44 protein-coding genes (1 of these 44 running past the window's edge) are annotated in these 57,671 nt (G+C 71.0%); 18 read left to right on the top strand and 26 right to left on the bottom strand.

Going from position 1 to position 57,671, the window contains the following annotated elements; all coding sequences use genetic code 11:
• From ABD481_RS33625 to ABD481_RS33615, 3 genes are all read left to right on the top strand, one after another.
• Positions 1-777: the 3' end of a galactose-binding domain-containing protein gene (locus ABD481_RS33625; protein ID WP_344669863.1), read on the top strand. 2,211 nt of this gene lie to the left of the window's left edge; the window shows 777 of its 2,988 coding nt (coding positions 2,212-2,988); its start codon lies off the left edge, out of view; the stop codon is at positions 775-777.
• A 96-nt stretch (positions 778-873) separates the two neighbouring features.
• A complete protein-coding gene (locus tag ABD481_RS33620; RefSeq protein ID WP_344669862.1) occupies positions 874-3,978 on the top strand; it encodes a discoidin domain-containing protein in 3,105 nt (1,034 codons plus the stop codon).
• Between the two features lie 22 nt (positions 3,979-4,000).
• A complete protein-coding gene (locus tag ABD481_RS33615) occupies positions 4,001-5,752 on the top strand; it encodes a galactose-binding domain-containing protein (RefSeq protein WP_344669861.1) in 1,752 nt (583 codons plus the stop codon).
• A 386-nt stretch (positions 5,753-6,138) separates the two neighbouring features.
• Here ABD481_RS33615 and ABD481_RS33610 read toward each other — a convergent pair whose 3' ends face one another.
• The 7 genes from ABD481_RS33610 to ABD481_RS33580 all read right to left on the bottom strand — a co-directional run bounded on the left by ABD481_RS33610 (position 6,139) and on the right by ABD481_RS33580 (position 18,081).
• Entirely contained in the window at positions 6,139-7,050 is a 912-nt protein-coding gene (locus tag ABD481_RS33610) for a methylenetetrahydrofolate reductase (protein WP_344669888.1), read from the bottom strand.
• A gap of 532 nt (positions 7,051-7,582) precedes the next feature.
• Positions 7,583-10,723 carry an AfsR/SARP family transcriptional regulator gene (locus ABD481_RS33605; RefSeq protein ID WP_344669860.1) on the bottom strand — a complete coding sequence of 1,047 codons (3,141 nt, stop codon included), beginning with the start codon at positions 10,721-10,723 and terminating at the stop codon, positions 7,583-7,585.
• 169 nt (positions 10,724-10,892) lie between these two features.
• Positions 10,893-13,550: a M4 family metallopeptidase gene (locus ABD481_RS33600; protein WP_425559352.1), complete on the bottom strand. Its 2,658-nt coding sequence runs from the start codon at positions 13,548-13,550 to the stop codon at positions 10,893-10,895.
• Between the two features lie 522 nt (positions 13,551-14,072).
• Entirely contained in the window at positions 14,073-14,447 is a 375-nt protein-coding gene (locus ABD481_RS33595; RefSeq protein ID WP_344669886.1) for an ASCH domain-containing protein, read from the bottom strand.
• A gap of 1,094 nt (positions 14,448-15,541) precedes the next feature.
• Positions 15,542-16,111, bottom strand: a complete 570-nt coding sequence (locus tag ABD481_RS33590) for an AAA family ATPase (RefSeq protein WP_344669859.1) — start codon at positions 16,109-16,111, stop codon at positions 15,542-15,544.
• Positions 16,108-17,043: a hypothetical protein gene (locus ABD481_RS33585; RefSeq protein WP_344669858.1), complete on the bottom strand. Its 936-nt coding sequence runs from the start codon at positions 17,041-17,043 to the stop codon at positions 16,108-16,110. The genes ABD481_RS33590 and ABD481_RS33585 overlap by 4 nt, the downstream gene beginning before the upstream one ends.
• Before the next feature lie 144 nt (positions 17,044-17,187).
• The gene (locus ABD481_RS33580) at positions 17,188-18,081 is read right to left on the bottom strand and encodes an MBL fold metallo-hydrolase (protein ID WP_344669857.1); all 894 of its coding nucleotides are present in this window, start codon (positions 18,079-18,081) and stop codon (positions 17,188-17,190) included.
• A gap of 117 nt (positions 18,082-18,198) precedes the next feature.
• On the opposite strand from ABD481_RS33580, the gene ABD481_RS33575 reads away from it, so the two are divergent.
• Positions 18,199-18,573, top strand: coding sequence for a winged helix-turn-helix transcriptional regulator (locus tag ABD481_RS33575; RefSeq protein ID WP_344669856.1), 375 nt, complete (start codon positions 18,199-18,201; stop codon positions 18,571-18,573).
• A 31-nt stretch (positions 18,574-18,604) separates the two neighbouring features.
• Here ABD481_RS33575 and ABD481_RS33570 read toward each other — a convergent pair whose 3' ends face one another.
• Together ABD481_RS33570 and ABD481_RS33565 are read right to left on the bottom strand one after the other, a co-directional pair.
• The gene (locus ABD481_RS33570) at positions 18,605-20,866 is read right to left on the bottom strand and encodes a putative bifunctional diguanylate cyclase/phosphodiesterase (RefSeq protein ID WP_344669855.1); all 2,262 of its coding nucleotides are present in this window, start codon (positions 20,864-20,866) and stop codon (positions 18,605-18,607) included.
• 99 nt (positions 20,867-20,965) lie between these two features.
• Positions 20,966-22,372: an FAD-dependent monooxygenase gene (locus ABD481_RS33565; RefSeq protein WP_344669854.1), complete on the bottom strand. Its 1,407-nt coding sequence runs from the start codon at positions 22,370-22,372 to the stop codon at positions 20,966-20,968.
• 142 nt (positions 22,373-22,514) lie between these two features.
• On the opposite strand from ABD481_RS33565, the gene ABD481_RS33560 reads away from it, so the two are divergent.
• From ABD481_RS33560 to ABD481_RS33550, 3 genes are all read left to right on the top strand, one after another.
• Entirely contained in the window at positions 22,515-22,844 is a 330-nt protein-coding gene (locus tag ABD481_RS33560) for a cupin domain-containing protein (protein WP_344669853.1), read from the top strand.
• An 843-nt stretch (positions 22,845-23,687) separates the two neighbouring features.
• Positions 23,688-24,146: a T3SS (YopN, CesT) and YbjN peptide-binding chaperone 1 gene (locus ABD481_RS33555; RefSeq protein WP_344669852.1), complete on the top strand. Its 459-nt coding sequence runs from the start codon at positions 23,688-23,690 to the stop codon at positions 24,144-24,146.
• A gap of 4 nt (positions 24,147-24,150) precedes the next feature.
• Positions 24,151-25,068 (top strand): S1C family serine protease, encoded by a 918-nt coding sequence (locus tag ABD481_RS33550; RefSeq protein WP_344669851.1) that lies wholly within the window; start codon positions 24,151-24,153, stop codon positions 25,066-25,068.
• 28 nt (positions 25,069-25,096) lie between these two features.
• Here the strand turns inward: ABD481_RS33550 and ABD481_RS33545 are convergent, their stop codons facing one another.
• On the bottom strand, positions 25,097-25,738 hold the full coding sequence (locus ABD481_RS33545) for an MBL fold metallo-hydrolase (protein WP_344669850.1): 642 nt from the start codon (positions 25,736-25,738) through the stop codon (positions 25,097-25,099).
• Between the two features lie 38 nt (positions 25,739-25,776).
• Between ABD481_RS33545 and ABD481_RS33540 the strand changes: the two genes are divergently transcribed.
• Positions 25,777-26,397, top strand: coding sequence for a MarR family winged helix-turn-helix transcriptional regulator (locus tag ABD481_RS33540; protein ID WP_344669849.1), 621 nt, complete (start codon positions 25,777-25,779; stop codon positions 26,395-26,397).
• A gap of 6 nt (positions 26,398-26,403) precedes the next feature.
• The gene (locus ABD481_RS33535; protein WP_344669848.1) at positions 26,404-27,957 is read left to right on the top strand and encodes an alpha/beta fold hydrolase; all 1,554 of its coding nucleotides are present in this window, start codon (positions 26,404-26,406) and stop codon (positions 27,955-27,957) included.
• Positions 27,958-28,000: 43 nt separating this feature from the next.
• On the opposite strand, the gene ABD481_RS33530 is transcribed toward ABD481_RS33535, so the two are convergent.
• Together ABD481_RS33530 and ABD481_RS33525 are read right to left on the bottom strand one after the other, a co-directional pair.
• The gene (locus ABD481_RS33530; RefSeq protein WP_344669847.1) at positions 28,001-28,741 is read right to left on the bottom strand and encodes a Rieske (2Fe-2S) protein; all 741 of its coding nucleotides are present in this window, start codon (positions 28,739-28,741) and stop codon (positions 28,001-28,003) included.
• Positions 28,738-29,358 carry a sigma-70 family RNA polymerase sigma factor gene (locus ABD481_RS33525; protein WP_344669846.1) on the bottom strand — a complete coding sequence of 207 codons (621 nt, stop codon included), beginning with the start codon at positions 29,356-29,358 and terminating at the stop codon, positions 28,738-28,740. Before ABD481_RS33525 ends, ABD481_RS33530 begins: the two co-directional genes overlap by 4 nt.
• Positions 29,359-29,728: 370 nt before the next feature.
• Here ABD481_RS33525 and ABD481_RS33520 point away from each other — a divergent pair, with 370 nt between their 5' ends.
• From ABD481_RS33520 to ABD481_RS33500, 5 genes are all read left to right on the top strand, one after another.
• Positions 29,729-30,277, top strand: coding sequence for a cupredoxin domain-containing protein (locus ABD481_RS33520; protein ID WP_344669845.1), 549 nt, complete (start codon positions 29,729-29,731; stop codon positions 30,275-30,277).
• A 110-nt stretch (positions 30,278-30,387) separates the two neighbouring features.
• Positions 30,388-31,308: a metallophosphoesterase family protein gene (locus ABD481_RS33515; RefSeq protein WP_344669885.1), complete on the top strand. Its 921-nt coding sequence runs from the start codon at positions 30,388-30,390 to the stop codon at positions 31,306-31,308.
• Positions 31,305-31,730: a hypothetical protein gene (locus ABD481_RS33510; RefSeq protein ID WP_344669844.1), complete on the top strand. Its 426-nt coding sequence runs from the start codon at positions 31,305-31,307 to the stop codon at positions 31,728-31,730. Before ABD481_RS33515 ends, ABD481_RS33510 begins: the two co-directional genes overlap by 4 nt.
• An 18-nt stretch (positions 31,731-31,748) precedes the next feature.
• Positions 31,749-33,815 carry a S9 family peptidase gene (locus ABD481_RS33505; RefSeq protein WP_344669843.1) on the top strand — a complete coding sequence of 689 codons (2,067 nt, stop codon included), beginning with the start codon at positions 31,749-31,751 and terminating at the stop codon, positions 33,813-33,815.
• Between the two features lie 33 nt (positions 33,816-33,848).
• A complete protein-coding gene (locus ABD481_RS33500; RefSeq protein WP_344669842.1) occupies positions 33,849-34,097 on the top strand; it encodes an SCO4226 family nickel-binding protein in 249 nt (82 codons plus the stop codon).
• A gap of 135 nt (positions 34,098-34,232) precedes the next feature.
• Here the strand turns inward: ABD481_RS33500 and ABD481_RS33495 are convergent, their stop codons facing one another.
• A complete protein-coding gene (locus tag ABD481_RS33495) occupies positions 34,233-34,874 on the bottom strand; it encodes an SRPBCC family protein (RefSeq protein ID WP_344669841.1) in 642 nt (213 codons plus the stop codon).
• Between the two features lie 137 nt (positions 34,875-35,011).
• On the opposite strand from ABD481_RS33495, the gene ABD481_RS33490 reads away from it, so the two are divergent.
• On the top strand, positions 35,012-35,650 hold the full coding sequence (locus tag ABD481_RS33490; protein WP_344669840.1) for a TetR/AcrR family transcriptional regulator: 639 nt from the start codon (positions 35,012-35,014) through the stop codon (positions 35,648-35,650).
• A gap of 542 nt (positions 35,651-36,192) precedes the next feature.
• Here the strand turns inward: ABD481_RS33490 and ABD481_RS33485 are convergent.
• The 11 genes from ABD481_RS33485 to ABD481_RS33435 form a co-directional block, all read right to left on the bottom strand.
• Positions 36,193-39,588, bottom strand: a complete 3,396-nt coding sequence (locus ABD481_RS33485) for a molecular chaperone Hsp90 (protein ID WP_344669839.1) — start codon at positions 39,586-39,588, stop codon at positions 36,193-36,195.
• Positions 39,589-39,630: 42 nt separating this feature from the next.
• Complete coding sequence (locus ABD481_RS33480) at positions 39,631-40,443, bottom strand: ABC transporter ATP-binding protein (protein ID WP_344669838.1); 813 nt, start codon at positions 40,441-40,443, stop codon at positions 39,631-39,633.
• On the bottom strand, positions 40,443-41,204 hold the full coding sequence (locus ABD481_RS33475) for an ABC transporter ATP-binding protein (protein ID WP_344669837.1): 762 nt from the start codon (positions 41,202-41,204) through the stop codon (positions 40,443-40,445). The genes ABD481_RS33480 and ABD481_RS33475 overlap by 1 nt, the downstream gene beginning before the upstream one ends.
• Positions 41,201-42,196, bottom strand: a complete 996-nt coding sequence (locus ABD481_RS33470) for a branched-chain amino acid ABC transporter permease (protein ID WP_344669836.1) — start codon at positions 42,194-42,196, stop codon at positions 41,201-41,203. Before ABD481_RS33470 ends, ABD481_RS33475 begins: the two co-directional genes overlap by 4 nt.
• Positions 42,193-43,086: a branched-chain amino acid ABC transporter permease gene (locus ABD481_RS33465; RefSeq protein ID WP_344669835.1), complete on the bottom strand. Its 894-nt coding sequence runs from the start codon at positions 43,084-43,086 to the stop codon at positions 42,193-42,195. The genes ABD481_RS33470 and ABD481_RS33465 overlap by 4 nt, the downstream gene beginning before the upstream one ends.
• A 142-nt stretch (positions 43,087-43,228) precedes the next feature.
• On the bottom strand, positions 43,229-44,440 hold the full coding sequence (locus tag ABD481_RS33460) for an ABC transporter substrate-binding protein (protein WP_425559351.1): 1,212 nt from the start codon (positions 44,438-44,440) through the stop codon (positions 43,229-43,231).
• A gap of 105 nt (positions 44,441-44,545) precedes the next feature.
• Positions 44,546-45,133, bottom strand: a complete 588-nt coding sequence (locus ABD481_RS33455; RefSeq protein ID WP_344669833.1) for a GTP-binding protein — start codon at positions 45,131-45,133, stop codon at positions 44,546-44,548.
• Complete coding sequence (locus ABD481_RS33450; protein WP_344669832.1) at positions 45,130-45,567, bottom strand: roadblock/LC7 domain-containing protein; 438 nt, start codon at positions 45,565-45,567, stop codon at positions 45,130-45,132. Before ABD481_RS33450 ends, ABD481_RS33455 begins: the two co-directional genes overlap by 4 nt.
• Positions 45,568-48,639, bottom strand: a complete 3,072-nt coding sequence (locus ABD481_RS33445) for a sensor histidine kinase (RefSeq protein WP_344669831.1) — start codon at positions 48,637-48,639, stop codon at positions 45,568-45,570.
• A 318-nt stretch (positions 48,640-48,957) separates the two neighbouring features.
• Positions 48,958-50,874: a caspase family protein gene (locus ABD481_RS33440; RefSeq protein ID WP_344669830.1), complete on the bottom strand. Its 1,917-nt coding sequence runs from the start codon at positions 50,872-50,874 to the stop codon at positions 48,958-48,960.
• Positions 50,871-51,371: an effector-associated constant component EACC1 gene (locus ABD481_RS33435; RefSeq protein WP_344669829.1), complete on the bottom strand. Its 501-nt coding sequence runs from the start codon at positions 51,369-51,371 to the stop codon at positions 50,871-50,873. The genes ABD481_RS33440 and ABD481_RS33435 overlap by 4 nt, the downstream gene beginning before the upstream one ends.
• A gap of 41 nt (positions 51,372-51,412) precedes the next feature.
• Here ABD481_RS33435 and ABD481_RS33430 point away from each other — a divergent pair, with 41 nt between their 5' ends.
• The 3 genes from ABD481_RS33430 (at position 51,413) to ABD481_RS33420 (ending at position 56,053) form a co-directional block, all read left to right on the top strand.
• Positions 51,413-52,105: a tetratricopeptide repeat protein gene (locus tag ABD481_RS33430; protein ID WP_344669828.1), complete on the top strand. Its 693-nt coding sequence runs from the start codon at positions 51,413-51,415 to the stop codon at positions 52,103-52,105.
• Between the two features lie 208 nt (positions 52,106-52,313).
• Positions 52,314-53,441, top strand: a complete 1,128-nt coding sequence (locus tag ABD481_RS33425) for a hypothetical protein (RefSeq protein ID WP_344669827.1) — start codon at positions 52,314-52,316, stop codon at positions 53,439-53,441.
• Positions 53,438-56,053 (top strand): hypothetical protein, encoded by a 2,616-nt coding sequence (locus ABD481_RS33420; RefSeq protein ID WP_344669826.1) that lies wholly within the window; start codon positions 53,438-53,440, stop codon positions 56,051-56,053. The genes ABD481_RS33425 and ABD481_RS33420 overlap by 4 nt, the downstream gene beginning before the upstream one ends.
• Positions 56,054-56,095: 42 nt before the next feature.
• Here ABD481_RS33420 and ABD481_RS33415 read toward each other — a convergent pair whose 3' ends face one another.
• On the bottom strand, positions 56,096-56,533 hold the full coding sequence (locus tag ABD481_RS33415) for an RbsD/FucU family protein (protein ID WP_344669825.1): 438 nt from the start codon (positions 56,531-56,533) through the stop codon (positions 56,096-56,098).
• A gap of 105 nt (positions 56,534-56,638) precedes the next feature.
• A complete protein-coding gene (locus ABD481_RS33410) occupies positions 56,639-57,586 on the bottom strand; it encodes an ABC transporter permease (protein WP_344669884.1) in 948 nt (315 codons plus the stop codon).
• Between the last annotated feature and the right edge of the window lie 85 nt (positions 57,587-57,671).

Here is a 57,671-nt window from a genome sequence, read left to right as displayed (position 1 = left end):
GGCTGGCGGCGGCTGTCGTACTACTCGGTGAAGCAGGCCTTCACCGGGCAGGCGCAGAGCAACACCCCGCCGGCGATCACCTCGATGACGCTGTCGAACACGGCGAGCGTGCCGGCCGGCGGCCAGTTCACGGTGAACGTCGCCTCGACCAACCCGACCGGCGACACCCTGCGCTACAACCTGGCGCTGACCAGCAAGTACGTGAACAGCGCCACGGCTCTGCAATCCCCGTCCAGCTACACGCAGACCGCTCCGGGCGCCTTCACCGTCACCGCGCCCAAGACGCTGGGCGTCTGGAAGATCTACGTGTACGTCTACGACCAGCACGGCGGCGTCGGCATCCAGTCGGTGTCGTTCAAGGTGGTCGCTCCGCCGGTCAACGGCACGAACGTGGCCTTGAACAAGGCGGTCACCGCCTCCTCGTTCCAGCCCGCGGCCAACGGCCAGACCTTCGTGCCGGGCAACGTCACCGACGGGAACTGGAGCACGCGGTGGGCCAGCGACTGGAGCGACCCGCAGTGGATCCAGGTCGACCTCGGCACGCCGACCGCCTTCAAGCACGTGCAGCTGGGCTGGGAGGCGGCCTACGGCCAGGCCTACCAGATCCAGACCTCCAATGACGGCACCAACTGGACCACGGTCTACAGCACCACGACCGGGGCCGGCGGCGTCGACACCATCGACGTCAACGGCACCGGCCGCTACGTCCGGATGTACGGCACCGCACGGGGGACCACGTTCGGCTACTCGCTGTACGAGTTCGGCGTCTACGCCTGACCCACGGCAGGCCTGACCTGCCCGACCACCCGTCCGGGCCTGGTTTGCCGACCAGGCCCGGACGGCCCGGCTCCACTCCTCGCCTAGGAGAGTCCGATGTCCGATACCAGGCTGCCGCTCCGGCGGCGGCCCCATCTCACCCTGCTGATGGTCCTCACACTGGTCGCCGGGGTTCTGAGCCTCAACCTCGGGGCTGGGACCCGGGCCCGCGCGGCGGCGTGCGGGACGACCAACCTCGCGCTGAACAAGACCGCCACCGCCTCGTCGGTGGAGAGCGCGGCCTGGCCGGCGTCGTCCGCCGTGGACGGCAACACCACCACGACCCGCTGGTCCTCGCAGTTCTCCGATCCGCAGTGGATCCAGATCGACCTGGGCAGCACCCAGTCGATCTGCCAGGTCGTGCTGACCTGGGAGACCGCCTCCGCCAAGGCCTACCAGATCCAGACCTCGGCCGACGGCGCCACCTGGACCGGCGTCTACTCCACCACCACCGGTCCCGGCGGAACGGAGACGCTCGCCGTCTCCGGCTCGGGCCGGTACATCCGCATGTACGGCACCGCCCGCAACACCGGATACGGCTACTCGCTGTTCGAGTTCGCCGTCTACGGCACGGGCACCGGCGGCGGAGGCGGCGGAAGCTGCGCCGACCCGAACATCGGCGCCTTCCAGCAAGTGAAAGCCTCTTCGTACAACGGCGCCAACGCTCCGGCCGCCGCGCTGGATCAGCGTTCGACGACGCGGTGGGAGAGCCAGTACAGCGACCCGCAGTGGCTCCAGGTCGACCTCGGCGGGGCTGGCACGATCTCCTGCGTCGTGCTGAACTGGGAGAACGCCTATGCCACCGCCTACCAGATCCAGACCTCCAACGACCAGGCCACCTGGACCACCATCTACAGCACCACCGCCGGCAAGGGCGGCGTCGAGACGCTGAACGTCTCCGGCTCCGGCCGCTACGTCCGCTTCAACGGCACCGCGCGCGCCACCGGGTACGGATACTCGCTGTGGGAGTTCGAGGTCCACGGCTCGGTGAACACCGCCGCGAACAACCCGCCGCTGCTGTCCGGTCCCACCCGGGCACCGGCGACCACGGGCCAGTTCGCGCTGACCGCGCCGGGCAACAACGCCTTCGTGACGTCCACGCGGCGGCCCACGTTCTCGTGGGCGGCGGTCGGCGGGACCAGCCGCTACCAGCTGTGGCTGAACGTCACCCGCAACGACTACGACTACACCCAGTCGGGCAGCATGCTCGACGTCTACACGAAGGTCGCCGAGACGATCGGCACGAGCTACACGCCGACCTGGGACATCGGCGACCGCTGGACCTACAAGTGGTACGTCACGGCGGTGCCCGCGTCCGGAGCCTCCACGACGTCCGCGATCAACACGTTCAGCCTGTACCTGCCGAACGTCCAGGCCGCGGCCGACGGCGTGTCGATCATCAACGGCGCGCGGGACCTGAACAAGGACGGCGCCATCGAGCCGTACGAGGACTGGCACAACACGGTCACCGTCCGGGTCAACGACCTGCTCTCGCGGATGACTTCGCAGGAGAAGGCCTACCAGATGTTCTACAACGCCCAGGTCTACCCGCTGTCCGGGTGGCTGTTCGGGCCGGCCTCGCCGTCGGACCTGAGCACCATGCAGATCGCGGCGTCCAAGACCCGGCTGGGCATCCCGTTCATCGCGGCGGGCGACACGATCACCGGGTATCAGACCACGTACCCGAACCAGAGCGCGCTCGCGGCGGGCCGCGACTACGCCCTGGACAACAAGCTCGGCGACATGCAGCGGCGCGAGGAACTCGGCGTCGGGGCGCGCGGCACGCTCGGCCCGCTGGCCGAGGTCGGGACCAAGGTGATCTACCCCCGGATCCAGGAGGGCAACGGGGAGAACGCCGACGTCGCGGCCGCCCAGGTGCGCGCGCTGGTCACCGGGCTGCAGGGCGGTCCGGAGCTCAACCCGTCCTCGGTGCTGGTCACGGTGAAGCACTGGCCGGGCGAGGGCGCCGGCGGCGAGGCCGGGATCGTGTACGACGGGACGACGATCAAGTACCACATGATCCCGTGGTACGCGGCGCTGGACGCCGGGACCGGGCAGATCATGACCGGCTACGCGGGCGCCACCTTCCTGGACCCGACCGGGACCGGGGCGGGCAACAGCGCGCCGATCATCAACTACCTGCGCCAGAACCTCGGCTACGGGAACGTCGTCACCACCGACTGGCTGCCGTCGGGCGCGTGGGTCAGCGCGGCGAACGCCGGGGCCGACGTGATGGGCGGCGCCGACCCGGGCGCGGCCGGCTTCTCGATGGACAGCTTCATCGCGAGCGTGCCGGCCAGCCGGATCGACGACGCGGTCCGCAAGATCCTGACCGTGAAGTTCAAGATGGGGCTGTTCGACACGCCCTACGGCGACTCGGTCAACGGCCCCTACCGGTTCCATCAGCCCTCGTACACGGCGCTGGCGAACCAGGCGTCGCGGGAGTCGATGACGCTGCTGAAGAACGACGGCGTGCTGCCGGTGAAGCTCAACGCCGGCGACAACATCGTCGTCACCGGTCCGCGGGCCACCGACGGCAACTCCTGCTGCGTCTGGACCAGCTACTTCCATCCCGAGTACGGCTCGCTGGACTTCCTGGACGCCATCAAGGCCAGGGCGGCCAAATCGGGGGTGAACGTGTACCAGGACACCGGGCCCAGTCCCAAGCTGGCGGTGGTCGCCGTGGGCGAACCCTCTTACACGCACGCCACCGCCTGGCCGAACACCCAGCCCTATCTGCCGCCCGACGAGGTCTCGCTGATCCAGAACTTCCACAACCAGGGCATCCCGGTGGTGGTCCTGCTGGTGCTGCCCAGGCCCTACGTGATCAGCGACTGGAGCGGTATCGCCGACGCGATCGTGGTCACCTACCGCGGCGGCGAGGAGATGGGCCCGGCGGCGGCCAGCCTGCTGTTCGGGGACTACACACCGAGCGGGAAGCTGCCCTGGCAGCTGCCGCGCTCCCTGGACCAGGTCCTGACGGCCGGCGGCGGGGACACCCAGGCCGCCGCGGCCGAGCACTGGGACCTGCCGTACGACCTGGGTGCGACGGCCGCCGAGGTCGCCGACATCCGGGCGCACATCGCGGCCGGGCAGACCGTGCCGACGAACTACGGGAATCCGCTCTATCCCTACGGCGCCGGCCTCCAGGGCTGGCAATAGGAAGGGACGGCTTATGACCGTCATGACAAGACGAAGAGTCAGATTCACGCGCGTCCGGGTTGTGGCGATGCTGGTGGCCCTGCTGGCCAGTCTGCTCGCCGCCGGCCCGCTGCGCGCACCGCGGGCCAACGCGGCCACCAGCGTTCTGCTCTCCCAGGGCAAGACCGCCACGGCGTCCTCCGTGGAGAACGCCACCTTCCCGGCGAGCAACGCCGTGGACGGCAACACCGGGACCCGGTGGTCCTCGGCGTTCGCCGACCCGCAGTGGCTCCAGGTCGACCTGGGCGCCTCGGCGACCATCACGCAGGTGGTGCTGAATTGGGAGGCCGCCTCGGCCAAGGCGTTCCAGATCCAGACCTCGGCCGACGGCGCGACCTGGACGTCCGTCTACTCCACGACGACCGGTCCCGGCGGCACGCAGACCCTGAACGTCTCGGGCACGGGCCGCTACGTCCGGATGTACGGGACGGCCAGGAACACCGCCTACGGCTACTCCCTGTTCGAGTTCCAGGTCTACGGCACCTCGGGTGGTAGCACCGGCACCTGCGCCAACAACGCCGCCCTGAACAAGCCCGCCACCGCGTCCTCGGCCGAGAACGCCACGCTCGGCGCCTCCAACGCGGTCGACGGCAACACCGCCACCCGCTGGTCCTCGCTGTTCGCCGACCCGCAGTGGCTCCAGGTCGACCTGGGCACCTCGCAGGCGATCTGCGGCGTCCAGCTGAACTGGGAGGCCGCCTACGCCAAGGCCTACCAGATCCAGACCTCGAACGACGGCACCACCTGGACCACGGTCTACTCCACGACCACCGGCGCCGGGGGAGTCGAGAACCTGACCCTGACCGGCACCGGCCGCTACGTCCGCGTGTACGGCACCCAGCGCGCGACCGCCTACGGCTACTCCCTGTGGGAGTTCGCGGTCCTGACCGCCGGCTCCACGCCCCCGCCGCCGCCGGACGTCTTCTGGGGCGACACCAGCTCGATCCCGGCCGCCCAGAACGTCATGATGCTGAAGATCCTGAACCGCACCAACGGCAAGTACCCGGACAGCCAGGTGTACTGGAGCTTCAACGGCCAGACCCACTCCATCGCCGACCAGCCCTACTTCGACATGCCGGTCAACAGCTCCGGCCGCATGTACTTCTACCTGGGCTCCCCGACCAGCGCCTACTACGACTTCATCGAGTTCACCATCGGCGCCAACCAGTTCAACGGCAACACCACCCGCGTCGACGCCTTCGGCCTGAAGATCGCCATGCGGCTGCACACCCACGACGGCTACGACGTCCAGGTCGGCGAGAACCAGTCGGTCTTCGCCGAGGACCGCGCGACCACCTTCCAGCGCTTCATCAACGCGGTCCCGCAGCAATTCAAGGTCCTGGCCCAGACCCAGGCCCCCTACCGCATCATCGCCCCCGGCAGCGACCCGAGCTTCCAGCCCGGCGGCGTCAACGCCAACTACTTCACCAGCTACGCCAACTCCGTCGGCGTCAACGAGACCACGCAGTACATCTTCGGCTGCGCGGGCTCCATGGGCGGCAACCCCACCATGTGCGCGGCCCTGAACCGCCACGTGGCGGGCCTGACCAGCAGCCAGCAGGCCGACCCCAGCCAGTACTACCTGGCAGCGCCGGCCAACTACTACGCCAAGTTCTGGCACGACAACGCCATCAACGGCCTGGCGTACGGCTTCCCGTACGACGACGTGGACGGTCAGTCCTCGTACATCTCGCACGCGAACCCGCAGTATCTGCTGATCGCGGTGGGGTGGTGAGACTCCGGTCCACGCGTGAAAGCAGGTAGCACCTGAATGCGAAAGGCCCTCGGCGACATCCGCCGGGGGCCTTTCAGCGCCCTCGATCCCAGCCCTCTGACCTGGGCGGATATCCGTTGATGAGCGAGCGATGTTCGCGCGGTTATCGGGGCCTGCCACTCTTCGAGTGAAGGAGCACCACCAAGCTGGTTCGTTCGCGCAGCCCCCCGCGTGAGCGAATCATCCCGCGTGGGCGGGCCACCCGAGCCGCGTCCGCCCACGCGGACCTCCTCCACAGACCTGATCGCGGATCCACCACGCGGCCTCATCACCCGCGTGGGTGCGCTGCGGGGCGGGCCACTGAGCCGGCCCGCCCCGCTCGGGTGTGTGTTCTGGAGCCTCCGGCCCTACGCAGAGGCCCGACCCCGGCCGAGCAGCGCGCTCACCTCGGCGGCCAGAGCGACCGAGGCCTCGATCTCGACCTTGCGGATGGACACGCTCTCCACCAGGAAGCCGAACGGCATACCGAGCTTGCGGCAGAAGGCGATCAAGTCCTGGGCATTCGCCAAGCAGTGCTGATACGACTCGGCCAACGTGTCCTCCGCGTGGCGCAGGGAGTTCTCCAGCCAGCGCGGGACGTGCACTCCGAGCCACTTCAGGAACGCCAGCGTCTTCACCGAGCCGCACACCGAGAGCGTGAAGACGACGGGCTTCGGTTCCAGCTGCCGCTCACGGCACGCGTAGTAGTAGTCCGAGACCATGCTCTTTGCGGCGTCGGCGCTGTAGACGACCTGCGAGATGAAGTACGCGCATCCCGCCTCCTGCTTGGCGAGCAACCGCAGATGCTCCTCGGGGCGCTCGGTGATGGCGACGCCGCCGAGCAGCAGGTCCGGACGAACCTCGCGGCGCAGATCCTGCGCTTCGGACAGGCGCGTCCGCACCGTCTTGTCCTTCGAGGAAGCACCGACGAAGACACTGAGCACCTGGCCGGTGTCAGAGGTCCGCAGCCAGGTCCGCAGCTCCGCCTCGGTGTACTTGCCGACACACCGGTAGATGACGGCGGGACGATCCCACCCACCGAGGTAGTCCGCGTGGTAGGCGGCCGGATCAATGGTCGGCAGGTACGGGAAAGGCCGCTCCTCCGGATTACGATCGCTCTCGTCATCGATGTCGTATAGCGCCAGACCATCCACATCGAGAACATCCAGCCGCGCCAAAGTGGCCGCGGTGATCTCCCGGATCCGCTCCGGCGCAGTGCTCAGCCGCGGCGGCGTGATCCCGAACAGCAGAATGCCGCTCTCGGCGCCGTCCACGAGCATCCGGCTGGCTGCACTGCTGCTGTTGTTGTTGCTGTCCACGCGGTCCACCATGACGCGGAAGTTAGCAGCTTGGCTACCGGGCGGTGGACATGTGCCACTTTGTGAGATGGGGAGCGGCTTGCCTAGTGTTTGAACAGCACTTCACGCATTAATGCCCTAATGCCTGGTGTCGCTACGCCGCTCAAGCCTTCTCCGCACACTCCACGACCCGCGCCGCAACTCGCCGCTCCGCCTTGCCGCCAAGTCGCCGCGCCGCCAACCGCCGCTTCGCCTCCCGCCGCTTCGCCGAGCGGCTCAGCCTTCCCAGTGCACTTCACCACCCGCGCTGCGCCACTCGCCGCGCTGCCAAGCCGCCGCTTCGCCGAGCCGCTCAAGTCTTCTCGGCGCACTTCACCGCCCGCGCCGCTCAAGTTCTTCGGCGCACTTCACCACCCGAGCCGCCAACCGCCGAGTCGCCGTCCCGCTCTTGCCGCTGCGCCGCCACCTGCCGCTCCGCCGAGCCGCCGCTCCGCTCCGCCCCGCCACCCGCCACTCAAGCCCTCTCCACACACTCCACCACCCGAGCCGCCAACCGCCGCTCCGCATCCTCCAGCCGGTCCCGCGCATGGTCAGCCATCGAACTCGGCAGCTGGTGCTCCACCGCCAACCGCAGTGCCTCGCTCAACGCGTCCCGTGCGGCCTCCAACTCCTCGAAGTACGCGTGGATCCTTCCCTTGATCGCCAGGCCGTTCGACAGCCCTCCGATGTCGCCGACCTTCCGCCGCAGCTCCAGCGACTGGTCCAGCAGCTCCAGCGCCTCGTCCCGGCGTCCCAGCCCGCGCAGCGTGTCCCCGAGGTTGGCCAGGTTCGTCGCCACAGCGGTGGCGTTCCCGCGCTCCTCCAACAGCGTCTGCGCCGTGCGGAGGAAGGACTCCGCCTCCGCGTACTCCTCGCCCATGAGCAGCGCCGTGCCGAACGCCGCTATGAGATACGCGTCCTCGATGTCCCCGTGCACCCGCTCGTAGAGCTCCCACGCGTCGCGCGCGTAGCCCAGCGCCACGTCGTACCGACCCGCCTGCTGGTGCGCCAGCGACAGGTTCATCAGCGTCGACGCCTTCCCGGCCCCGTCGTCGAGCTTCTCCATCGCGACGAGCGTCGCCTCGAACATGACGACCGCCTCCTCGCTCCGGAAGGCCATCCCGTAGCGGATTCCCATCCGGGTCAGCGACCAGGCCTGGCCCAGCAGGTCGTCGTGCGCCTGCGCCGCGTTGAATCCGGTCTGGAGGCATTCGTCCCATTCGCCGGTCCACCAATAGCTCGCGCCGTACGCGAACATCCACACCGCGAGTCGCCACGCGAAATCCGGCCGCGCCGAGACCGCCGCCTCGCGCACCGCCTGCTTGATGTTCGGCAGCTCCTCGACGCACCACCGCCGCGCCTCCTCCGCGTCCCCGAACTCCGGCAACGGTGCCGGCGCCGGTTCGCCGAGCCGCGGCGCCCGGTTCCGGCCGACGCCCGTCAGCAGCCCCGCCTCCTCCATCGTCAGCAGGTACCACCGCATCAGCCGCAGATTCGCCGCCTCCCGCTCCGCCGCGTCTTCCTCCTCCGCCGCTCGCTCCGCGGCGTATTCGCCCAGCAAGTCATGAAGCTGATACCGCAGCGGCTGCGGCGACTGGACGAGATGGGCATCGGCGAGGAACTCCAGCAGCTCCATCGCCTCGTCCACCGACCGGGACAGCAGCGCCGCCGCCGCGTTCGGGGTGAATTCGTGCCCGGGCCACAACCCCAGTAGCCGAAAGGCCCGCGCGGCCTCGCGCTCCAGCAGCCGTTCGCTGTCCCGCAGCGCCAGATAGCTGGTACTGAACGTGCTCTGCAACGCCAGATGCCCGGCGACCAGCGCGGGCAGGCGTCCCCGCACGCCGTCCAGCTGCCGGGCCAGCGTCGACAGCGACCACGCCGGACGGCTCGCCAGCCGCGCCGCGCTGATCCGCAGCGCCAGCGGCAGGCCGCCGCACGCCCGCAGAATCGCCTCCGCGCCCAGCGGATCCTCGATCACCCGGTCGTCGCCGACCAGCGTGCGGAGCAGTTCGCGCTGTCCGTCGGCGTCCAGCGGACGCAGTCCGACGTGCACCGCCCCCGGCAGGTCGGTCAGGGTGCTGCGACTGGTGACCACGACCGCGCACCGGCCGTCCCCGGGCAGCAGCGGCAGCACCTGCTCCGCGTCCCGGGCGTTGTCGATCATCAGCAGTACTCGGCGATCCGCCAGCATCGACCGGAGCAGCGCCGCGCGGTCGCCGAGATGCTCGGGAATCGGCCGCGCCGATCCCGGACGGCCGGGACCGCACAGCGAGGCCACCAATCCGGCCAGCACTTCGTGCGGCTCGCGCGCCGGGGTCTTGCCGAAGCCGTGCAGGTCCACGTAGAGCTGGCCGTCGGGGAACAGCGGCTGGGCTCCCCGGGCCGCGCGCACGGCCAGCGCGGTCTTGCCCACGCCGCCCATCCCGGTGACGGCCACGACGTTGCGTCCGCCCACGCTCACCGCGGCCTTCAGCACCGCGGCGACCGCGCTCAGTTCGTCGTCGCGGCCGGTGAAGTCGGGGTCGTCCGCGGGGAGCTGCGCGGGGGCGGGGAAGAGGTCTGCCGCCGGGTTCCTGGCGGTGTCGCCGTCGCCGGTACCGGCAGCGGGATCAGAGCCCGCACGGGCGTCGTTGTCGTTCGCGGCAGCGGAGCCGGCACCGGTCGCGGCGACAGCGACGACGGCCGCGCCGGCCGCGCTGGCCGCACTCGCGGCGCTGTCGGTGCCGCCGGTGCCGTCGGTCCCATCGGCGCCGGATCGGGCCGACGCGGGGGATGGGAGACGGTCGTCACCCGGCCCCCCGGCACCGTCACCGAGGTCGGCGACGCTCCCGCCCCCGAGCTCGTCCTGCTCCGGCAGCTCGGACAGAATCCGGGCCTGCACCGTGCGAGTCGGCTCGCCGGGCTCGATCCCCAACTCGTCGACCAGCGTCCGCCGCAGCCGCTGATAGACCTCCAGCGCGTCCGCACGCCGCCCGGCCATCGCCAGGCAGCGCATCAAATACGCGTGGAACGCCTCGTTCAACGGGAACTCGCCGACCAGGGCGACCAGCCGCGACGTCAGAGCCTGATACCGCCCGAGCCGGAACTCGGCCTCGACGCTGCCTTCCAGGGCCTGCATCCGCAGCCCGTCGCAGCGCGCCAGGAACGGCGCGTACCAATCGCATTCGGCCAGGTTGGGCAGTCCGTCCAGCGGCGTGCCCCGCCACAGCTCCAACGCCGCCGCGGTCTGCTCGGCGACCCGCGCCCAGTCGCCGCGGTCGCGCGCCGCGTGCGCGGCCAGCAGCCGCTGCTCCAGGACCAGGAAGTCGACCTCGGTGTCCGGGGCCTCCAGGAGGTAGCCGCCCGCGACGGTCCGCAGCCGCGCCGAGCCCTGGGCCTGCAACGTCCGTCGCAGGCTGCTGATCTGGTTGTTGAGGGCCGCGCGGGCCGAGGGCGGGGGCGTGGGCCCCCACAGGTCGCCGATCAGCCGCTCGCGGCTGATCTGGCGGTTCACGGCCGCCAGCAGGCAGCCGAGTAGCGCTTGCTGCATCGGTGGTCCCACCGGTATCCGCGTCCCCGCCGGGTCGCGCACCGTCATGGGTCCCAGCAGCCCGAAGCCGGGAGGATGATCGCGCACGCGGCCACACTATCCGGCCGCACCCCGCGGGACCGGGGATCGACCGGGGACCCCTCCCCGGCCGGAGCCGGGCGCTTTGCCCGCAACCCGGGCAAAGCAGCGGCCGCCCGGCGATCCGGGAGGGGATCGCCGGGCGGCCGCCCGATCACAGGTCGGTGCTACCGGTCGGTCAGTTCACATTCAGCCCGGTGTCGTCGATCACGAAGGACGTCTGCAAGGAGGCGTCCTCGGTGCCGGTGAACTTCACGCTGATGGTCTGGCCGATGTAGCTGTTCAGGGAGAACGAGTGCGACACGTAGCCGCTGGCGGCGTTCAGGTTGCTGTACGTCGCCAGGGTCGCGACCACGGTCCCGGCGGAGTTCAGGACCTGGACGCTCAGCTTGTCGTAGGCCACCGTGGTGGTGGTCTCCGAGGTGTCGATGTGGTCGAAGAAGGTGAAGGTCGCCGCCTTGCAGGTCGACGGGATCGTCACCTTCTGGGCCAGGGTGTCGGTGTGGGTGGTGCCGTAGCCGTCCAGCCACGCCTTCCAGGTGCCGCTGTGCGCGGGCTCGGAGGAACTGCTGTCGATGACGCCGGCGGTGGAGGTCCACGGCGCGGCGCTACCGGTCTCGAAGCCCGGGTTGCCCAGCAGGTTGGCGGCCGTGCAGCCGCCGCTGACCGGGTTCACGGTCCAGCTGAAGGTGGTGGAGCCGGTGGCGGTTCCGGAGGAGGCCGTCACCGTGACGCTGAACGTGCCGGCGGTGGTCGGGGTGCCGGTGATGGCGCCGGAGCTGCTGATCGACAGACCGGCGGGCAGGCCGGTCGCCGAGTAGGTCAGCGCCTTGCCGGCCGAGTCGGACCCGGTGATCTGCAGGGTGCTGATCGCCGTGCCGACGGTCGAGGTCTGGTTCCCGGGGCTGTTGACGGTCACCGTCTCGCTCCCGGTCCCGTTGACCGTGAGGGTGAACGTGGCGGTGTGCGTCGCCGAGGAACCAGTGCCGGTGATGGTCACCGTGTAGGTGCCGGCCGGCGTGGTGCTGGCGGTGGCCAGGGTCAGCGTCGAGGTCGAGCCGGAGGTGACCGACGACGGGCTGAACGAGGCGGTGGCGCCGGCGGGCAGGCCGGACGCCGACAGGTTCACCGTCTGGGCCGAGCCGCTGGTCAAGGTGGTGGACACGGTCGCGGTCAGCGAGCTGCCGGGGTTGACCGAGCCGGAGGTCGGGGAGACCGCGATGGAGAAGTTGTTGGTGGTGGCCGAGCAGGTCGGGTCACCGGACTGGGCCGGCACGCTCACCGCGTCCCAGGCGGCCTTGACCGTGTTGAACTCGGCGCAGGTGGCGTCGAGGTTCTTCGCCGCGGTCAGGGTCCACGTCCGGTACTTCAGGTACGACGACGACGAGGTCTTCATCTGCATCGCGTTGTACATGATCTTCTCGGCGTTCTGCACGCCGATGCCGGTGACCGTGGAGCTGTTGCAGGTCGGGCTGGTCGGCTGGCCGTTGGTCGGGCTGGTGCCCTCCGCGACCAGGTAGAACCAGTGGTTGCCGGGTCCGGCCGAGGAGTGCACCTCACCGCCGGGGATGCTGCTGGAGTAGCAGTTCGGGTCGCCCAGGGCCGAGGGGTTGTACATGTTGCGGATGGGGCCCGAGCCGACCAGGTTGATCTGCTCGCCGACGGTGAAGTCCGGGACGTCGTAGGGCGCCGGCTCGTTGGTGAACCACTCAGTCGCCGCGCCGAAGGTGTCGGCGACGAACTCCTGGGTGCCGTTGCCGGAGATCCCGCCCGGGGTGTGGTCGTCCACGCCGTGGCCCATCTCGTGGGCTATGACGTCGATGGCGGCGATCCACTGGCCCTGCGAGTTGTAGCCGATCTGGACCTGGGAGCCGTCGTAGTAGGCGTTCTCCTCCTGGTCGCCGACGCGGATCGGCCAGGCGCCGCCGTTACCGTCCATGCCGTTGCGGCCGTCCCACTGCGCGAGCATCTTGAACTCGCTCTGCGCGCCGAACAGGGCGTCCACGCAGCCGGTCTCCCGGCTGGTCTTGTCGCTGCTGCCCCAGGTGTCGGTGGACTTGGTGAACGTGGTGTTGTTCGCCGCGTCCTGACAGGGCATGTTGGTGATGTTCGGCGTGGTCATCGAGAAGGAGCTGCCCGAACCCGAGGTGTCGATGTGCACCGGGTTGGGGCCGTTCCACGCCGAGGTGCCGCTGCCGTGCATCACGTGTTCCTGCGTGTGCAGCACGGCGCCGCTCTTGGCGTCGACGTCCACGCTCAGCCGGCTGGGGCCGTCACTGCCCGTGCCGTCGACCGTGGTCTCCCAGGCCAGGGCGGCCGGGCCGGAGCCCAGCGCGTACACGACCAGCTGCGTGCCCTCGACCTTGGACACCGACTTCAGCTGCCCCGAGGCCACCGAGACGGCCTTGTCGCTGCTGAGGGTGGGGGTGGTGGAGATGTTCCCGATGGCGTGGTCCTGCGCCACCGAGTTGTACACGACCTGGCCGGCGCTGTTGGTGACGACGACGAAGTCGCCGCCGACCACCGGCAGGCCCGAATACGTGCGCAGGTACGGCACGTACTGGATGCCGTTCGAGGAGCTGACCTGCTGCCGCTGGAACTGGTCGTTCGCAGTGGCGTACAGGAACGCCGGCCGCCCGGCGACCAGCGCGTCCGCGCTCTGGGCGGCGAGCGTCTGGGCGTTCGGGGTCACCGTCAGCTGCGGGGAGGCCGCTGCCGTCGCGGTGGTCGCGGACAGCGCGGTGATGCTGGCGGCGACGGCGGTACCGGCGGCGAGCCCGACGGCGAGCAGCCGCGGCGTCCTCCGGCGCGGGGTGTGGGGATGTTGCGGTCTCACGAGTTTCCTTTCGCGGGAGTGGTGCGGAAGGGTGCGAGAGCGCGTGCGCCGATGCTTGGTGGCATGGCCCAGCGCAGAACGTCGGGGTTCTGCTTAGAACCGGCTGAGAATGGTCTAAGAACCCTGACGTTCGCTTGGGGAAGGTAATAGGGGACATGCCGGACGTCAACGGTGAACAAAGGGCGAAATCTTTTTAGCCCAGTGACCAGCGACGCAGACCAACCGCTACACGCTGTAGCAGGCCGCTGATATCAGCCTTTCGATGAGAAGGCCCCGACTACCCCCTGTCGCGAAACCGCCCGCAGCCCCCCGAACTCCGCACGCAGGGAGTGGCCGAGACGGTTCCGATGGTGCTAGCCCGCGCCACTGGCATGTTCGCGAATGGCGCTGCCGGGCGTCTGATAGGCGTCAGGGGGTGCTTGAAATCGACCTTGGTGGTGGCGGGGGTTCGGGGTCGGTGGCCGGTCCGGCCGGCTCGGCTCCGGTTTGCGGCGCCGTCGCCGGCGCCATCGCCGTCGCCGGTCAGTCGGTGGTCGGGCGCTCGAGTTCGATCTCGATGGCCAGAACACCCAGCGCTTCTTTCTCCGGCCCGTAGATACGTCGGATGTTGGCGAGCTGTTGTTCACGAGGGCTGTCGGGGTTGACGTTCGCTGGCCCCTCGGCGTCAAGCATCTCCTCGAAGCTCGTGTAGCGGGAAACCCGCTTGACGGTGGTGAGCGCTTCGTCGCGACCGCAGACGAACCGGATGCGGTCGCCCGCGGCGAGTTTCCGCAGGTTCGGATACTGAACACGGACTTCGATGGTCTTTCGGCCGGAGGCGACCAGCTCGAAGTAGCGGCGGAACAGGTTCATCTCGCGGGCGCGCGGGGCGGCGTTGGCGGCGGGTCGGGCGGACATGATCCGGTCGATCTCCTGGGTGGTGTAGGAGCGGTAGAAGTGTTTCGGGTCGGCGAGCATTCGTCCGACGAGATCGACCATGGTGTCGACGTAGGAGTCGGTGTCGCCGGACCAGTCGGTGACGTCCAGCATCCAGGCCGCCGAGCCCGGAGGGGCCGGCAGCCGGCCTTCGCGGATGAGCGATTTGGACAGTTTGGCGCCGGTGTCGGTGAGCACCATCGGGGTGAACACCCGCGGCGGCGGGGCCAGCCCGGGGAGTTGGGCGAACGCCTCGTCGACGAGCTGGCAGCCGAACGCCCAGTCGCCGCCCTTGACCATCACCGACAGCGTGACCGGGTCCCGCATCGCCAAGCGCTCCTTGACCAGGTTCCGATACAGCGTCGCGAGGTCCAGATAGCTGGCGTTGTCGGCCGTGACGGCGATCTCGTACTTGCCGTGGTCGGAGCACACGCACGAGAAGTCGGCGCCGCCGGAGCCGGTCCGCAGCAGCCGGGTGCGCTCGGCTCGCTTCTCCGACCAGCCGCATTCCGGGCACGGCAGGCGCAGGTGCACCTGGCCGTGCGAGGGGGCCAGCGGCCAGCGGATCTGCTCCAGCCGCCCGAGGGTGGCCAGAAACTCGTGGCGGAAGGCGGGGTCGGTCTGCTGGGCGCTGTAGGTCTCGATCTCGTAGTCGACGCCGGTGGCATCGGCCAGCGAGTCGAACATCGCGCGGTAGTACTTGCTGATCAGCGCTTCCACGCCGTCCGCGCCGAGGGCGTGGAAGTAGGTCTGCTGGTAGGCGTGGTGGGTCTCGGGGTCCAGCGCGACGTCGTACGGGGCGTTGTCCAGGGCGCCGAAGCGCACTACGGCGTCGACGTTGAAGGTGCGCTTGGTGGCCTTGGCTAGCAGGAACGCCGCAGTCTGCACCAGGGAGGTGCCCAGATGCGGAGCCCCGTTGATCTGCGTGCCGACACAGAACGCCACCCGGTCCGGGCCCATGGCCTGGAGCCGCGGCCGGACCATGTCGACGGCGCGCAGCATCGCGTTGGCCAGGATGTTGTTGGGGCTGATGATCTCCACTCCGGTCGTGCCGTTCATGAGGGCTCTGCCTCTCGTCAGACGGGCACGGGGATCTGGGCCAGGATGTAGTCGACCCGGCGGCCGGGATCGTCGGCGGGGACGAAGACCGGGCGATAGCCGGCGTCGTAGTAGCCCTGGACGATGAGCTCGTGGACGCGGCGGATCTCCCGCTCCTTGGCCCACACCAGGTCGTCGGCGGACTCGAAGTCGTCCAGCGGATCCAGCACGAACACGGCGTCGTAGCGGTAAGTGCGGGCGGCGTGCTCCAGTTCCGGGTAGGGACCCAGGCCGAAGAACGCGTCCCAGCCGTAGCCGTCGGGAATGCCGCGGTTGTAGAACCACAGGCCGGCGGTGTGGTCGCAGAACTCGGCGACGAAGGCCTCCAGCACGTCCCGCGAGTACGCCTGCCGGTCGCCGACCGCCAGGTGGCGACCGAGGCGGTCGCGGTGCCTGCGGTAGATCTCACGGGCCGGCTCCCCGGCCGTCGCCGGGATGCCGCGGGCGTGCAACCGCTCCAGGACGGCCTCCTTGCCGGCCGACGGGCCGCCGGTGATGACATACCGGCGCGGCGGCGTTGCCGGGTTCAGTAGTTGCTCATGGCTCATCGCGGTCGGTCCTCCTCAGGCGTCAGCAGGCCGCGCGCATCGCGGCCGGCCAGGGATGTGTTCCAGTCGCGGATCAGTTCGGTGCCGCCATCGGCTTCGGCCACGGCCGCCAGGAAGCCGTCCAGTCCGGCTGCCGGATCGAAACAGCTGGTCAGTGTTCTGCATTGGGCAGGGCTCAGCGCCGGGGTCCAACCGGCGAAGCCGGCGATCTGCTCAGCGCCCAGCCCGGTGTCGGCATGGAGCAGGACCAGCCCATAGGCACGTCGGTAGTCCTCGGCGGCGGCCAGTACCGCGGCATGCCGCCAGAGCGTGTATCGCAACGCCGCATCCGTCTCTTCGACGCGCGCGCCCATGCTCACCGTTCGGGCGAGAGCGAGCAGTTCGGCGCGTAGCAGGTACACCGTGCCCCACAGCCGGGCCACGGCCTGCTGATGCTCGGCGGCTTCCCAAGCGAACACATCCTCGGGCAGCGCTAGCGGGGCCGCCGATGGCCGCAGCGCGGGGGCCTCGGCATGCCGCGCGGTGAACTCCTCGGCGTCCCGGCCGAGCTGCCAGGACAGTAGATTGATCACCTTCGGCTCGATGCGTTTACGGAAGTGGTGCACTTCGTAGTCGGCCGCCGTCGCGGCGGCAGCTCTCCGCGCGGTCAAGGTCGCCCCCGATGTCGCTGGCGCGGCGCCGAACAGCAGCCGCGCAGCGTCGGCAAGCTCCCGATTCGCCAGCCGGTCCAGTTGCTCGCGAATCAGTGCGTCGAGCGCCCGGACGCGACTGGCCTGATCGGAGGCGTCCAGCGCGCGTGCCCGTACCCCGGCCAGATCCAGCAGGTTCGGCCCGCATGTGTCGTCCCGGACCGGCAGTCCGGCACGCAGCAGTACACGAACCTCCCCAGCAAGTGCCTCGGTGACAGCCGCCGAAGACGGTGCAGTCGTCATGCCGCTCAGTGTGACAGAGGTGCCCACAAAAAGCCCACACTGTTGCCCACAAGATGCCCAGTGCATGACCCAAGCTGTTCCAAGGTGACCGCGCTGCTGGTGACACCGACCGTGTCATGCCTCAGACACAGATCGCTTGGCCCATCACCGACCCCACCCACTCGCCCACGAACGCCGCGCAATCGGCGGAAGAACCCGCCCGAACACCTGTCCCGCGAAGTGGCCGCCGGCCAGGACCGTGTCGCCGGTTTCGAGTTCGGCCAGCAGCTGTTCCCGCGTGCGGACGCCCTGGTCCGGGTCGTCGTCGAACAGGAAGCTCCAGTGGCTCTCGGCGACCTGGACCTGGCAGTGCATGACGTCGCCCAGGATGATCAGCCGTCTGTCATCCGCGCCGGTCGGGTCGGTGACGACCAGGCTGCTGTGCCCGGGCGTGTGGCCCGGTGTGGACAGGACCTTGACTCCGGGGGCGATCTCCTCGGCGTCGGCGACGAACTCGACGCGCTCGGCCAGCGGTGACTGGACGGCGGCCGGATCGGGGCCGATGATCTCCGCGGTCCCCGACCAGTGCCGCCATTCGGCCTCGGCGACCAGGTGGCGCGCGCTCGCGAAGGTCAGTCCGGTCGGGGTCCGGCCCTCGGGGGCGTTGGGGGCCGGGGCGACGTCGCTGGTCCAGCCGACGTGATCGTGGTGCAGGTGCGTGAAGAAGACGGTGTCGACGTCGCCGGGCGTGAGCCCCTCGGCCGCCAGGCTCGTCAGGAGGTTGCCGCCGCGGAACGAGGCCAGGTCGGGCACGGCGAAGTCGACCGCGCCCAGGCCGAGGTCGACCAGGATCACCCGGCCGCCGCCACGGATCAGGAACGACCCGATGCTGACCGGGAAACGCCCGTCGGCGTCCAGGAACTCGGCATGGGTCGCCCAGCCGTCGGGGCTGCTCGCGGGGAACACCGCCGTCGGGTCGAGCAGGCCGTGGCCGTCGGGCAGGTAGGTGACGGTCGTGGCGCCGATGGTGACCTGGGCGCGAGACGCGGGGTTGACCATGGTTCTCTCCAATAGCTGGTGCACGGCGACCGATCCGTCCGGCCGCCCATGCACTAACTATTGGAGAGTCACTCCCCAACAGGAAGAGGGCACTTATTAGTGCGTTACTCTCTCCCCATGGTGACTCTCGTGGAATCCTCCGGGCTCCCCGCCGACGTCTACAGCGCGAAGTGCCCGACCAGGGTGGTCCTGGACCACATCGCCGGAAAATGGACCATCCTGATCGTGGACGCCCTCCAGGCAGGCACCCTGCGCTACACCGAGCTGAGCCGCCGCATCGAGGGCGTGTCCCAGAAGATGCTCACCCAGACCCTGCGCCAGCTCGAAGCCGACGGCTTCCTGACCCGGACTGTGCATCCGACCATCCCGCCCCGCGTCGAATACACCCTCACCGCGCTCGGGCGCAGCCTGGCCGAGCCGATCGCCGCGCTCCGGGAGTGGACGGAGGCCCACATCAACGAGATCGAGCGGGCGCGCGCCACGGTGGCGTGAGACTGGCCAGGAACACCGCTGCCGCCCCGACCTAGGCCCCCACCCCAGCCCCCACCCCAGCACCCAACCCAACCCCAGTCCCCAACTCGCCACTCAACAGCTCCCCGAACTTCTCAGCGCTCAGCGGCTTGGCGAACAAGTGGCCCTGCGCGAAGTCGCAGCCCAGCTCCCGCAGCCGCCCGTGCTGCTCCGATGTGGCCACGCCCTCCGCGATCACGTGCATGCCCAAGGCGTGCGCCAGCGTCGTCACCGCCACCACGATCGCCTCGTCGCCGCGGTCGCGCGTGAGCCCGTCGACGAACGTGCGGTCGATCTTCAGCGCGTCGACCGGAATGTCGCGCAGGTGGCCCAGCGAGGAGTAGCCGGTGCCGTAGTCGTCCAGGGCGATCATGATGCCCGCGGCCGAGAACGCGGCCAGTGCCGACCGGGCCGCCAGCGACGCCTCGTGCACCGCGGTCTCGGTGACCTCCAGGCATATCTGCCCCGGCGGCACCTCGTGCCGGCTCAGTATGTCGGTGAGCGCCGTGACCAGGTCCGGGTCGTGCGAGAGCTGCCGGTTGGACAGGTTGATCGCCAGCGTCAGCATGTCGGCCTCCGGGTCGCACCCCGGGTCCGCGCGGCAGGCCGCGTTCCAGGCGGCCAGCTGCCGGCAGGCCTCCTCCAGGACCCAGCGCCCGATCGGGACGATCAGGTGCGTCTCCTCGGCGACCTCCAGGAACTCCGCCGGGGCCAACAGCCCCCGGTCCGGATGGCGCCAGCGGATCAGCGCCTCGGCGCCGACCACCTGCCCGACCGACAGGTCCACGATCGGCTGGTAGACCAGTACGAACTCGTCCTGCTCCACGGCGCGCCGCAGGTCCTGCTCCAGGTTCATGCGCTGCACGGCGCGCTCGTGGGTGGCCGGCTCGAAGAAGCGGTAGCCGCCGGACACCGCGCCGCCGGCCTTGGCCTGGTACATCGCGGCGTCCGCGTCCCGCAGCAGGGCGTCCACGGTGGTGGCCGGGCCGTCGGCCAGCGCGATGCCGATGCTGGCCCGCACGTGCATCGCCTGCCCCGCGCACGGGAACGGCAGCAGCAGGCAGTCGATGATCCGCTCGGCGATCGCCGCCGCCTCGGCGTAGCCCTGCACGTCCTCGCACAGCACCACGAACTCGTCGCCGCCGAACCGGGCCACCAGGTCCCCGCGCCGCACCGCCAGCCGCAGCCGGTCGGCCACCGCCACCAGCAGCTCGTCCCCGGCGGCGTGGCCCAGGCTGTCGTTGACCAGCTTGAACCGGTCCAGGTCCAGGAACAGCACCGCCAGCCGCCCGTGCTCGGCCGCCCCGAGCTCGATGGCCTGGCCGATCCGGCTCATCAGCAGCGTCCGATTGGCCAGCCCGGTCAGCGGATCGCGGACCGCCTGCTCCTCCAGCGCCTCCTCGATCCGGCGCCGCTCGGTCAGGTCCCGGCTCACCGCCAGGATGCTGAGCACCGCGCCGTCCTCGTCCACCTCCGGCACGAACCGGGTGTGCAGGTACCGCGGCTCGCCCTTGATCGCGACGCTGAACTCCCGCTCCAGGCCCTGGCCGGTGGCCAGCACCTGCCGCAGCGTCTCCTCCCACGAGCGCAGGAACTCCGGGCTGTAGCCGCGCTCCCGGGCGGTGTGCCCGAGCATGTCCTCCAGCCCCACGCCGGTCAGCTCGGTGGCCACCGGGTTGGCGTAGGTGCAGCGCAGGTCCCGGTCGTACCGGGTCATCAGGTCCGGACTGGACTCGATCAGCGTCGTCAGTTCCCGGCTGACCTGGTCCAGCTCCGCGGTCCGCCGCATCAGCTGGCGCTCGGCGATCTTGCGCGCGGTGATGTCCCGGCTGATGCCGAAGGTGCCGATGATCCGCCCGTCGAAGTCCCGCAGCGGCTGCTTGCTGGCGCTGAGCGTCTCGTCCTGGTCGGTGTGCGGCCGCAGATGCGGCTCCTCCACGTCGTTCACCGCGCGCCCGGTCCGCATGATCATGCGCTCGGTCTCGAACGCCGCCGCGGCGTGCTCGGAGGTGAAGTAGTCCCGGACCGTCTTGCCGATCATCTCCGCCGGGTCGACCCCGGTGAAGGCCGCCGCGGAGTCGCTGACCCGCAGGAACCGGCTGTCGCGGTCCTTGAAGTAGATCATGTCGGCGCAGGCCGACAGCAGGTTGTGCAGACAGATCCGGTCGAGCTCGGCCGGATCCAGGGACTGCGGATCACGCTCGGCCACCGGCCCCTGGTCAGGTTCCCGCCCGCGGTCCCCCGCGCCGGTCTGCCGCCCTGCCGCACTCGTCATCGATGCGTCCTGCTCCCTGCGTCCGAGTGGTTCACGATGGCCCCCGGGATGCGATCTTCATCATATCCGAGCGCACCACCGGTGCTCCTGGGAACGGGTTTACTCGTCGCTGACATGCCCGTCCGGCCGCACCACCAGCAGCCCGGGCGCCCCCCAGCCCTCGGCCAGCGCCCACTGCGGGCCCACCACGCGCTCCGCGACGACGTCGCCCGACCCGCCGCCGACCGCCACCCGCACGAACTCCGGACCCACTCTCCGCAGCAGGTCGTAGAGCTGGACGCGCTCGCCGTCGACCTCCAGCTCCAGATCGGGAACCCGGCGCCCGTCCCCGCCCGGATACCGGACGTCGATCCCGGACAGCCGCCGCGCGTACTCCAGGTTGACCTCCGGATGCCCGCCCAGCAGCGCCTCGAACCGCGCCCGCAGCGCCACCCCGTCCGCACCGGTCGCCGCGACCAGGGCCATCTGCGCGCGCACGTCCTCCAGCACCCGCTCCCCGGCCGGCCGCCGCTCCGCCTCGTACCCGTCCAGCAACCCGTCCCAGGAGAGCCCGTCCCGCTCGGCCCGCACCGCCCCGGCCAACCGCCACGCCAGATTGTGCGCGTCCTGGATCCCCAGATTCATCCCCTGGCCGCCCATCGGGAAATGCACATGCGCGGCATCCCCGGCCAGCAGCACCCGGCCGTCCCGATACCGGTCCGCCTGCTTGGCCGAGTTCCCGATACTGGACACCCGCTCGGCCGCCCCCATGCCGTAGTCGGTCCCGGCCACCCGCACCATCGACTCCCGCACCGCCTCGGCCGTCCACACCGCCGACACGTCGTTCATCACCGCATGATCCACCGTCGACACCACGAACCGGCCGTCCGGCAACGGAATGGCGAAGAACACCCCCCGCTCCCCGGTCTGCATGTACCGCTCCGGCGGCGGCGGATCAGCGAGCTCCACCAACGCCGTCGGACACACCATGCTGTCCACGTTCCCGCTGAACCCGATCCCGGCCCCCTCCCGCACCGCACTGTGCGCCCCATCGCACCCCACCACGAACCGCGCCGCGACCACGCCCTCCACCCCGTCCTCGACCACCCGCACCACCACCCGCCCCGCCTCCTGCTCCAACCCCACCACGCTGCGCCCCCGCAGCACCTCACCCCCGCACCGATTCAGATGCTCCTCCAGCAACTGCTCCGTATGCGCCTGCGGCTGCAACAGCACGAACGGGAACGACGTCGGCAACGCGGTGAAGTCCAACCGACTCGCCCCCATGGCGAAATGCCACGTCGGCAACCGCCGCCCGACCGCCAACAACCCCGCCGCGACCCCCCGCGACTGAAAGATCTCCACCGTCCTCGGATGCACCACGAACCCCCGCGACCACCCCACCCGCTCCCGCCGCGCCTCCACCACCACAACCCGCACCCCGGCAGCACACAACTCGGCCGCCACCCAACACCCGACCGGCCCCGCCCCGACAACCAACACCTCGGCGTCCACGGACGGCCCCATCAACTCCTCCTCGAGCGCAAGTACGAACGATGATAGCCGCCCCACCACGCCCGATACCCCCGACCCACCGCCAATACCGTGCACCACCCCCCACTCCATGATTCGATCAGAACACTGTCCGAACCAACCCACGGCGGCCCCCATGCAAAAACTCTCCCTCGAAGCCCTCTCCCGCCACCACCTCACCCAAGCCACCACCGCCCCCACCGGCCGCAGCTCCGAAACCGTCTACGGCGGCCACGAACACACCCTCCGCCAAACCCTGATCGCCCTCCGCGCCACCACCGAACTCGCCGAACACGCCAGCCCCGGCGAAGCCACCCTCCTGATCCTCCACGGCCGCATCAGACTCCACACCGCCACCGAGAGCTGGGACGGCCTGGCAGGCGACCTCCTGATCCTGCCACCGACCCGCCACAGCGTGGAAGCAGTCGAGGACGCGGCCTTCGTACTGACGGTCGCGAAAAACTAGCAGCACCGAGCCAAAACCAGCCCCCGCAACCGACCGCCGCCACAACCGCCAGCGCCCAAACGCGCCCAGCCCCACCCCGCCGACGGCGGCCGCCCAATCCGGCCACCCACCCCACGGCGACCGCCGACGGCCAGCAGACCCGATCGACATCACAACCGGCTGCCCCGCCACCACTACCGGCGGCGGCCAGCAGGACCGGTCAGCATCACGACTGATCGCCTCGCCACCTCCACAACCGGCGGCCAGCAAAACCGGTCAGCATCGCGACCGGGTGTCCCGCCACTACTGCAACCGGCGGCGGCCAGCAAGACCGCTGGTTATCGCAACCGACTGCCTTGCCACCATCACAACCGGCAGCGGCCAGCAGAACTGATCACCATCACAACTGGCTGCCGGGCCGGCATCATAACCGGCGGCGGCCAGCAGAACGGGTGGTCATCGCGACCGGTCGCCTCGCTTTTTGCCAAAGTTAGGTCTTCGGTTCCGGTCTTTCCGTCGCTTCGGCGGGCGTAGCCAATCGCGCCGCCCAGGCGGTGTCAAGGCTCGCATGAGCTGGGGCACGGCACCCAAAGGGTCGCCTTGATACCGCCTGGGCGGTGTGATTCCTTCAGGCGACGATGCGACGGAAAGACCGGAACCGAAACCGGAACCACAGCGCAAAGCCGCGCCAGCCCGCCCGGCCCCACTCTTTCCAGAGCGAGGCCCTCCCCGGAGGGGCCGCCGGAGGCGCAGTTGACTTTGATCTGGCTTGGCTTGGCTTGGCTTGCTCGACTCGACTCCCCCCACCCCACCCTCACTCAACTCACACCTTCCCCCCACCCCCACCCCGTATAAAGTCTGCCCATGGCGAACGTAGAAATGATCCGCGCCTTCGTAGCACGCGTCCTAGAAGACGGCGGCCTGGTAGAGGGCCGCGCCGAGCCCGACTCCGACGGCGACTTCCAGATCCGGCAAGGCAGTTCCCTGTACTGGGTCTCCCCGGGGCAAGCCGGCGACGAGTCGGGCCTGGTCCAAGTCTTCGGCATCGTCCTTGAGGACGTCCCGCTGTCCCGCAAGCTCCTCATCGCGGTCAACGAGATCAACCGCGACTACCTCTGGGTCCGCTGCTTCTGGCACGAGCGTCGCCTCACCCTCGCGCGCGACCTGGCCGCCGACAGCCTCACCGCCGAGGCGTTGATCGGCGCCTGCGCGCAGATCGGGCACATTGCCGACGAGCAGGACGACAAGTTCAAAGCGTTGATCGGAGCCGGTCGCACCGCCTTCGAGGACGAGCCCGACGACGCGGACTCCGTGGAGGTCTGAGCCGATGACCGCCATATCCGCGATGGCCGCGCTCAGTGGCGAGTTGGCGGACCTGATCGAGGCGGTGATGCCCAGCGTCGTGGCCATCCGTGGGGAGCGCGGCGCCGACGGCTGGACCGCCGGCTCCGGGTTCGTGCTGGACGACGCCTGCCACGTCGTCACCAACAACCACGTCGTCGATCAAGCCGAGGACCTGGTCTGGACGGCCGCGATCCACGGCTATCCGACCCAGCCGATCAAGATCCTGGGCCGCGACCCGCTCACCGACCTCGCCGTCGTCGAGCTGACCGAGCCGCACGAGGCGTGCCTGGAGCTGCGCCGGACCCCGGTCCGGCTCGGCGAGTTCGTGCTGGCGATGGGCAATCCCCTCGGCGACTACCCGGAATCGGTCTCCGTCGGCATCGTCAGCGGTCTGTCCCGGCAGCTCCAGTCGCCGCAGCACGAGCGGCCGCTGCAACAGCTGATCCAGACCGACGCGGCGGTGAACCCCGGCAACTCCGGCGGCCCGCTGGTCGACCTGTCCGGCGGTGTCGTCGGTGTCAACACCATGATTCGCGACGACGCCCAGGGCATGGCCTTCGCCGTCCCGGCCGCGACCGTGGCCCGCATAGTCCCGCAGCTGATCGCCGACGGCCGCGTCACCCGCGCCGCGCTCGGCATCGCGGTCCACGCCCGCGATGTGGACGTCGACGGACGCACCGCGAAGCGCGAGATCGTCACCAAGGTGAAGGCCGCCGACAGCCCGTTCCGGCCCGGCGACGTCCTGCTGAGCCTGGCCGGTCAGGACGTCGACGGCCACGCCGCGCTGTTCGACCTCCTGGACGGTGCGCTCATCGGCAAGGCGACGCCGGTGCAGGTGCAGCGGGACGGCAAGCGAGTGACTTTCGACGTCGTCCCCGCCCGCCTCGTGGACCGCACCTAGCTCCAGGCGGCGCTCCAGAAGGCCGACCTCAGACCTCGACCATCTCCCCGACCGGCAGAATCCCCACCGCGACCTCGGTCAGCATCTCCGGACTCAGAAACCGGGCGAACGACTGCTGACCGAGCTCGCTCAGCATCACCTCGTGGATCTGGATCGCCCGCGCCGGCGCGACCTCCCGCACATAGTCCGCCGCCGCGCCGAGCTGCGTCCACGGTCCGCTGATCGGCACCAGCAGCATCTCCACCGGCGCCGGCGGGACGTGGTACGCGTCGCCGGGATGATAGAGCCGCTCATCGACGTAGTAGCCCACGTTCACAGCCCGCGGAATGTCCCGATGGATCTCCGCGTGCAGCTCGCCGAACACGGCGACATCGAACCCTGCGACTCGAAACGTGTCCCCGGCCCGCACCGCGGTGACCTGTCCCCGCCGCGCCGACCAACGCCCCACCACGGCCTCGGGCCCATAGACCCGCAACTCGGGCCGCTCCTCCAAAGCCTGCGCGATCAACGCCTCGTCGAAGTGGTCGACGTGCTCATGCGTGATCAGCACCGCCTCCGCCTCGACGACCGCCGCCGCGGCGTTCGGAGTGAAGGCGCCCGGATCGATGACGATCCGACCGCCGTCGCCGGTCAGCGAGACGCAGGCATGAGCATGTTTGATGAGTTCCACAGTAAGAACTGTACAGTATCCCCTGTAGAATCTACCCTATGACGGTGTCCCACACCGCCGCTCCCGCCGCCGCCTCCGCTCCCGCCGCCGCCTCCACCGCCACTCCCACCGCCGAAGCCCTCGCCTCCCACCTCCGCTCCGCAGTCAGTGTCCTGGTTCGCACCACCCGCACCGTCGACCGCCTCCCCCCGATCCCGGCCGCCACCCTCGACCTCCTCGACGTCCGCGGCCCCATGACCACCGCCGACCTGGCGGCATCCCGGGGCGTACGGCACCAGACGATGGCCGCGACGGTCAAAGACCTCACCGACGCCGGCTACATCACCGCCGTTCCCGACCCCGCCGACGCGCGCAAGAAGAACCTCACGCTGACTCCATCCGGCAAGAACATGATCGAGACCGACCGTGCCCACCGCGTGGCCGTCCTCGCCACCGCCGTGGAACAGAGCCTTGACACCGACGAACGCCAAGTCCTGGCAACAGCCCTGGCCCTCATAGACCGCCTCGCCGCAGCCATCCCCTCAGTCGTCCCCTCAACAGTGCCCTCAGCCATCCCCGCAGCCATCCCTTCAGCCATCCCCTCAGCAGTGCCCGTGTCCCCGCCCACCGGTATCGTCCGAAGAGGTCGTGAAAGCCGTGCCCCCCACCCAAGGACGTGACGTGACATGCCGAGCACCACGAACGAGGAAATGGTCCGGGCAAACGGCGTCGACCTGTGCGTCGAGCAGTTCGGCGACCCGGCGCACCCGACGATCCTGCTGGTGCACGGCGCCTCCGCCTCGATGCTGTGGTGGCCTCGTGAGCTGTGCGAACGCCTGGCCGCCGGACGCCGCCACGTCATCCGCTTCGACAACCGCGACACCGGACGCTCCACGACCTTCCCGGTGGGCCGTCCGGGCTACTCGCTCGCCGACCTGGCCGACGACGCGATCGGGATCCTGGACGCCCTCGGCGTCGAGCGCGCCCACCTGATCGGCCGATCGATGGCCGGCGGCATCGTCACGCTGGCCGCGCTCCTGCACCCCGACCGCGTGGACTCCCTCACACTGGTCAGCACCACCACCGGCGGAGCCGGTCTGCCCGGGATGGCGCGGGAGTTCATCGAGTACACGAGCACCCGGCGCCCGAATCCGTCCGACCCCGCCGACGTCGTCGACTTCATCATTGGCCTGATGCGCGTCTACGCCGGCGAGTCGCCGTACTTCGACGAAGCGGCCGAAGCGGCCGTGCGCGCCATCGCCGAGCAGGACCTGACCCGCACCGCCGACATCGCGGCCTGCCTGACCAACCACTTCGCCATCGACCTCAGCGTGCCCGACCGCGCCGCCGGACGCACGGTGGACGTCCCGGTCCTGATCCTGCACGGCGACCTGGACCCGGTCTTCCCGCCCGCCCACGCGCTCGCCACCCAGCAGCACTATCCCGGCTCGCAGCTGGTGATCCTGCCCCGCACCGGCCACGACCTCCCGCCCCAGACCTGGGATGTGGCCGTCCCGGCGATCCTGAACCACACTTCCGGCGGCTGGGAGGCCGAGGCCGAGCGCATCTTCACAGCCGCCTCCGCCGCCGGTGACTCAGCAGGCTGGTTCGAGACGCTCTATAACGCCGGCGCGGAAGGAAGCGTGGAGCTGCCCTGGAGTCGTCGCGAGGCGCACGCGCTGCTCGTCCAATGGGCTACGCAGAACAACGTCTCCGGCGCCGGCCGCACCGCTCTCGTCGTCGGCTGCGGCCTCGGCGCCGACGCCGAGTTCGTCGCAGAACTCGGATTCGACACGACTGCCTTCGACGCGTCGGCGACGGCCGTACGCATCGCCGAGCAACGCTTTCCGGGCACCAAGGTCCACTACCAGCACGCCGACCTGTTCGAACCGCCCGCCGACTGGTCACAGAGCTTTGATCTGGTGGTCGAGATCTTCACCGTCCAGGCCCTGCCCCGGTCCTTGCGGGACCGGGCCATCAGCGCCATCAGCGACTTCGTCGCCCCGGACGGCACGTTGTTCGTCGTCTACGCCATCGAGGACAACGACGACAGCGACAGCGACACCGACACCCCCACCACCGACACACCGCCCTGGCCCCTCACCCGCGCCGAGGTCGAATCCTTCGCCGACGGCGACCTGACCCTGGTCACCCTCGAAAAGGCCGAGTTCCCGGGCCGCCCCGGCGAACACCGCTGGCGCGGCGAGTTCCGCCGCCTCCCCGCCGATTTGCCGCTCTGAAGCTCTGAAACTCAGAAGTTCCGAAGCACCGAAGGGATCATCATCACGCACTCGGAGCCGGCCCACTCTCCGACGTCGACGGCTCCTGACCCGCCATCGGCGCGTACACCTGGATCTGCTCGCCGTCGATGCGCACCGGCAGCCGAGGCAGCGCCGGTAACGGATGGCTGCCGTGCGGACGCGTCAGCGGCGCCCCGGCCAACGTGAACGTCGCCCCGTGGCAGGGGCACGCGAGCTGCTCGCGCGGCGGATCCAGGCGCAGGCGGCAGCCCTGGTGCGTGCAGATCCCCGAAACCGCCTGCACCCGTCCGGACGTCCGGCGCAGGAACCCCGTGACCGCGCCGAGGTCGAACGGCAGCGTCGCCCCCTCCGGCAGGTCCGCGGCGGCCATGACGCTCTGCCAGCGGCCGCTGTCCACGCTCAGTTCGCCCTCGGCCATCCCCGCCGCCGACGCCGGACCGATGACCGCGCGGTCCACCGCGACCGCCGCGGCGACGCTGGTCGCAGTGAGCGCCGTCGCCGCGAGAAACCGGCGGCGGCCCCGGGGGCGGTAGGCGGCCGGGACGGCGACCTCGGCCGCCGGGCGCGGGTCGTCGTGCTGCTCGGCCAGGCGCCGCCGCAGGTCCTCGACGAACGTCTCGCGCGGGCGCTGTGCGTCCGGCACCGCGGCCGCCAGGTCGATCGCGGCGCGCGCGATGGCCAGGTCGTCCTCGGTCGGTGCGAAGTCCTTGGGGCGGCGCCGGCGCAGCAGGCTGTCCACGTAACGGTCGATCGGGCGCTTCATGACGCTTCCCCTTCCTTGTCGAGTCCCGCGGCACGTCGCAGGGCACGGTGTTGCAGCACCTTGGCGTTGGCCACCGTCACCCCGAGCTCGGCGGCGGCCGCCTTGATCGAATAGCCGCGCAGGAAGCGCAGGGTCAGGATGGCCCGCTGCCGTTCCGGCAGCGCGGACAGGATCGCCCCGAGCCGCGCGGTGTTCCGGCCGCTGCGCTCCTCACCACCGGTCTCGCTGAAGTCTTCCAGGTCGAAGGCGTCGACGTCGATCACCGTGACCTGATGCCCCAGGGTGGCCCGCCAATGCGAGGCCAGCACGGTGCGCGCCGTGGCCAGCAAATAGGAGCGGACCTCGCCGACGCTGGCCGTGGTGCGCATCGGCCCCAGCGCGGTCAGGAACACCTGCGAGGTCAGGTCCTCCGCGTCGGGGCGGTTGCCGACCTTGGAGTACATGAGCCGGTAGATGCGCTCGACGTTGTCGGCGTAGATCGCTTCCCAGCCCGGATAAGCGGCCGTCGGTAAGGACTGCGGCGCTCTGGGCTGTGGTGCTCCGGCCTGGCGGTGCGGCGCGGCCTTGCCCGGCGGCGCCGCGTCTCCCGGATCCGCGGGCACGGCGAAAAGGGCCATCCGTGATCGACCTCGCAGGGACGTCTGAGGGAGCCGGCGGGTCCGGACTCACAGACAGATAGCGATCCGGGTTACGCCGGATCGGGTCATGTCGTCGGACCGAAACGAACGGCGAGGGCGAACGGCTCAATCGCGGCCGCCGCGCCCGGCTTCCGACACCGGTCTCAGGCACCAGTCTCCGCGCCCGGCTTCCGAAACTGGCCTCCGACACCGGCCTCCGACACCGACTTCCGACACCCCGAACCAGCCCCCTGTAACCCCTCCAGCTATTCCTCCACAGGGCGCCGGCCGGTGCGCGCATCCCGCACCGGCCGGCGCTTGCTCCCCGGCCCGGTCGTGGTCGGACAGTGGAAAACAGGAGTCGAATCTTATGAATCCGAGAGTCAGCCGAATCCCCGGCCCGCCCGGGCGGCTGCGAGGGTCGGGCCTCGGCGCGGTGGCGCTCGCCACCTTGCTGCTGACGGCCGCGTGCGGCAGTTCGTCCCACCCGGCCGCGGGCAGTGCGTCCACCGGGATCCAGCCCGGCAGCGGGCAGTCGCTGGCCGGGGCGCCCGGGGCGACCGGTACCGCGCCGGCGGCCGGGACGTCCGACAGTTCGTCGATGGCCGGTATGACGATGTCCGCGACCAGCGGCGGGTCCGCCGCTCCCGCGGCTCCGGCGACCGGGAACACGGTGAACATCGCCGGCTTCGCGTTCGCCCCGGCCGCGTTGACGGTGAAGGTCGGGACCACGGTGACCTGGACGAACAAGGACTCCGACGCCCACACCGTGACCAGCCAGGGTTCCGGTGGCCCGTTGCAGTCCAAGGCGCTGGCCGACGGCGAGAGCTTCTCCTACACGTTCACGACGCCGGGCACCTACGCCTACCTCTGCACGATCCATCCCTTCATGACCGCGACCGTGACGGTGACGCCATGACCGACTTCACCCCCGACACTCCACCCGAGATTCCGTCCGACTCTCCTTCCGGCTCTCCATCCGGCACCCCGTCCGCCAACCCACCCGCCAACCCGTCCGACCCCGACGGCATGAGCCGCCGCCAGCTGCTCCGCCACGCCGGCTGGTTCGGCTCGGCCGTCGTCCTCACCGTCGCCGGCGGCGAGGTGATCAGCCACGTCGCGCACGACAAGGACAGCTCGGCCGCCGCCGCGGCCGCCGCGGACGCCAACGCGCTGCGCTTCGTGCAGATCTCCGACAGCCACATCGGCTTCGCCGGCCCGGCCAACACCGACGTCACCGCCTCCTTCGACGGCGCCATCGACCAAGTCAATGCCCTGGGTTTCCGGCCGGACTTCGTCATGCACACCGGCGACCTGACGCACACCTCCACCCCGGCGCAGTTCGACCAGGTGCGGCAGATGCTCGGCGGCCTGCGCACCGGCCGGGTGTTCACCGTCCCCGGCGAGCACGACTCGGTCGGCGACAGCGGCAAGGGCTACCGCCAGGCCTTCGGCGCCAACACCTCCGGCGACGGCTGGTACTCCTTCGACACCCACGGCGTGCACTTCATCGCGCTGGTCAACACCCTGAGTCTGGAGAAGCTCGGCCACCTGGGCAACGACCAGATCGACTTCGTCCGCAAGGACGTCGCGGGCCTGAGCTCGGACACCCCGATCGTCGTGTTCAGCCACATCCCGCTGTTCGCCATGTATCCGGCGTGGGGCTGGAGCACCGACGACGCGTTGCAGGTGCTGAACCTGCTCAAGCGGTTCGGGTCGGTGACCTGCCTCAACGGCCACGTGCACCAGCTGTTCAGCAAGACCGAGGGCAACGTCACCTTCCACTCGGCGACCACCACCGCCTATCCGCTGCCGGCCCCGGGCAAGGCCCCGGCCCCCACGCCGCAGGTGCTGCCGGCCGGACATCTGAAGGAGGCGCTGGGCATCCGCTCGGTCACCTACAAGACCGGTACTTCGGCCTTGGCCATCACGGACCAGAGGCTGGCATGAGAACCAGTACCCTGACCGACCTGATCCTGCGGATCCTGGCTGCCGCCGCGCTGGCCGTCAGCGGCTATATCCACGCCCAGCTCTATGTGGCCGACTACCGCTACATCCACGTCGTCGGCGTCCTGTTCCTCGTGCAGGCCAGCGCCTCGTTCGCGCTCGCGGTCCTGCTGCTGGCCGGGCCGCCGCCGCTGATCCGGCTGGCGGCGGCCGGGGCCGCCGCCGGCGCGCTGGGCGGCTTCCTGGCCTCGCGGACCGTCGGCGTGTTCGGCTTCACCGAGCACGGCTGGGATCCGTCGCCGCAGTCGCTGCTGAGCGTCCTGGTCGAAGTCGCCGTGCTGCTGTTCCTGGCCCCGGCGCTGGCCGCCATGGGCGGCTGGGCCTGGTCGGCGTCTCGCACGCGAGTGCGGGCGGTCCGGGCCTGAGGTGTGGTCCAATCAGTCATGCGCGAATCAGAGCCCGAACTCGCGGCGGAGCTGCTGGTCGACCGGGCGATCCCCGGGATGGCGGCGCTCTCGCCGGATGGTGCGCGGATCGCGTACCTGGTGAGCGAGGCGGCGGCGGATGGCGAACGGCACACCGGCCTGTGGACGGTGCGGACCGACGGCGCGACGCCGCCGACACTGCTGACGCTGCTGGCTGGAAGACTGGTCAGGACCGGAGGTCTGCGCTGGTCCGCCGATGGCCGGTCAGTGTTCTGTCTTTCGGACGGCCGGCTTCTGCGTATCCGGCTTGAACAGCCCGGCTCGGGCGCCGCGGTCGCCGCACCCGAGCCGATCGCGACGCACGAGGGCGGCATCGTCGCCCTCGTGCCGTTCGCGGACGGCCGTCGCCTCGCGCTGATCACCGGCGGCGAACCGGACGCCGGCCGGCTGCGGCGCGCGGGGGAGGGCGACGACGCCTACGTCTGGGGCACTCAGGTGCCTGGCAATCGCCTGTGGATCTTCGATCTCGCCGACGCGTCGTGGACGCCGGTCGCGGCGTTCGACCGCCGACATGTGACCGCCGTAGCGGTGCGTCCTGATGACGCCGCTATTGCGGTAGTCAGTCGGGAGTGCGCGCTGGAGGATCCGGGCGTCTTCACCGGTCGGCTGAACGTGGTGAGTCTTGCTGACACGGCACCCTTCGCCACGGCCGTCGCCCCGGCCCTCGCTCCCGCTCCCGCTCCCGTCCCCGCCCTCGACCTCGGGCCAGTCGGCGTCGACGCGATGGCGCCGGCCTGGTGGCGTGTCGCAGGACGCTGGCACGTCGCCTACATCGCGGCGCCCTTGGGGCGGCCTGTGGGCTACGGCATCTTCGACGTCGACGTCCCCACCGGCCTCTACGCCGACGAACGCAGCAGCTTTCCGCGCCGTCACCACGATCTGACCCCGGGAACCGCGGCCTGCCCGCTGGAACTTGTCCAGACGGACGGCTCCCACCTGCTGGCGCTGTTCGCCGAAGGGCTGGACAGCCTGGTCTACCGGCTCGACGGGAACCTGTCGCTGCGGTGTCTGATCGCCCGCACCGGGCACCTCGAATCGCTGACGGTGAACGCACGCGGCGACACCATCGCCGCGCTGGCGAGCAGCGGAACCCAGCCGGTCGAGGTCCACGCCGGACCGGCTAACGGGCCCTTGCGGCCGCTCACTCGCATGCAGCATGCCTTCGACAGGATCGTGTGGGGCACTCAGCAACGCGTCGTCCACCGCGCGGCGGACGGACTCGAAATCGAAGGCGTCCTGGTGCTGCCTCCGCACACCACCAGCGCCGCCGGCCCTTTTCCCCTGATCACTCTGATCCATGGCGGCCCCTACGCCCGCCACGTCGACGCCGCCGCGTTCCAGGAACAGCCTTGTCCCCAGTGGCTCGCAGCCGCCGGCTACGCCGTCTTCCTCCCCAACCCGCGCGGCAGCCTGGGCCGTGGCCGGGCCTTCGCCCAGACCGTGCTCGGCGCGGTCGGCACCGTCGAGTGGACCGACATCCTGTCCGGCGTCGACGCCCTGATCGCCGACGGCACCGCCGACCCGGACCGCCTCGCCGTCATGGGCTGGGGCCACGGCGGCTACCTCGCCGCCTGGGCCATCACCCAGACCCGGCGCTTCCGGGCGGCGATCATCGGCGCCGGCATCAGCAGCTGGCCGCTCCAAGTGGCCGGCGGCGACCTCGGGACCCGGGACGGTATCCTGGCCGGCGCTTCCGGCTGGGACGAGAACGAGCTGTCCGCGAGGCCGCCGAGCCCGCCGAACTCGCCGATCACCCACGCCTGCCGCATCCGCACCCCGGCGCTTCTCCTGCACGGCGAGGACGACGCGGACGTCCCCCTCAGCCAGTCGCTCTACCTGCACCGGGCCCTCCGCCACTACGGAGTCGACCACGAACTCGTCGTCTATCCGCGCGAGGGCCACGACATCCGGGAACGCGCCCACCAGCTCGACGTGATGCGCCGCTGCGTCGCCTGGCTCGACCGCCGGCTGCCGGTCCGGAATTTCACCGAACAGGCGAGATCGCGGGAACGGGACAATGCTTGAAAGGACGACCACGGCGAAAGGAAGGTGGTCACCGTGGCGACCTTCATGGATGTCCACAAGGGCTTCGTAGGTGTCACCGACGCCCAGCTGAAGGAAGCGCACGCGGCCGACCTCGCCATCGAGGGCGAGGAGGGCGTGCACTTCGAGAAGGCCTGGCTCGACCCGGAGTCGGGCATGGTCTTCTGCCTGTCCACGGGTCCCAGCAAGGAAGCCGTGATGCGGATCCACGAACGCGCCGGGCACCCGGCGAGTGAGGTTTACGAGGTGCCGATCACGGTGTGAGCGGCGGTGTGTGAGCGGCGGTACCCGGCGAACCAGGTGGAACGGTCCCGCTGATTACCCGGCGAACCAGGTGGAACGGTCGCGCTGATCCCGACTCAGGATCCTGACCCAGGGTCTCGGGTCGGGATCAGCGTGTCACCTGGTCCGCGCCTCAGCGGTGGCCTTCAGCTCCGCCAGCCACGCCTCCAGCCCGCCGCCCAACAGCTGCGTCGCCATGTCCACGTTCGCGTCCACCTGCGGGCCGGTGTGCGTCTCCTCGGTGCGGACCAGCACCCCGCCGGGCACCTTCGTGAAGTTCCACACGTGGGTGCCGTTGATCAGCAGGCCGCCGCCGACCGCCGGTCCTGTCCAGCGGATGCAGGAGCCGTGCTTCAGCTGCTGCACGGTCGAGGTGATCGTCAGCGTCGTGGCCGGGCTGACGGGGGTGGCCGGCACGGGGGTCGTCCACCGGAAGCTCGATCCGGCCCGCAGCGCACCCTTGCCGTGGTGATCGAGGCGCTCGGCGGACATGACCGCCGCCTGCCAGGACGGCCAGTTCTCGACGTCGGTCTGGAGCCTCCACACGGTTTCCAGCGGCGCGTGGATCAGGATCTGCGTCTTGTAGCGGACCTTGGCGTTGGGATCCACGCCCTGGCCTCGGCACGTCAGGGAACTGACTGAGCCGGAGGCCGGGTCGACGGAAGCCCGCGCGGGCACAGCGGTCGCGATCCCCATCGCACTCATGACGACGACGGCGACAGCGTGGCGCTTGGCACCGCGAACAACGGACACGGACATGACGACCTCCCGAATAGCTACAGCATCTATCGATAGTTAGAAGCTATAACCGCCCCACCGGCCGGTCAACCCCTCCCGTGATACCTTCTAACTAAATCTTCACGGTGTAGCTCCTCCGCGAGTGAAAGGCGCCCGGCATGCCCAAGCCAACCCCCCAGGCTCCGCGCGAGCGCTACCGCGAACAAATCCGCACCGAGGTCAAAGCCCACGCCTGGAACCAGATCGCGACAGCCGGCGCATCAGCGCTGTCGCTCAACGCGATCGCGAAGCAGATGGGCATGAGCGGCCCCGCGCTGTATCGCTACTACGCCAGCCGCGACGAACTCATCACCGAACTCATCGCCGACGCCTACCGCAGCCTCGCGAACGCCCTCCACCACATCGCCGACAAGAAAGGCGACCTCGCCGCCCTGGCACACGGCGTCCGCACCTGGGGCCTGGAGGACCCCCACCGCTACCTACTGATCTACGGCACCCCGATCCCCGGCTACCACGCACCCCCAACCACCACCGCGATCAGCTCAGAGATCATGAAAACCCTCCTGACCGCCGCCACCGCCACGCCCACCACCCCCGACGAAATCGACGCCCACCTGGCCCACCACCGAGCCTGGGCCGGCGACGACCAGATCCCGACCACAGCCCTCCACAAAGCCCTGACATTCTGGACACGAGTCCACGGCGCCCTATCACTGGAGCTGACCGGCCACCTCGACGGGATGGACTTCGACCCGGGGGAGCTGTTCGCGGCTGAGGTGCGGAGCTTGATGAGCTGAGGGGCTGGCCAGAGACAGTCCCCGAACCGACCAGTCCTCGAACCGAAGCCTGAGCGCCGACCAGGGTCGAAGTCTGAGCGGCTCGAAACTGGCCCTCGAACCGAGCCTGAGCACCGGCCCGAGCCAGCTTTCGAGCCGAGCCAGTCCTCGAACCGAAGCCTGAGCGCCGACCAGGGTCGAAGTCTGAGCGGCTCGAAACTGGCCCTCGAACCGAGCCTGAGCACCGGCCCGAGCCAGCTTTCGAGCCGAGCCAGTCCTCGAACCGAAACCCGAGCGCCGACCAAGGCCGAAAACTGAGCGCCGGCTCGAACCAGCGCCCGGTCCGAAGTCCGAGCACCGATTAGAGCCGAAGTCCGGGCGCCGGCCCGAGACAGTCCCCGAACCGACCGGCCTTCGAGCCGAAACCCGAGCGCCGATCAGGGCCGAAACCCGAGCAGCAGCTCGAACCAGCCCCGAACCGAAGTCCGATCACCAGCCCGAGCCGCTGCCCCGCCCACAGCTCTGCCCCCGCATTTCCGCTCCGCCCTTACAGCTCCTCACCCCTACTCGAAGTCCACCTCCACCAACAAATCCGCCGTCCGCTCCGGCTCGGCCAGCATCGCCGCCACCAAGTGCCGCTGGTCCCAGCGGCCGGCGGCCCAGGCGAGGCCGCGGGCCAGGCCGTCGAAGGTGGTTGTGTGCACTGTTCCGTCGACCACGCGCCAGTCGACCTCGGTTCCGTCGGCCAGGATCAGGTCGTCGTGTTCGACGTAGGTGGGCGGTGCGTCGGGTAGCAGTGCTCTGACTGCTTCCGGGACTTCGCGGACTTCGCCGGGTTCGTCGACGTCGGCCTCTATCACGTCGGAGGCCAGGCGTAGGTCGAGGAGGTGGGCGAGGGCCATTGCGGAGCGTAGGGGGATCGGCAGGTACGGGCGTCCGGCGAGGAGGGGGAGCAGGTCCGGGGCGTCGACCACGACCACGTCCTCCGCGTCCGCGACCACCAGTGCGCCGTCGAGGGTTGCTCGGAGGCGGTCCGGGGGTGCCACGTGGTCGGTCGGTACCTCGGCGAGGGTGCAGTAGAGGTCGGTGAGCTGGGATCTGGTCACCGGGCGGGTCGGGTCCGCGAGGCGGTCGAGCAGTTCGTCGGGGCCGCCCGGGGTGGCCAGGAGTTCGCGGGCTGTCGTCTTGACGCCGATGGCGGTCAGGAACTCGACGTCGTCGGCCAGTGCGGCCAGTGCGGCCGGTTGGTCGAGGGCTTCCAGCGGGTCGTAGAGTCCGGCCAGTGCGCTGTCCTCGCCCATGATCAGGTCCGCCGGGCAGCGGCCGCCCAGTACCGGGTTCTGTCCCAGCCACCAGGCCGTCACCGAGGCGACTTCCATCCGGCCGCCGTCGCCGAGCTCCAGGCGTGCCGGTCGGACCACCGCCTGGCGCAGGGCCGGGGTCCGGGCCAGCAGCTCGATCGCCTGCGGCCACGCGTCGTCGCGGACGGTCTCCAGCCCCACCACCGCCGTCAGGTCGGCCACTACGATCGGCGCGGATTCCGGCGGGCTCACGTCCTCCACGTGCTCGGCCCAGTCGTCGAAGCCGTCGACGTCGTCCAGGCTGGCGCCGGCCTCGGCGTCGAGCGCGTCGGCGTCGAGCATCACATCCGCGTCCTGATACAGCGGGAAGGTGTACGCCACCCCCGCCGCGTACAGCACCTCCGGCCGCCAGCGCCCGAGCCACTCGGCGTCCACGAACCCGTAGACGTCCGCCTCCACCACCCCGGCCAGCGGCGATCCCGGCACCGTCAGCTCCCCGGCGGGGGACAGTCCGCCCTCGGAGTCGGGCAGCAGCAGCGCGCCGAGCCCGAAGCGTTCGCCGGGGCGCGGGTCCGCCGCCTGCACCAGGGTGAGCACGGCCGACGCGACGTCGAGCGGGTCGACGGCGTCGCCGAGCACCACCGGGTCGTCGGCGGCCTCGACCGCGTCGAGCACCGCCGGGTCGGCCAGCATCGCGCGCGGCTCCGCGGGCTGCGCCCCGAGCCGGTCCAGCAGCTTCGTCGCGGTGCCCAGCGCATGCGGGTGGATGATGCGCAGCCCGAGCGGAGCGAGCGCCACCAGCGCCTCGGTGCTGAGCGCGGCGACCGGACGGAGCGTGCCGCGCGCGCCGCGCACGGTGCGTCCGTCGGCCAACGGGATCGGCAACGCGGACAACGCGTCGAAGGCCAGCGGATCGTGACCCGCCACGGTCTCCAACGCCGCGTAGAGCGCGGCCCACCACTCCGGTTCGCGCTCCAGCCCGGCCAGCGCTTCGATGACGTCGGCCAGCCCGAGGCTGCGCACGCCGAGCGTGGACAGCGCGGCCTGGTCCCGCTCGAAGCCGGTCGGAAGCAGCCCGGGGATCACGTCCTCCAGTGCGGCGACCAGGTCCTCGGAGTTGGGGGTGACGACTGCGGCGTCTTTCGGGGTCAGCAGGGCCAGAATCACACCGGCGCCGGTGCCGCCTTCGGCCGCGCCCGCGCTACCGGAAGCGCCTGCGCCTCCGAAAGCGCCCGCGCTCTCCTCGAAAGCAGCACCGTCGGCACCGCTCCCGCTCCCGCCCCCGCTTCCGACCCCGCTCCCACCCCGCTCCGCAGCCACCGCCGCCGCCATAGCGGCAGCCGCCGCAGCCGCCGCGGCGGGCAAAAACGCCGTCCGCGCCAGCTGCCCGACGATCCTCCGCCGCAGCTCGGCGTCCACCGGCCCGTCCGCGATCGGCCCCGGCACCAGCCGCAGCAACCCCGGCGTCTTCGTCGGCCAGTCCCGCACCAGCCCGGTGTAGGCGTCGGCCGCGCGATCCAGCAAGTAGTCGGTCAACGCCCCCGGCGCCAGCCGCCGCCGCGTCGGGTCCAGCGGCAGCGTCGCGATCAGCAACGCGGGCAGCCCCAGCGGCTCGTCGGTCGGCGTCGGGCCGTGGAACACCGCCGCCGTCCCCGGGCGTCGCGGTTCGCCCTCCGCGTTGCACGGCACCGCCCACGTCAACGACCATCGCGGCCGCACCCGCTCCTCCACCGGCCGGTCCGCCAGCAGCTCCGGCGGGATCGCCCCGCTCGCCGAGACCGTGCGCCACACCGACGTCCGCGCGCCGTCGGTGATCGTGCACACGCCGTCCGCGCCGCGCACCGCTGTCAGGGTCCGGACATCCCCGTCGACGTCCACCACGATCTCGCTGAGCGCCGGCAGCGCCAGCAGCAGCGCGTCGTCGAGCCCGGCCAGCAGGTCGCGGACCAGGGTCCGGGCCGCCTCGTCCCGCAGCGGCAGCACGACGGCCGTGTCGAACCCGGCCGGCGGCTCGCCGTCCGCGCCGAACGGCAGCCGCAGCACCGGCATCCGCCCCTCGCGGCGCTGGAGCTGGGTCCGCAGCCCGGAGCTCTGCTCCGCCGCGTGCTCCACCTCCCGCAGCGCTTCCGTGCTGGAGAAGCGGACACCGCCATGGCGCGACAGCACGCTCGGCTCGTCGCAGACCGCCAGCACGGCGGCGAAGCCGACCCCGAACCGTCCCACCGGCACGTCGCCGACGGTGAACGCGTGGGCGCCACCGTCAGGACCGTCACCGTCAGGACCGTCACCGTCCGGACCGCCACCGCCAGGAGCACCACCGGAACCGCCACCGGAACCGCCACCGGAAAGATCCTCGTCGATCTTCGCCGACGCCCGCAGCGTGGACAGCCCGACCACCCCGCCGGCGTCCAGCGGCGCCCCGGTGTTGGCCGCGGTCAGGGTCTGCTTGTCCAGCGTCAGCCGCAGCCGGCCCGGCACGCCGGCCCGCAGTGCGGCGTCGGCCGCGTTCTGGGCCACCTCGACGACCACCCGGTCCCGGTACCCGCCGAGGACCAGGTCCTCCTCCAGGTTGGCGTCCTCGCGGAAGCGCACTGGCGAGGCCACCCAGGCCTCAAGGACCCGCTGCCGGATCGCTGCTGTCTCAAACGGATCGCTCACTCGCGGATTCTAAGGTCCAGGGACCCACACCTCGCGGACGTTTCACCGCGTCCCCTCCACACTGTGACCAATTGTTGACGTCGCGTCCTCCGCGCCGACATGCCACATCGCCGAAGCCGCCAGCTCCGGGCGCTCCCGCAACTCCCGCCCGCCGAACTCCCCGGCCGACCGCCCGGCGACCAGAATCGTCACCCGCTCCGCCACCGAGGCCGCGAACGCCGGGCGCGGAGCCGCCACCAGGATGGTCAGTCCGTGCTCCGGCAGACGTCTGATAAGCGCCGCGATGTCCTGCACGATGAGCGGCGCCAGCCCTTCCGTGGGCTCGTCCAGCAACAGCAATCGCGGCTGCCCCAGCAGCGCCCGCGCGATGGCGAGCATCTGCTGCTCGCCGCCGGACAGCTGCCGTCCGCGATGCCCGGCCCGCTCGCCGAGCCGGGGGAGGAGCTCCTTGACGCTCTCCGGCGTCCACACCTCGGCCTCGCCCCGAGCCCGCCCCGACTGCCCGCCCCCACCGACCCACCCGCCCCGCCGACCGAACCCCCGCCCCCGCCCGAACGCCAACGTCAAATGCTCCTGAACCGTCAACCCCGGAAACACCCGCCGCCCTTGCGGCACCAACCCGATCCCCGCCCGGGCCCGTCGATGCGCCGCCAGCCGCGTCACGTCGACACCGCCCACCGACACCCGTCCGCCCGACACCGGAACCAGTCCGGCCACGGTCTGGATCAACGTCGTCTTCCCGGCGCCGTTGTGCCCGACCACCGCGTGGATCGAGCCGGCCGGGATCTCCAGGTCGATCCCGTGCAGCACAGTCCCGCCGTCGTATCCCGCTGTCAGTGACCCCAGGCTCAGCATCAGACCGACTCGCTCTCACCCAGATACGCAGCCCGCACCGCGGCATCGGCGGTGATCTCCGCCGGAGTCCCCGTCGCCAGCAACCGCCCGTCGTGCAGCACCGTCACCGTGTCCGCGATCGCCGAGACGAACGCGAAGTCGTGCTCGACCACCACCACCGTGACGGTCGCCGGCAACGCCCGCAGCGCCGCCAGCAACTGCTCCACCCCGTGCTCGGTCAGCCCCGCCGCCGGCTCGTCGAGCAGCAGCACGCGCGGATCCGCCGCCAACGCCATCGCGATGTCCAGCATCCGCCGCTCGCCGTGCGACAGCGCTCCGGCCGGCCGCTCGGCGAGCCTGGCGATGCCCACCGTTTCCAAGTGGCTCCCGCACCGCGCCGACAGCGCTCTGTACCGGCGCCGCCGCCACACGCCCGACAGTCCCGCGTGCGGCCACGCCGCCAAGGCCACGTTGTCCGCCACCGACAGCGAACTCCACACCGTCGGCTGCTGAAAAGTCCGTGCGATCCCCAGCCGGGACCGCTTCGCACGCGTCGTGCGGGTGACGTCGCGGCCGTCGTAACGGATCCGCCCCGAGCTCGGCCGCAGCTCGCCGGAGATCAGATTGAGCAGCGTCGTCTTCCCGGCGCCGTTGGGACCGATCACCGCGTGGCGACCGCCGGCCGCGAACGCCAGGTCCAGATCGCTCACCGCGACCGTCGCCCCGAACGCCTTCGTCAGGCCGCTGACTTCGATCGCGCCCGCTCCGTCCAGGTCCGTCATGCCGCGCCCTTTCCCCGGCCGGGCAGCCGGATCCGCAGCCCCGCGACCCCGTCGGGCAGCGCGTAGACCGCGATGATGAACATCAGCCCGAGCAGCAGCGGACCGTGGCCGGGGAACGGCCCCGACAGCCAGTCCCGCGTCGCCACGATGAGGCCGGCGCCGAGCAGCGCCCCCAGCGGCGACGTCGCGCCGCCCAGCACCACCGCCAACAGCACCAGCGCCGAGGTGGCGAAGCCGCCGTCGGCCGGCGAGACGTACTGGTTGACCGTGCACATCAACACTCCGCCGTAGCCCGCCAAGGCCCCGGCACCCGTGTACGCCAGCCACCGGTACCGCGCCACCGGATGCCCGGCCGAGCGCATCCGCGCCTCGTGGTCCCGGGCCGCCACCAGCAGCTTGCCGACCGGTGAGGCCAGCACGCGCCAGGTCAGCGCGACGACGGCCGCCGTCGCGGCCAGCACGTACCAGTAGATGTCGCTGTCGGAACCCAGCGCCCGCACCCCGGGCACCGGCCGGACCGGCGGGATCCCGTACATCCCGTCCGTGCCGCCGGTCAGCGACCGCCACTGGCCGGCCACGGCGACCGCCAGCTCGCCGATGGCCAGCGTCGTCATCAGGAACGCCACACCCCGCGTCCGCGTCGCCACCAGACCCGTGACGGCCGCGAACCCGGCCGCGGCGGCCGTGCCGCAGAGCAGCTGCACGACCCCGAGGTCGTGGCCGTGCTGACCCATGATCCCGGCGGTGTAGGCGCCGACCAGGAACGGCGCGGCCTGGCCCATGGTCGGCAGTCCGGCGTAGCCCGCCAGAACACTGACACTCACCGCCAGGACGCCCAGCGCCAACGCCTTCGACAACAGCCCGATGCCGTAGCCGTCGAGCGTCGACGGCGCCAGCAGAAGCAGAACACTGAGGACCGTGATCGGGCCGGCGGCGCGCAGCCACGGCCGGGACCGGAAGACAGCGGCCACCGACTCGCTCGCCGCCGTCATGCCTGGGCCTCCCCGGGCGCGCCGACGCCGAGGTCCGAGCCCCGGAACGTCCGCCCGACCAGCGCCACCGCCATCAGCCCGAACAGCAGATACGGGGCCCAGTCCGACGAGATCGACACCCCGAGCGTCTCGATCTCGCCCACCGCGATCGCCGCCAGGAACGCCCCGGACACCGATCCGGGCCGCCCCAGCACGATCACCACCATCGACAACATCAGAACCTTGTCGGCGGTGTCCGGACCCGGTCCGATGATCGGCGCGCCCAGGCCGCCGGCCAAACCGGCCAGCGCTCCGGCGGCCCCGCACAGCGCCGCGTGCACGCGCCACGGCGCGTAGCCCATCGCCCCGACCATCTCCCGGTCGTCGGCGGTGGCCCGCAGCAGCGCCCCGGCGCGGGTCCGGCCCAGGACGTAGGTCCCGGACAGGGCCAGCACCGCGGCCACCACGATGAACATCAGCCGGTAGGTCGGATATACGTGCCCGAAGAAGTGCACGGTGCCGTTCACCGAGTCCGGCACCACCACGGGATGCTCGTCCCCGCCGTACACCGTGCTCAGGATGTCCCCGCCGACCAGCGCCAAGCCGAACGTCAGCAGGGCCTGGGGCAGATGGCCCCGGCCGGCCAGCGGCAGCGTTCCGGCGGCGAGCACTCCGCCGCCGACCGTGCCGCCGGCCGTCGCGACCACCAGGCCCAGCAGCGCCGACGGCCACGAGCCGTCGGACACCGTGGCGGCCAGGTACCCGCCGAGCGCGAACAGGGTGCCGTGGGCGATGTTCAGCACGCCGCCGATCCCGAACAGCAGCGTCAGCCCCGCGGCCGCGACGAACAGCAGCAGCCCGTAGGCCACCCCGTCCACCGCGGGCACGAGGTGCGCGTTGAGCGTGTCCATGACACCCTTTCGCAGCGTTCTTTCTTCGTGTGCTGTTTCGAGCTCCGGAGCCGGAGCGCCGGAGCGCCGGAGAACCGTGATCCGGAGATCCGGAGATCCGGAGATCCGGAGAACCGTGATCCGGAGCGCCGGAGCCGACCGCTCAGCTGCCGAGCGTCGCCAGATCGCCGATCTTCACGTTGGCCAGCGCGGTGCCGTCCATCTCGACCTTGCGCAGGTACCACTTCTGCACCGGCACGTGGGTGTCCGGCGACAGCTGCCAGGTGCCGCGCGGGCTGTCGATCTGGCCCAGCGCCTTGATCGCCTCGTTCACCTTCTGCGGGGTCGGGTCCGGTCCGGCCTTGGCGATCGCCTGGTCCAGCACCGACGCCGCGTCCCAGCTGTACATGGCGGTGGCCGGCGGCTGCTCGCCGGCGTGCGCCTGCGTCCACGCCGAGACGAACTCCCGGTTCGCGGCGCTGGAGATGTCCGGCGAGTAGTTCATCGAGGTGATGATGCCGTCCGCCGAGCTGCCCTCGGCCTTGAGCGCGCCGCCCTCGGTGATGAAGCCCGCCGCGTACAGCGGCACGTCCTTGGCGTCCGACTGCGCCCAGTTCTTCACGAACGCGATGGCCGAGGAACCGGTGTAGAAGCAGTAGATCGCCTTGGCGCCGGTGGCCTTGACCTTGGACAGGAACGGTGTGAAGTCCTGCGTCGCCGGGAACGGCGTGAAGGTCGCCTTGCCGCCGTCGTTGGCCAGCTTGCCGCCGGCCTTGGTGAAGGACTCGGTGAAGCCGCGGATCTGGTCCCAGCCGCCCTGGTAGTCCGGGCCGAACACGTAGACCGGGCCGCCGGCGTTCTGCGCCAGGTACGGGCCCATCGCGCCGCCCGGGTCGGTGGACATGAAGCTCATCGTCCACAGGTGCGAGGCGTCCTTGACGGTGGGCCGGCCGCCGGTGTTGACCACCGGCACCCCGGCCGCCGTCGCCAGCGGCACCACGGCGTTGATGGTCGGGGTGGCCACGATGCCGGCGATCGCCAGCACCTTGTCCTCCTTGAGCATCTTGTTCGCCACCGGTACCGCCGCCGCGCCGCCGTCGCCCTCGTCGCCCACGTCCAGATTGACCGTGTGTCCGCCGAGTTGGTTGTTGTGCGTGGCCAGGTACAGCTTGAATCCGTTGAGGTGGTCCGGGCCCAGGGCCTTGTTGCTGCCCGACAGCGCGGTGATCAGACCGATGGTGATAGGGGAGTCGCTCTTGGCGGCGGCGGCGGTCTTGCCGGACTTGCCGCTGCTGCATCCGGCGGCCGCGAGCGCGGTGGCCGCACCCAGCGCCACAACGACGCGCAGGCGCGCGGAAACGCGGGACGAGAACAACACAGTCTCCTTATGAAGGGTGAAACTGACGATCCGGCACGGACCGGCCCGACGGCCGGGCGGCCGCGGTCCGCGGCGGGGCGGAGGTGGTGCGTGTGGGGGGCTTCAGGGGCGGGCGTAGGCCGCGTCGGAATTCATCCGCAGCTGGGTGACGGCGTGCTCGACGAGCGTGACCAGCACCCGCTTGCTGGACTCCCGGCGCCGCGCGTCGCACATCAGCAGCGGGACGGACTCCCGCAGCGACAGCGCGTCGCGCAGCTCCTCGTGGCCGTGCACCGGGGCGCCGTCGAACTGGTTGATCGCGACGACGTGGGGGATCGCGCGGTGTTCGAAGAAGTCGACGGCCGCGAAGGCGTCGTCCAGCCGCCGGACGTCGGCCAGCACCACGGCGCCGATCGCGCCGCGGCTCAGCTCGTCCCAGAAGAACCAGAACCGCTCCTGGCCCGGCGCGCCGAACAGATACAGGATCAGGTCGCGGGCCAGCGTGATCCGGCCGAAGTCCATCGCCACCGTGGTCGCGGTCTTGCCCGGGGTGGCGGCCAGGTCGTCGACGCCCACCCCGGCGGCCGTCATCTCGGCCTCGGTGGTCAGCGGCTTGATCTCCGAGACCGAGGCCACCAGCGTGGTCTTGCCGACGCCGAAGCCGCCCGCGACGACGATCTTCGCCGCAGTGGCCTGCTGCGCGCCGGTCACCGTCCGCCGCCCGGCGCCTCGCGGGCCAGCATCCGCGAGCGGGCCATCGGCGTGAGCGAGGAGCCGACCTGGTTGATCAGCTCGGCCATGGTGTAGGAGACCTGGCCGATGTCGCACTCGCGCCGGGCGTAGACCAGCAGCGAGGCGCCGTCGCTGACCGACATCGAGAACAGGAACCCGTTCTGCAGCTCGGTCAGGTTGCTCTGCACCGGCGCGGCGTTCAGCAGCCGGGCCGCGCCGGCCAGCAGCCCGACCAGCCCGGAGGCCACCGCGGCCAGCTGGTCGGCCTGCTCCTCGGCGAGGTCGGCGCTGGCGGCCACGACCAGCCCGTCGGCCGACACCGCCAGCGCGTGCACGATGCCCGGGACCCGCAGCGCGAAGTCGTTGAGCAGCCAGTCCAGGTTGTCGGTCGGGCCGGTGGAGTTGAGCGACATTTAATAGGTCCCCGTGTTCGATGTCGGACTGTAAGGAATCTGCGAAGCCCCGCCGGGCGCGGTGCGCCCCCCGATCCCGCGGGCGTAGGCGACCATGGAGGCCGAGACCCGCGACGGATCCCGCTCCGTCGGAACCGCGTCGGCCTCCGTCAGCTCGGCCAGCGCCTCGACCGGCAGCCGGTCCAACGGCACCCGCTTGGGCAACCCGTGCGCGGTGCGCAGCTTCACCGGCGGCCGGGTCGGCCCCGACGGCGCCGCGGGCATCGCGTGCGCCGACGGCGGCACCGGCGGCAACGGCGCCGGCGGCTGCGGCGACGGGATCGACGGTTGCGCGACCGGCGTGGCTGAGGAGGCTGTGTAGCCCGGTGCCATGGCGGGTTGCGCCCAGGACGGTGCGGGCGGAGCGGGATAGGCCGGCTGGTGCTGCTGCCAGGACTCGGCGGGTTCGGTCGCCGGCGCGGACGGTCGGGTCCAAGTCGGCTGGTCGGACGCAGCGGCCGGATGCGGCTGCCACGAGGGTGTGGACCAGCTTTGCGCCGGTTGGTTCTGGGCCGACTGGTTCTGGGCCGACTGGTTCTGGGCCGCGTTGGACTGCCCGCTCGCGTCGCGAGTGCGCATCGAGCCCCGCAGCCAGGGGCTGAGCGGCTGTCCCGCCTGTCCGTCCGGAGCGCCCGAAGCCGTCGGCCCCGGGTTCGGCGGCACGTCGAACGCCCGGGCCCGGATCGGCGCCGGCGGATAGGTGTCGTTCGGGTAGCCAGTGTTCTGATACGCGCCGTTCGCCTCCGGCGTCTGGAGCGGCGCGGCGAGCGGATTCTGGTCGAAGTCCGGCATGGCGTACTGCCCCGAGGCGCCGCCCATCGTCGGCATCGTGATCGGCGCGACCCCCGGCTGCGGGCGTCCGGCGTGCCGGGGGTAGCCGTCGTCGCCGGCGAAGCCCGCGCCCGACCCGGCTCCCGCTCCCGAACCGGCTCCCGCGTCCTCCGGCGCCGCGCCGGTGCGCCGCCGCCGTCCGCCCGTGGTTCCCGAGACCCCCGTGGCGCCGGCGACTCCGGCCGCCGCCGCGGCGGCCGCCCGGATCCCGGCGTTCGGCCGGGCGTTCTCGCCGCCGGGCCGTCCCATGCCGGCGGCCAGCGACTCGATCGCCGCGACCGGCGAGGACTGCGCCCGCTCGGGCATGCCCGGGGCCCAGTAGAGGTTCGGCGGGAGTACGAGTTCCGCGATGGTGCCGTGCTGCGGATGCGGCCGCAGCTCCACCGCCAGCCCGTACCACGCGGCCAGCTGCCCGACCACGGTCAGGCCCATCGCCTGCACCGAGACCGCGTCCAGCCGGGTCGGCGCGGTGAGCCGGGCGTTCAGCTCCGAGCGGCGCACCGCCGTCATGCCGATGCCGCGGTCGGTGATCTGGATGATGGTCCGGTCGGCCAGCGCGCGCACGTCGACCAGCACCCGGGACTCCGGCGGGGAGAACGTCGTGGCGTTGTCGAGCAGCTCCGCGCACAGGTGCACCAGGTGGTCGACCACGGTCGGGGCGACGATCACGCTCGAGTCGACGTTCACCAGGTCCACCCGCGAATAGCGCTCGATCCGGCCCGAGGCCGCGCGGATCACGTCGATCAGCGGCACGCCCTCGTCGCGGACCCGGGCCGTGCCCTCGCCGCCGAGCACCAGCAGGCTCTCGTTGTTCCGGGTCATCCGCGCCGCCAGGTGGTCCAGCACGAACAGCCGCGCCAGCCGGTCCGGGTCCTGCTCGTCCCGCTCGGCCTTGTCCAGCTCCAGGGTCAGGGCGCCGGTCAGGCGCTCGCCGCGGCGGGCCAGGGCGATGAAGGCGGCGCCGACGCCGGCCCGCAGCAGCACCTGCTCGGCGGCGGTGCGGATGGCCTCGTGCCGTACGGCGTTGAAGGCCCGCGCCACGGCGGCGATCTCGTCGTCGCCGGCCACCGGCAGCCCGCCGCCGGCCTGGTCGGCGAACTCCTCGGGGCTCTGCGCGGTCAGCGATCCGCTGCCGCGCAGCGCCTCCACCGCGGCCGGCAGGTCCTCGAAGGCCAGGGTGTGCGCGCCCTCCCGCAGCCGTCGCAGGCCCCTGATGATGGGACGGCCCAGCCGCAGGCTGACCATCAGCGCCAGCAGCATCGTCCCGGCCACCGCCGCGGCCTCCACGCCGGCCAGCTCCCGCTGGTGCGTGCGGTCCTGCGCGATCAGCGCGAGCGTGGCGACGTCCATGTCCTTGCGCACGGCGTCCAGCCGGTCCAGCCGCGCATCGACCGAGGTGGTCCAGTCGGCCGGGCTCAGCAGCACCTTGGTGCCCACCGGCGTCTGCGCGACCTGGTCCTCCAGCTTGGCCGCGGCGGCCATCTCCGCACCGCCCAGCGCCTGGTCCGGCCGGCCGCGCCAGTCCGGCGGCGCCTGCGCCGCGAACGCCTCCATCGCCCCGGTGTACCCGGTGCGGCCGATGATCAGGTCCTGCGCGGCCGAGGCGGTCTGCACCGGGGCCCCGGCGATCCGCAGGACGTCGGCCTCCTCCTCGCTGAGCGACTCCCGCGCCTGGCTCAGGCTCGACGTGGCGCGCAGCATGTCCTGCGCGGCCGACCCGGCCCCGGACTTCTGGGCGACGTCGTGGAAGGACAGCAGGTCGGCGATGACGATGTGGTACTGGAAGTCGGCCGCCGACAGCGGTTGCGGCGAACCGCCGCGCACCAGGTCCCGCAGCTTGTCAATGGCCTGCAACTCGCCGTCGATCCGCCCCAGCAGCGCCCGGCTCTCCGCGGGCAGCCACGGCAGCTTCCCGATCCGCTGCCGGTACACCGCGGCCGCGGCCTGGGTCCTGGTGATCTGCGCGGACAGCCCGGCGGCGTCCGGCGCGGCCGACGAGGTCAGGTAGAGCGCGACCTGCGTCCGCTCGTCCTGCAGCTCGCAGACCAGGTCGGCGGCCGCGGCCCCGGCGTTCATCAGGGTGTAGAGATGCCCGGTCTCGATCGCCCCCGAGGTCGAGGTGACCAGAGCCAGCGCACCGAACCCGGAGACCGCGCACAGCGGGACGGCGACCAGGATGCCGAGCTTCTGGGTGATTCTCACAGGTGGCCCTCTGGATCCGCGCTGACCGGCGCCTCAAGTAATGGCGAGCTGTGCCGTGGTGCATTGGGGAGTGGTGCGACCGTGCGATCAAAGCAATCAAAGCTCTGTCAAGGGACGACCCGACGACGCCGAAACAGGGAGCTGCTTTGTTCGAGCGAGAGGCATGCTAGCGGAAACCCATTGCTTTGAGACAGCCTGGGTGTCCGACTGATCACGCTGCGCGTGCGCCGGGAGTGCGGATCACCTGCGCGTCGACGCGCGAGAGAAGCCGGAATAATTCGTCATGAGGCCCGCCCGAAGGACCGGTTGGACGCGCGCTCAGGGACGCTCGGCCCACCGGGCGGCGAGCAGGGCGAGATTCGTGACGCGCTCCGGATCCGAGGCGCCGTCCCGGGCGAGGATCTCGGCCCGGTTGGCGAACGTGACCGCGTCGGCCGCCCGCACCTGCGACCATCCGGCGGCGAGCAGCGCCATGGTCCCCAGGAAGTCTCTGGGGTGGGGCCGCACGGGAACCATCTCCTCCGCTTCGGTGAGGTATCCGGTGACGAAACCGGGTGCGAAGCCCGCGATCTGTCGAGCGAGGCGGGCGAGCCCGTGCGCCCGGAGCGGATGCTCGGGAAACAGCCGGACAATGTATTCGGCCAGGTTGAGGTCCCTCGGAACGACGACGCGGATGATCCGCGGCAGCGCGGTGCCGATGAGATGGACGGCTCGCGTCACCGGTCGGCCTCGCTCGACCTGCTCCAAGGTCGCGGCCGCCGCGTCGGCAAGGGCCTCCGTGCGCCGGTGCGGGGCGATGACAGCGGCGATGCCGATCAGCGCCGCCACCTTGGCGTCGCTCTCGGCGATGCTGTTCGCCAGCCGCTCGGCACGCTCCGGATCAGTGACGGCGATGGCCGTCGCCACATTGGACATGGCCCAAGAACGACTGCCTGTACTGGGCATCGAGCGCAACAGACGCTCGCCGCGGTCCGGATCGGTGATGGCCGCCGCCGTCGCCCTGGCATCGATCGCCAGCCCGAACTCGTGCTCGTTGTTGCTGTCGGTGACCACACGACTGGTCAGTCGGATGGCCGCCGCCGCGAGGGCTTGGGATTCGCGCGGGCGAGCAGTGGCCATGAGCACCGCCGCGCGGGCCATCGTCTGGTACTTGACGGGGTGGCGGTCGGCAATCAGGTCGATCAACTCGATGGCGCGCAGCTGGTCGATATCGGCCAGGGCCAGGGCCATCGGCGCCAGCACTTTCACTCGTTCGGCCTCGTTGGCCGCCAGCTCCACCAGGATCCGGGCCTTGGCCGGGTCGGCGGCGGTGAGGACCTCCGCGACATTGGACAAGGTGCGTTGCCGGTCCGCCGGGCTCTCCATCTCGCGAAGCGTCTGGAGACACTCGTCGACCAGGCCGTCGACCCGCTCGCTCGGCAGGAGTGCCGCACGCGACGTGGTCCGCTGTCCATGGCCGGGCGACGCGACCGCCCCCGGCCGCAGCGCCCGGTTCGCCACGAACGGGAAGTGCGCGACCGTATCCGTCCCCCGCTGGTTCGGGAGCGGCAGTTTCGCCACTTGCAGCCGACGTTTCAACTCCGGGAACAACACCTCGAACGACAGCTTCGTCGGCTTCCCGGGAAGCCCTTCCCGCATCAGCCCGACGAGCGTGTCAGTGAACGAAGTACACGCGTGCTCCTGGAGTTCCCCGCGCGGAACGTGCGCGACGTTGTTCCCCATCGTGGCGGTCAGCGTGTAGATGCCCCTGACGTCCGTCAGGTTGGCCAACAGCGTGGACTCGGTGCCGGACAGCGCCTCGATCGCGCGGCCCGCGAAACAGCAGTCGAGGATGGTGATCCGGACGCCGGCCGGACTGGCCTGGAGGCATTCGGCCACTGACTCCCACGGCAGCGAGGTGTTCCGCAGGCGGTCCGGCCGGGTGCCGCGCACGGTCAGGCAGAGTTCGCCGCGGCGGGTCAGGTCGCCGTGGCCGACGTAGTAGAGCAGCAGGACCTCGGTGGTGGCCTCGGCGAGGTCCTCGATGTCGACCAGCAGTTCGCTCGCCGGGGCCCGGGAGTCCAGGACCGTGATCTTGTCCGGCCAGTCGCACAGCTCGGCGTCCTCCAGCACCTGGCGCATCGCGGCGACGCTGTTGCCGGCCGCGCGCAGGGGGAGGTAACTCTCGTGCTGGTAGTCCGGGACGCCGATCAGGATCGCGTGCCGGCGTACCGACTCGGTGACCTCGATCGTCATCGCCGGGGTTCGTCACCGTTCCCGTCGCCGGTGCTGCTGTCGCCGGTGGTCCCGCCGCCAATGCTCCCGCCGTCACCGTTCTTGGTGCCGGGGCTCAGCAGCAGCCGTTCCAGCAGCGGTCCGACCTCGTCGACCGTCGCCAGCTCCAGCACCACGACCCGGTCGTCGGCCTCGATCCGCAGCTTCGCCTTCGACCGCCGGGTCAGCAGCCACGTGGTCAGCGACGACGCCAGGACCGCCCCCGCGCCGCCGGGACTGACCGCGACCGACAGCAGCTCGACCGCGCCGCCCATCTCCTCCGGGCCGATCGGCTTGCGGACCGCCTTCACCCGGCCCCGGAAGGCGTCCTCGTTCGCCAGCCACTGATCCAGTGAGCCGATGTCCTCCAGCGCGCCCTCGTCCACGAAGATGCGTGCTTCCACCCGATCGCTCCCGTTCTGCTCCTCGACGTCCTCGCCATGCCCGCGCCAGGGTTCTGATTCAGTCGGCCCGGCCATGCGATCCTACTTTCACCGAACCGGCTTTCCGAGGAGGTCGCATGGACCGGGGCGAGATCGACGCCTTGTTGCCCGCCGCCGAAGCGGGGGACTTCTCCGCCATGGACGAGATCGCCCGTCTGCTGTACGAGCGCGGCGACCACGAGGGGGCCCAGCACTGGCTCCAGGTCGCGGTCCAGGCCGGCGACCGGGGCGCCATGACCAGGCTGGGCCGCCTGCACGAGGAGCAGGACGAACTCGCCCTCGCCGAGCGCTTCTACCGGATGGCGCGCGAGCGCAACGACCCGGCCGCGATGTGGGCCACCGGCCGCCTGGCCCGGGAGCGCGGCGACGAGGACCTGGCGCTGCGCTGGTTCCGCGAGGCCGCCGAAGCCGGGGACCAGCAGGCCCGGCTGGACCTCACGAGGTGGCTCATGGACCGGGGTGAGGTCCAGGAAGCAGAACACTGGGCGTGCGCGGCGGGGGAGGGGAGCGACCCGCGCGGGGTCTTTCTCGCCGGTACCGTCCTGGAAGAACTCGGCAAGGCGGACGATGCCGTGGCCCTGTATCGCAAAGCCGCCGACGCGGGCCATTTCCTCGCGATCGGCAAGATGCTGGCGGTCTCGGTCGAGCGCGGCGACCACGCGGCGGCCGACCGTTACAGGGCGCTGATGTCGCAGACCGAGGAGCAGTGCCCCGAGCAACAACCGGCCGAGGAATCGGCCAACCATATCGGCCACGGCGCCCAGGACTGAACCGAACCGAGCCTCTTTACACTGATTCTCTCCCTTTCGAGCAGCCTTCCCGCACCGGAAGCTCGAACGTGCGGGGATACCTCCCAGTGACACGGCCAGAAATCGTTATTCGCCAGCAGCTCGGCAACCAATCGCCTACTCTCCGTTGTCTTGCCACATCATCGGCGGTGGACGTGATGGCGCCTCACCGCGGCGAAGAGGATTCTCCATGGCTGAGCACGGGGCGTTGACGCTTGTGAAAGACCTGCTTCCGCACGATTCCTTCCCCGACGTCGATCTGCCGCGGCCGATCGTGATCCTGCTGGGTCCGCGCGGCAGCGGGCGCACGCACAGCCTCGGCGTCCTCGCCGAGACGCTGGGCCCGGATATCGTCCACACCCGCGTCGATCTGGCGGCCGTCGGCGACGCCGGGCCGCTCGCCGTCGCGCTGGCGGTCGTGCGCGGCCTGACCACCTCGTGGCCGCATCGGCGGCAGGCGCGGTTCCGGCGCTTCGAGATGGTCGAACTGGCGCTCACCGCCGATCTGGACGGCGTCCTCACCGGCGCGCGGGCGGGCGCGATGCGCGGCAGGTTCTGGAAGATGGCCGGGGCCTCCGCCGACGTCGCCGTGTCCCGCCTGCTCCGCGGCGCGGCCAAGAGCCCTGACGAGGCCCGGCGGCTGGCGACGGCCGTCCAGCGCGTCGCCCCGACCGGGTTCACCGCCGCGACCCGCGCCGCCGCCGTCCGCGCGGCCGGGGCCGGCCTGAACCTGAACCAGCGCCTCGCCTGGCACGCGGCGTTGAACTGGATCAAGACAATCAGCCTCCTGAGCGGCACGGACTCCTTCGGCCGCCTGCTGCAACTGGCGAAACTCCCGCCCGCGGACCAGGAGACCGTCGCGATGGCGGCGCTGGCCGAGGACCTGCGCGAGAACCACACCCGGCTGGCCTCGGCCGACCGCGTCGGCTGCCAGTGGTGCCACCACGACTATCAGAACCACCCACGCCGCCTCGGCCACCACTGGGTGCTGCTGGCCGACAACGCCGACAGCGCGGCCGGGATCCGGTTCCTGCAGACCCTGCACGGCCTGCGCAGCGCCGCCGTCCGGGACGCCAAACCCTTCCCGCTGCTGGTGATCGGCACCGCCGGCAGCTGGCTGCCGGCCGACGTCACCGGCCCCTGGCGCCCGCTGTGCCAGACCGACCCGGGCTACGGCGCCCCGGTGCCGACCTGCGCGACCGCCCGCGAGGCCTGGAGAGACCACGGCAGACCCGGCTACCTGCCGGTCCGCCTCGATCCGGCGCGTCACGAGGAGATGGCGGCGCTGGCGACCGCCGCGAAGGCGGTGGCGGCATGAGCGCGGGCATCGAGGACTTCGTCGCCCAGTGCGCGGCCGGGCTCCCGCAAGCCGTCACCCTGCTGGCCCGGACCGTGGTCGAGGCCGAGCCGGGGCGGCGGGACTGCGTCACCGTCCCCACGCCGGACCTGGAGGCGCTGCTCACCGGGCTCCTGTCCGGCGTCCTGGGCCCGTCGGGCAGCCTCGGCGGCGCGATCACCCTGGACGAACTCGTCACCGCCAGCGCCGAGGTGCGCGCGCCGTGGCTGATCAGCACCACCGGCCGCAGCGGCATGGCTGGGCCCACGACGACCCGGGTCCTGGAGGGGATGCGCGGGAACCTGTGGGGCATGGCGCCGGCCGAGGTGGCGCCGACGATCGAGCCGTTCGTGCCGGCCGCCCCGGCCCTGCATCCGTTCCTGGCCGCCGCCCTGACCGGCCTGCTGGCGCGGCGGGACGGGGCGGGGGCGTCGGGCGGGGCCGGCGGCCTGCCGACGTACGAGGACCGCTACAGCAGGCTGCTCAACGCCACCACGGCCGCCGACAAGCAGCTGCCGCCGGAGGACCAGCACCCGGAGCGGCTCGCCTACTGCCAATTGGCCCTGGGCAACGTGAAGAACGCCGCGCGGATCCTGAACGATCAGTTCAACGTCAACACCGTGACCACCTCGCAGTGGATCCGCATGGTGTGCCTCGCGGCGCAGGCGCCCTGCCCGACCCCGCGCGAGATCGGCACGGCGCGGGCGTTCGCCGACTGCGTGCAGCCGTCGGATCTGGGCACGGTCGGCGACGAGGAGCGTTCGGTGACCCGGCTGCTCGCGGCGCTGTGGCTGGCCGGCGACATCTGGACGGTGCCGCGCCCGGTGCCGGGCGGCGGCCTGCCGGGCCGCGACGAGCGCCTGCCGTGGATCCCGGACGCGGTCCTGGCCGAGCTGGTCCGCCAGGAGGTCGGGTTCCTGTTCGGCCGTTCGGCGCGCGGCGACCGCGAGGACCTGCAACGCTTCGGGCGCCTGTTCGAGCACGAGAAGCCGACCGCGCCGGCCGGGCAGGCCGGCGGGCCGTCGGCGTCCGGCTGGTGGCGCCGCCGCCGGCGCTGGCAGCAGGCTGCGATCGGCACGTCGGCGTTCGCGCTCGTCGCGGCCGGCGTGGCCGTGCCGATCGCGCTGCGGACGCCGTGCGGGGAGGGGCTGCGGTACAACGGGGACGCGAAGGCGTGCGTGGGGGTGGACATCGACTCCGGGGAGTTCGTCAGCCATGATCCGCTGGCGCCCTTGGAACAGTGGCTCAAAAAGGACAACCAGGATCTGGACGACACCGTCGCCAAGGAGAACGCCTCGCGGCGCCCTGAAGATCAGGTGTACACCGTCTCGCTGGTCTTCTTGCAGGAGATGACGCCGAACGACTCGACCAGCCTGACGTTCGCAGGGGTCCGGCACGCCGTGGAGGGGGCGATCGCTCAGACGGAGCTGGCCAACGCCGACGCGGCGGACCACCACAGCCGGATCCGGTACCGGCTCCTGCTCGCCAATTTCGGAACCCATGCCGACGGGGAGCAGGACGCCGTCGCCGAGATCCGCGCCGCCGCCAAGGCTCAGCGCATCGCCGCCGTCGTCGGCATCGGCCAGTCCTCGAAGAATGCCAAGGCGGCGATCCGGCAGCTCGCCGACGGCCCCGGCGACCACTTCACGGTCGTCGGTTCGGACATCACGGACGACGCGATCGGGATGACGGACGCGGGAACGGCGATCAACGGCTTCTACCGGGTGGTCGGCACCAACTCCCAAGAAGCGGACGCGGTCCGGCAGTACCTTCAGACGAGCAAGCTGCCGCACTCCAGAGCCGTGCTGTTCGAGGACACGAACCAGAACGACGCCTACGTCACGTCCCTCGGCGTGGCCTTCGGCCAGTTGAAGCCCGCCGAGACCATGACCTACGAGGGCAACGACGAGTATCCGAAGCGCGTGGAGTCGTTGCTGGAGGGACACCAGCAGTCCTACTGCGGGGTCCCGTCGGACATCACGTATTTCGCCGGCCGAGGCACCGCGCTCAGAAGCCTTCTCAATGTATTGAAAACCGACAGCTGCCACCGGGGCGACGTCGCGACGATCGTCACCGGGGACGACGGCACCAATCTGATCGACCCGGCCACGGCCCTGCCGTACGGCGCGTTCAATTACCGGATCGCCGTCACCGCCCTCGCCGCCGAGGACATCGGGACCAGTCTCGGTGCCGCGCCCGCGGCCACGCTCAAACGCCTCCGCGACCAGTTCGCCGCCGACCGCGTCGGCGCCGCCGGCATGTTCACCGGCAGCGATTTCCAGGACGGCCTGGCCATCGTCTCCGCCGACGCGGTCGGTGTCCTGTCGTTCGCCGTCGCCAAGACGAACTCGCTTCAGGACCAGGCCCATGACGATCCCGGCTCGATCGGCGCCGACCTGAGCAGTGTTGACTGCGGCACTCCCTATGCCGGCGCCAGCGGCTACATCGCCTTCGATCCGACCACCCACAACCCCGTCAACAAAGCGATGCCCATAGTCTTCGTCCATCGCGACGGTTCCGCCGAGTGGTCCAAGGAGGTCGCGTGGCCGCTGGGCAAGGCGACTGATTTCGAGGGCGGGCACGGCTGTCCGTGAGGCGCGGCCGCCGCCCGGCCGGCTCGCTACCTCGCTGCCCTGCTACCCCGCCTCTCCGTTCCGCGCCGGCAGTGCCCCGATCGTCAGCAGGATGTTCGCGAAGTGCCGCTGGTCCCCGGTCGCGACCGTGGCGTCCAGCGCCGGGTCCAGACAGGCGGCGTAGAATGCCTGCCGGCCCAGCATCCGCAACGGGGTCTGCCGCTCCAGGTGCTTGCGGTAGTCCGCCTCCAGGGTCACCGCGGTGCCGTCGTCGGGCTCCATCATGGCGGCGGCCTCGATCGGCACCGCCGAGGACACCACCTCCAGCACCTGCTCGACCGTCACCAGGCCCGGGCGCAGGTTCAGGTGGATCACCCGGGCCCGGGCGTGGCTGTTGGTGCGGTGGGCGTAGTTGGCATCGGCTATCAGGATTCTGCTGCCGTGGCCGGCGCCGGCCAGGACCTCCAGCAGGGGTGGGTGGATCAGCGGATAGCGCAGCATGGCGGGGTCTTCCTGCTCGGGTCCGGCGGAGGAGCGGGGCGGCGCGGCGCGGAGGCGGAGGCTGTGCCGGCGCGCGGCGTCGGAGGCGCGGGGTCGGAGGCGCGGTCAGGTGCGGACCCGCCGGGTGGTGAGCCAGCGCTGGGCCACCACGACCAGCAGCAGGAACCCGCCGCTGACCACCGACTGGTAGTTGCTGTCCAGGCTGCCGATCTGGTTGATGATGTTCTGGATGACGTTGCGCAGCAGCACGCCGACCAGCGTCCCCAGCACCGTGCCCGCGCCGCCGACCAGCAGCGTGCCGCCGATCACCACGGCGGCGATGGCGTCGAGCTCCGTGCCCACGCCGATCACCGTGACGCCGGACTGCACGTACGCGGCGGTCATCGCCCCGGCGAACCCGGCCAGCGCGCCGGACAGGGCGTAGACGACGACCTTGTCGCGCACCACCGGCAGGCCCATCAGCCGGGCCGAGGACTCCGAGCCGCCGATGGCGAACAGCGCCTGGCCGAAGCGGGTGCGGCGGAGCACCAGGGCCCCGACGGCGAACAGCGCCGCCGTGAACCACACCGGGTGCCCGACGCCGAGCCAGGTGCCGCGGCCCAGGTTGAGGAACACCGAGTGGTCGGCGATGTGATACGTCTCCGACCCCTCGTGGGTGATCGCCAGCAGCAGGCCGCGGGCGAACAGCATCCCGGCCAGGGTGACGATGAACGGCGCCATCCCGGTCCGCGCGATGATCAGCCCCTGGACCAGGCCGATCGCCGTGCACGCCGCCAGCGGCAGCAGCAGCGCGCCGAAGAAGCCGCCGCGTGCCCCGTACGCGGCCAGCACCCCGCCGAGGGCGTAGACCGAGCCGACCGAAAGGTCGATGCCGCCGGTGATGATGACGAAGGTCATGCCCAGCGCGATCACCGCCAGGAACGAGCTCTGCAACGCCAGGTCGCGCAGGTTGTCGCCGGTCCCGAAGTGCGGGTAGGCGAACCACGCGTAGGCGCTGAGCAGCACCAGCACGACGGCCGCGCCTTGCCGCTGGAGCACCGAGGCGGCCAGCAGGCGGCGGGTCTCGCGGGCGCGGGCGCGGGCCCGGCGGCCGCCGCTGCCGTCGCCGGTCCCGCCCGCCCCGCCGGTCCCGGCCACC

Source organism: Catenulispora yoronensis (assembly GCF_039531695.1).
GTDB lineage: Bacteria > Actinomycetota > Actinomycetes > Streptomycetales > Catenulisporaceae > Catenulispora > Catenulispora yoronensis.
Note: the sequence above shows the minus strand (reverse complement) of the source record. Positions and strands in the feature narration are given on the sequence as shown.

Bases quoted from the DNA above. Each gene is read 5' to 3' on its own strand.
- ABD481_RS33480 (WP_344669838.1), bottom strand. From the start codon at position 40,443: ATGCTGAGCCTGGGGTCACTGACAGCGGGATACGACGGCGGGACTGTG.
- ABD481_RS33450 (WP_344669832.1), bottom strand. From the start codon at position 45,567: ATGTCGCTCAACTCCACCGGCCCGACCGACAACCTGGACTGGCTGCTC.
- ABD481_RS33440 (WP_344669830.1), bottom strand. From the start codon at position 50,874: ATGACGATCGAGGTCACCGAGTCGGTACGCCGGCACGCGATCCTGATC.
- ABD481_RS33560 (WP_344669853.1), top strand. From the start codon at position 22,515: ATGCAAAAACTCTCCCTCGAAGCCCTCTCCCGCCACCACCTCACCCAA.
- ABD481_RS33540 (WP_344669849.1), top strand. From the start codon at position 25,777: ATGACGGTGTCCCACACCGCCGCTCCCGCCGCCGCCTCCGCTCCCGCC.
- ABD481_RS33525 (WP_344669846.1), bottom strand. From the start codon at position 29,358: ATGGCCCTTTTCGCCGTGCCCGCGGATCCGGGAGACGCGGCGCCGCCG.
- ABD481_RS33470 (WP_344669836.1), bottom strand. From the start codon at position 42,196: ATGACGGCGGCGAGCGAGTCGGTGGCCGCTGTCTTCCGGTCCCGGCCG.
- ABD481_RS33595 (WP_344669886.1), bottom strand. From the start codon at position 14,447: ATGTCCGCCCGACCCGCCGCCAACGCCGCCCCGCGCGCCCGCGAGATG.
- ABD481_RS33510 (WP_344669844.1), top strand. From the start codon at position 31,305: ATGAGAACCAGTACCCTGACCGACCTGATCCTGCGGATCCTGGCTGCC.
- ABD481_RS33550 (WP_344669851.1), top strand. From the start codon at position 24,151: ATGACCGCCATATCCGCGATGGCCGCGCTCAGTGGCGAGTTGGCGGAC.
- ABD481_RS33615 (WP_344669861.1), top strand. From the start codon at position 4,001: ATGACAAGACGAAGAGTCAGATTCACGCGCGTCCGGGTTGTGGCGATG.
- ABD481_RS33505 (WP_344669843.1), top strand. From the start codon at position 31,749: ATGCGCGAATCAGAGCCCGAACTCGCGGCGGAGCTGCTGGTCGACCGG.
- ABD481_RS33435 (WP_344669829.1), bottom strand. From the start codon at position 51,371: ATGGCCGGGCCGACTGAATCAGAACCCTGGCGCGGGCATGGCGAGGAC.
- ABD481_RS33475 (WP_344669837.1), bottom strand. From the start codon at position 41,204: ATGACGGACCTGGACGGAGCGGGCGCGATCGAAGTCAGCGGCCTGACG.
- ABD481_RS33620 (WP_344669862.1), top strand. From the start codon at position 874: ATGTCCGATACCAGGCTGCCGCTCCGGCGGCGGCCCCATCTCACCCTG.
- ABD481_RS33570 (WP_344669855.1), bottom strand. From the start codon at position 20,866: ATGACGAGTGCGGCAGGGCGGCAGACCGGCGCGGGGGACCGCGGGCGG.
- ABD481_RS33465 (WP_344669835.1), bottom strand. From the start codon at position 43,086: ATGGACACGCTCAACGCGCACCTCGTGCCCGCGGTGGACGGGGTGGCC.
- ABD481_RS33420 (WP_344669826.1), top strand. From the start codon at position 53,438: ATGAGCGCGGGCATCGAGGACTTCGTCGCCCAGTGCGCGGCCGGGCTC.
- ABD481_RS33565 (WP_344669854.1), bottom strand. From the start codon at position 22,372: ATGGGGCCGTCCGTGGACGCCGAGGTGTTGGTTGTCGGGGCGGGGCCG.
- ABD481_RS33580 (WP_344669857.1), bottom strand. From the start codon at position 18,081: ATGGTCAACCCCGCGTCTCGCGCCCAGGTCACCATCGGCGCCACGACC.
- ABD481_RS33530 (WP_344669847.1), bottom strand. From the start codon at position 28,741: ATGAAGCGCCCGATCGACCGTTACGTGGACAGCCTGCTGCGCCGGCGC.
- ABD481_RS33535 (WP_344669848.1), top strand. From the start codon at position 26,404: ATGCCGAGCACCACGAACGAGGAAATGGTCCGGGCAAACGGCGTCGAC.
- ABD481_RS33555 (WP_344669852.1), top strand. From the start codon at position 23,688: ATGGCGAACGTAGAAATGATCCGCGCCTTCGTAGCACGCGTCCTAGAA.
- ABD481_RS33490 (WP_344669840.1), top strand. From the start codon at position 35,012: ATGCCCAAGCCAACCCCCCAGGCTCCGCGCGAGCGCTACCGCGAACAA.
- ABD481_RS33590 (WP_344669859.1), bottom strand. From the start codon at position 16,111: ATGAGCCATGAGCAACTACTGAACCCGGCAACGCCGCCGCGCCGGTAT.
- ABD481_RS33610 (WP_344669888.1), bottom strand. From the start codon at position 7,050: ATGCTCGTGGACGGCGCCGAGAGCGGCATTCTGCTGTTCGGGATCACG.
- ABD481_RS33430 (WP_344669828.1), top strand. From the start codon at position 51,413: ATGGACCGGGGCGAGATCGACGCCTTGTTGCCCGCCGCCGAAGCGGGG.
- ABD481_RS33495 (WP_344669841.1), bottom strand. From the start codon at position 34,874: ATGTCCGTGTCCGTTGTTCGCGGTGCCAAGCGCCACGCTGTCGCCGTC.
- ABD481_RS33575 (WP_344669856.1), top strand. From the start codon at position 18,199: ATGGTGACTCTCGTGGAATCCTCCGGGCTCCCCGCCGACGTCTACAGC.
- ABD481_RS33520 (WP_344669845.1), top strand. From the start codon at position 29,729: ATGAATCCGAGAGTCAGCCGAATCCCCGGCCCGCCCGGGCGGCTGCGA.
- ABD481_RS33425 (WP_344669827.1), top strand. From the start codon at position 52,314: ATGGCTGAGCACGGGGCGTTGACGCTTGTGAAAGACCTGCTTCCGCAC.
- ABD481_RS33515 (WP_344669885.1), top strand. From the start codon at position 30,388: ATGAGCCGCCGCCAGCTGCTCCGCCACGCCGGCTGGTTCGGCTCGGCC.
- ABD481_RS33585 (WP_344669858.1), bottom strand. From the start codon at position 17,043: ATGACGACTGCACCGTCTTCGGCGGCTGTCACCGAGGCACTTGCTGGG.
- ABD481_RS33415 (WP_344669825.1), bottom strand. From the start codon at position 56,533: ATGCTGCGCTATCCGCTGATCCACCCACCCCTGCTGGAGGTCCTGGCC.